Raw genomic sequence first — 41,637 nt, 5'->3', positions numbered from 1 at the left:
CGGACGTGTAACAGTTAACACGTTCTCTTCAACAACGATTGAAAGGTCAGGACTGAATGATCTAGTTAATTCACCTTTAGGACCTTTAACAGTTAGTTCACTTCCAGTAACAGTAACTGTTACGCCTGCAGGGATTTCAATAGGTTTTTTACCTATACGAGACATAATGTGCACCTCCATTCTTGTGAAAATGTATTACCAAACGTATGCTAAAACTTCTCCGCCAACTTGTTTAGAGCGAGCTTCCTTGTCTGTTAAAACTCCGTGAGAAGTAGAAACAATTGCGATACCTAAACCGTTAAGAACGCGTGGTACCTCTCCAGTTTTTGCATATACACGCAAACCAGGTTTGCTGATACGTTTTAGACCAGTGATAACACGTTCGTTGTTTGCACCGTATTTTAAGAAGATACGGATGATACCTTGTTTGTTGTCTTCGATTAATTCAAAGTCACGTACGAAGCCTTCACTTTTTAAGATCTCAGCAATTTCCTTTTTGATCTTTGAAGCAGGAACTTCCAGTTTTTCGTGACGAACCATATTCGCATTACGGATGCGAGTAAGCATATCTGCAATAGGATCTGTCATGACCATTATATTTTACCTCCTTCCCAAACTCGGGTTTTACCAGCTAGCTTTTTTAACGCCAGGAATTTGTCCTTTATATGCAAGTTCGCGGAAACAAATACGACAAAGTTTAAATTTACGTAGTACTGAATGTGGACGTCCGCAACGTTCGCAACGTGTATATTCTTGTACTTTAAACTTCTGTTCGCGTTTTTGCTTTACGATCATAGACTTTTTAGCCACGATTTCGCCTCCCTTTATTTAGAGATTACTTTTGGAACGGCATTCCAACTTGAGTAAGTAGTTCACGAGCTTCTTCGTCAGTGTTGGCAGTCGTTACAATAACGATGTCCATACCACGAACTTTGCTCACTTTATCGTAATCAATCTCAGGGAAGATAAGTTGTTCTTTAACGCCTAATGTATAGTTCCCACGTCCGTCAAAGGATTTCTTTGAAACGCCGCGGAAATCACGTACACGCGGTAAAGATACAGATACTAGCTTATCAAGGAATTGATACATACGCTCTCCACGTAATGTAACTTTCGCTCCGATAGGCATACCTTCACGCAAACGGAAACCTGCGATTGATTTTTTTGCTTTTGTTATAACTGGTTTTTGACCAGTGATCAATGTAAGTTCTTCAACAGCTGTATCTAAAGCTTTCGAGTTAGAAACTGCGTCACCCACACCCATGTTAATAACGATTTTCTCAATGTTTGGTACTTGCATTACTGATTGATAGTTGAATTTACCCATCAATGACGGTGTAATTTCACTTCTGAATTTTTCTTTAAGGCGGCTCATTGCTTAGTGTACCTCCCTTCATTTATGACTTATTTATCTAAAGATTCACCTGATATTTTAGCTACGCGTACTTTTTTACCATTTTCGATCTTATATCCAACACGAGTCGGTTTACCTGATTTAGGATCAAGTGGCATTACATTGGATACGTGAATAGCAGCTTCTTTGCTTATAATTCCACCTTGTGGATTAAGTTGAGATGGCTTGGAATGCTTTTTCACGATGTTAATTCCTTCAACAAGCACACGATTTTGTTTCGGATATGCAGAAAGAATTGTTCCTTGTTTGCCTTTGTCCTTACCAGAGATGACTACGACTTTGTCACCTTTTTTAACATGCATTAGCTTGGCACCTCCTTGAAAGGCTTTATACAAATTTTACATATTATAGAACTTCTGGAGCAAGAGAAACGATTTTCATGAAACTATTGTCACGTAATTCACGAGCAACAGGTCCAAAAATACGCGTTCCACGTGGGCTCTTATCGTCACGGATAATTACACATGCGTTTTCATCGAAACGAATGTAAGAACCGTCAGGACGACGCATACCACGTTTTGTACGGACAACAACAGCCTTAACGACTTCACCTTTTTTAACAACGCCTCCTGGTGTTGCCTGTTTGACTGTACAAACGATGATATCACCGATGTTTGCAGTTTTACGGCCAGAACCACCTAGGACTTTAATTGTTAGCACTTCACGAGCACCAGAATTGTCAGCGACTTTTAAACGAGATTCTTGTTGAATCATGTACGGTACCTCCCTTCGGAATTAGCTTAATCCGAACTATATTAAATGATTACTGCTTTTTCTACTACTTCTACAAGACGGAAGCGTTTTGTAGCTGAAAGTGGACGAGTTTCCATGATACGTACTACGTCGCCTGCTTTAGCTTCGTTTAGCTCGTCATGAGCTTTAAACTTTTTAGAGTATTTCACGCGTTTACCGTATAAAGAATGCTTTTTATAGGTTTCTACAACAACTGTAACTGTTTTATCCATTTTGTCGGATACTACGCGTCCAGTGTAGATTTTGCGTTGGTTGCGTTCGCTCATTCTGCAAACCTCCATTCATTATCGATTAGTGACACCGATCTCTCTTTGACGAACAACTGTTTTCATACGAGCAATCGATTTGCGAACTTCACGGATGCGAGCTGTATTTTCAAGTTGTCCAGTAGCTAACTGGAAACGAAGATTAAATAGTTCTTCTTTAAGAGATTTTAGTTTTTGTTCAATTTCAGCAGTGGTTAGATCTTTGATTTCATTAGCTTTCATTTGTTTCACCACCAATTTCCTCTCTTTTTACAAACTTGCATTTGATTGGAAGTTTGTGTGCTGCAAGGCGCAATGCTTCTCTTGCCACCTCTTCAGATACACCAGAGATTTCAAACATAACTTTGCCCGGTTTAACTACTGCTACCCAACCTTCAGGAGCACCTTTACCGGAACCCATCCGTACTTCAAGCGGCTTAGCTGTGTAAGGTTTGCTTGGGAAGATTTTGATCCAAACTTTCCCTCCACGTTTCATATAACGAGTCATCGCAATACGAGCTGCTTCGATTTGACGGTTCGTGATCCAGGAAGCTTCTTGAGCTTGAAGTCCAAATTCTCCGAAATGAACTTCAGTGCCGCCTTTAGCCATCCCTCTCATCTTACCGCGGTGTTCACGACGGTATTTTACGCGTTTTGGCAATAACATATTATTTTCCTCCTTCCTCAGATTTCTTCTTAGTAGGAAGAACTTCTCCACGGTAGATCCAAACTTTCACGCCTAGCTTACCGTAAGTAGTATCTGCTTCAGCATGAGCATAATCTATGTCTGCACGAAGTGTGTGAAGTGGAACTGTTCCTTCGCTGTAATGTTCAGCACGAGCAATATCAGCACCGCCAAGACGACCAGAAACTTGTGTTTTGATTCCTTTTGCTCCAGAACGCATAGTACGTTGGATAGCTTGCTTTTGAGCGCGACGGAATGAAACACGGTTTTCTAATTGACGAGCGATGTTTTCTGCAACCAATTTTGCATCAAGATCTGCTCTTTTAATTTCGATGATATTGATATGAACTCTTTTGCCAGTCAACTGGTTCAAAGCTTTACGAAGTGCTTCTACCTCAGTACCGCCTTTACCGATAACCATTCCTGGTTTAGCAGTGTGGACAGATACATTGATACGGTTAGCTGCACGCTCGATTTCAACTTTTGAAACAGAAGCATCATTTAGACGTTTCGCGATATATTCACGAACTTTGATGTCTTCATGCAAAAGAACTGCGTAGTCTTTATCAGCGTACCATTTGGATTCCCAGTCACGGATTATCCCGATACGCATACCGATTGGATTTACCTTTTGACCCACAGATTACCCCTCCTTCTTTTCTGATACAACGATTGTAATATGACTAGTACGTTTGTTAATTGCACTCGCACGACCTTGAGCGCGAGGACGGAAACGTTTTAATGTTGGTCCTTCGTTAACGTATGCCTCTGAAACGACTAGGTTATTAATATCCATTTCGTAGTTATGTTCTGCATTTGCGATAGCAGATTTCAGAATTTTTTCTACGACTGGAGAAGCAGATTTTGGTGTTAAGCGAAGAATCGCTACTGCTTCACCTACTTGTTTTCCTCGAATTAAATCTGCGACTAAACGCACTTTACGAGGAGCAATACGAACTGTTTTAGCGACAGCTTTAGCTTGCATGAGATGCCCTCCTCTCATTAACGTCTTGTTTTCTTGTCATCACTTGCGTGACCTTTATAAGTGCGTGTAGGCGCGAATTCGCCTAGTTTGTGACCTACCATATCTTCTGTTACATAAACCGGCACATGCTTACGACCGTCATAAACGGCGATTGTGTGTCCGATGAATTGCGGGAAGATTGTTGAGCGACGAGACCAAGTTTTTACTACCTGTTTCTTGTCAGCTTCATTTAATTTTTCAACTTTTACCAATAAATGATCATCAACAAAAGGCCCTTTTTTTAAGCTACGACCCATGCGAGTACCTCCCTTCGTGACTGTTCTACGGTTCTATATATGAACCGTAGCTCAATCCCGTTATTTTTTACGACGACGTACGATAAATTTATCGGATTTATTTTTCTTCTTACGAGTTTTGAATCCAAGAGTAGGTTTACCCCATGGAGACATTGGTGATTTACGTCCGATTGGCGCTTTACCTTCACCACCACCGTGTGGGTGATCATTCGGGTTCATTACAGATCCACGAACTGTTGGGCGTTTACCTAACCAACGGTTACGGCCAGCTTTACCAATGTTGATAAGTTCATGTTGTTCATTACCAACTTGACCGATTGAAGCACGGCAAGTAGCAAGAATCATACGAACCTCACCTGAGTTTAAACGTACAAGTACATAACGACCTTCTTTACCAAGTACTTGAGCAGAAGTTCCTGCTGAACGGACTAATTGTCCACCTTTTCCTGGTTTAAGTTCGATGTTATGAATTACTGTACCAACTGGGATGTTAATAAGAGGAAGTGCGTTACCCACTTTGATGTCAGCTTCTGGACCTGACATAACTTCCAAACCTACTTCTAGGTTTTTCGGAGCTAGGATATAACGTTTTTCTCCATCAACGTAATTAATTAATGCAATGTTTGCAGAACGATTTGGATCGTACTCAATAGTAGCAACGCGTCCTGGTATACCATCTTTATTCCGTTTGAAATCGATGATACGGTATTGACGCTTGTGGCCGCCACCTTGATGACGAACTGTTAACTTACCTTGGTTATTACGGCCGCCTTTGCTGTGTAAAGGAGCAAGTAATGATTTTTCCGGTTTGTCTGTAGTGATCTCAGCAAAATCGGAAGTTGTCATATTACGTCGACCGTTAGAGGTAGGTTTATACTTCTTAATCGCCATTTGTATTTCCCTCCTTCTCTAATGAATTAAGCCTCGAATAGCTCGATTTCTTTGCTGTCAGCAGTTAATTTAACAATAGCTTTACGGCGCTTGTTAGTATAGCCTGCATGTTTGCCCATGCGTTTGAATTTACCTTTGTAGTTCATGATGTTTACTTTCTCAACTTTAACGCCGAAAATTTCTTGAACAGCATCTTTAACTTGAGTTTTATTAGCTCTAACATCAACTTCAAAAGTATATTTCTTTTCAGCCATTACGTCTGAAGAGCGTTCAGTGATTACGGGGCGCTTAATGATATCGCGTGCATCCATTATGCAAGCACCTCCTCTACTTTTTCGACAGCTGATTTAGTCAAGATCAATTTGTTGTGTGAAACAACATCAAGAACATTAAGACCATCAGCTTCAACTACAGTAACACCAGGGATGTTACGTGCAGAAAGAGCAACTTTCTCATCTAAACCGTCAGTAACTACTAACGTTTTAGTATCAACAGAAAGGTTTTTAAGTACAGCTACAAATTCTTTTGTTTTTGGAGCTTCGAAAGACAAGCTTTCAAGTACCAAAATGTTCTCTTCCAATGCCTTTGCAGACAATGCAGATTTAATAGCTAAACGACGTACCTTTTTAGGTAGCTTGTAAGCGTAAGATCTTGGAGTTGGTCCAAAAACAACGCCACCGCCACGCCATTGTGGAGAACGGATAGAACCTTGACGCGCACGTCCAGTTCCTTTTTGTTTCCAAGGTTTACGTCCACCGCCTGCAACTTCAGAACGGTTTTTAACTTTATGAGTTCCTTGACGTAAGGAAGCTCGTTGCATGATGATTGCTTCAAATAATACGTGATTATTAGGTTCGATACCAAAGATGGATTCATTTAGTTCGATGTCGCCAACTTGTGAACCTGTTTGGTTGAACAATGTAACTTTTGGCATTCTATTGCTCCTCCTTTCTCAGAAATTACTTTGCTTTAACAGCAGTTTTAACTTTGATCAATGCTTTTCTAGCACCAGGTACATTACCTTTGATCAATAGTAGGTTACGTTCAACATCAACTTTAACGATAGCTAAGTTTTGAACAGTGATTTGCTCTCCACCCATACGTCCTGGTAAAAGTTTACCTTTGAATACGCGGTTTGGAGCTACAGGACCCATTGAACCTGGGCGACGGTGGTAACGAGAACCATGAGACATAGGTCCGCGAGATTGTCCATGACGCTTGATAGAGCCTTGGAATCCTTTACCTTTTGAAATTCCTGATACATCTACTAAATCGCCTTCAGCGAAAATACTTACATTGACTTCTTGACCGATCTCATATTCAGTAAGATCCGTTCCGCGGAATTCGCGAATGAAGCGCTTAGGAGTAGTATTTGCTTTTTCAACATGGCCCTTTTCAGGTTTGTTAGAAAGCTTTTCACGTTTGTTTTCAAAACCAACTTGAACTGCTTCATAGCCATCAGTTTCAACAGTTTTCTTTTGAAGAACAACGTTATTAGCAGCTTCGATAACTGTTACCGGAATAAGTTCACCGTTTTCAGCAAAAACTTGAGTCATACCGATTTTTCTTCCTAAGATTCCTTTGGTCATAAGTCACACCTCCTAGAGTAATTGTTCATATTTATATGAATTATAATTTGATTTCAATGTCAACGCCTGATGGTAAATCTAAACGCATCAATGAATCAACTGTTTGTGGAGTTGGATTAACGATGTCGATTAGACGTTTATGCGTACGCATTTCGAATTGTTCACGAGAATCTTTGTATTTATGAACCGCACGTAGGATCGTATATACCGATCTTTCAGTAGGTAATGGAATTGGACCAGATACAGCCGCACCAGAACGTTTTGCAGTTTCTACAATTTTCTCAGCAGATTGATCAAGAATTCTGTGATCATATGCTTTTAAACGGATACGAATTTTTTGTTTTGCCATAATTTTCCCTCCTTTTCGCCTATTTTGAAATAGACCTTCTCAATGGAAATTTCCCACACACTCGCCATGGCAAAGCGGCCGGGTGTGTCAGCAACCTTCCATATCATCGCAGTCAAAGACCAACATTGTCTATTATACATAAAACACAAGCTCAATGCAAGTTAAACTTGAATATTTCTTGTGCAGCACACTTTTATTATTATACATACTATCACAAGTATTTACAAGTACATTCTACGAGGTCTTTCATATCCATTTTCTTCAATTCAATAATCCTCATGATACCCATTAAATACACTTCATTATTTACAGGTATTATAGAAGAAAGATTCAATATTAATAAGAAAAAAAAAGAAGCAGATGGCGTCCCATCTGCTTCTCCCGGAAGGCGTCCCTTCCAATATTGTTTTATGAATCAATTATTCTTGGATTGTAGCAACTACGCCAGCGCCTACAGTACGTCCACCCTCACGGATAGAGAATTTAGTACCTTCTTCGATAGCGATTGGAGCGATAAGTTCTACAGTCATTTCGATGTTGTCTCCAGGCATAACCATTTCTACGCCTTCAGGAAGGTTACAAATACCAGTTACGTCAGTTGTACGGAAGTAGAACTGAGGACGGTAGTTTGTAAAGAATGGAGTGTGACGTCCACCTTCTTCTTTAGAAAGAACATAAACTTCAGCTTTGAACTTTGTGTGTGGAGTGATTGTGCTTGGTTTAGCAAGAACTTGTCCACGTTGGATATCTTCACGGGATACACCACGAAGAAGTGCACCGATGTTGTCACCAGCTTCAGCATAGTCAAGAAGTTTACGGAACATTTCAACACCAGTTACAGTTGTTGGTTTAGACTCTTCGTTGAAACCGATGATGTCAACAACGTCACCGACTTTAACTTGTCCACGCTCAACACGACCAGTAGCAACTGTTCCACGACCAGTGATTGAGAATACATCCTCAACTGGCATCATGAATGGTTTGTCAGTGTCACGAGTTGGTTCTGGGATGTACTCGTCAACAGCTGTCATTAATTCATGGATTTTTTCTTCCCAAGCAGCATCTCCTTGAAGAGCTTTTAAAGCAGATCCTTTGATAACTGGAATGTCATCGCCAGGGAATTCGTATTCAGATAAAAGATCACGGATTTCCATTTCTACTAATTCAAGAAGTTCTTCGTCATCTACCATGTCGCATTTGTTCATGAATACTACTAGGTATGGTACACCAACTTGACGAGAAAGAAGGATGTGCTCACGAGTTTGTGGCATTGGGCCATCAGCAGCAGATACTACTAGGATTCCGCCGTCCATTTGTGCAGCACCAGTGATCATGTTTTTAACATAGTCAGCATGTCCTGGGCAGTCAACGTGTGCATAGTGACGAGTAGCTGTTTCATACTCAACGTGTGCAGTAGAGATTGTGATACCACGTTCTCTTTCTTCTGGAGCACCATCGATTTGGTCATAAGCGCGAGCTTCTGCGCCACCAGATTTAGCAAGTACAGTTGTGATTGCAGCAGTTAGAGTTGTTTTACCATGGTCAACGTGACCAATTGTTCCAACGTTAACGTGCGGTTTTGAACGATCAAATTTAGCTTTTCCCATTAGGAATTCCTCCTTAAAATTATAAATAAAAGATTAAGTATATAGGGGCTGTGAAAGAAGACTAATTCTTCCATCACAGCTTACATAAGATAGTTATACTTTAATAAGAGATGAAAATCAATTATTCACCTTTATTTTTTTTGATGATTTCTTCAGAAATGCTCTTAGGTACTTCTTCATAATGATCGAAGTGCATAGAGAATGTTCCGCGTCCTTGAGTGTTAGAACGTAAAGATGTAGCATATCCGAACATTTCAGATAGAGGAACCATCGCTTTAACCATTTGCGTGTTACCGCGAGCTTCCATACCTTCTACACGACCACGACGAGATGTGATATCTCCCATGATGTCGCCTAGGTAATCTTCTGGAATAACTACTTCTACTTTCATGATTGGTTCAAGGATGACAGGACTACATTTAGATGCTGCATTTTTAAGTGCCATAGAGGCAGCGATTTTAAATGCCATTTCATTGGAGTCAACGTCATGGTAAGATCCGTCAAATAATTTTGCTTTGATGTCGACTAGCGGGTAACCAGCAAGTACACCACGGTCAAGTGAATCAACTAATCCAGCTTGTACAGCAGGGATATATTCACGTGGTACTACACCACCGACGATAGCATTTTCAAATTCGAATCCTTTACCTTCTTCGTTTGGACCGAATTCGATCCATACGTGTCCGAATTGTCCACGACCACCAGATTGGCGAACGAATTTACCTTCAACTTTAGCTGAACCACGGAAAGTTTCACGGTATGCTACTTGAGGAGCACCAACGTTTGCTTCCACTTTGAATTCGCGACGCATACGGTCAACAAGGATGTCCAAGTGAAGTTCACCCATACCAGCGATGATTGTTTGACCAGTTTCTTGGTCAGTATGCGCACGGAATGTTGGATCTTCATCTTGAAGCTTTTGTAAAGCTTGAGACATTTTGTCTTGGTCTGCTTTTGATTTCGGTTCAACTGATAGTGAGATAACTGGCTCTGGGAATACCATGGACTCAAGAATTACTTGATTCTTGTCATCACATAGAGTATCTCCAGTTGTAGTATCTTTCAATCCGACAGCAGCTGCGATATCTCCTGCATATACAGTTGAGATTTCTTCACGGCTGTTTGCGTGCATTTGAAGGATACGTCCAATACGTTCACGTTTTCCTTTAGTTGAGTTGATTACATATGATCCTGATTCTAATGTACCTGAGTACACACGGAAGAATGTAAGTTTACCAACGTAAGGGTCAGTCATAACTTTAAACGCTAAAGCAGAGAACGGTTCAGAATCGTCTGAATGACGTTCCACTTCTTCTTCTGAATCCGGTAATGTACCTTTGATAGCTGGTACATCCAATGGAGATGGAAGGAAGTCGATAACGTTATCAAGCATTAATTGAACACCTTTGTTTTTGAAAGCTGATCCGCAAATAACAGGGAAGAATTCAACATTAACGGTTGCTGTACGAATAGCTGCTTTTAATTCAGCAATGCTGATTTCTTCGCCGCCAAGGTATTTTTCCATTAAGTCTTCATTAACTTCCGCTACTGCTTCAATTAGCTTTTCACGGTATTCTTCAGCTAATTCCCGGTGTTCTTCAGGAATTTCACCGATAGTGATGTCAGTTCCTAGGTCATTACCATAGAAATGAGTTTTCATTTCAATAAGGTCAATGATTGCAGAGAATTGATCCTCTGCTCCGATTGGTAACTGAACTGGGTGAGCGTTAGCTTGTAAACGATCGTGGATTGTTCCAACTGAATACAAGAAATCTGCACCGATTTTGTCCATTTTGTTTACGAATACGACACGTGGTACACCGTAAGTTGTAGCTTGGCGCCAAACTGTTTCAGTTTGAGGCTCAACACCTGATTGGGCATCAAGTACAGCTACAGCTCCATCAAGTACGCGCAAAGAACGTTCAACTTCAACTGTGAAGTCTACGTGTCCTGGTGTATCGATGATGTTTACACGGTGACCTTTCCACTGTGCAGTTGTTGCAGCGGAAGTGATCGTGATTCCGCGTTCTTGTTCCTGTTCCATCCAGTCCATTTGAGATGCACCTTCGTGCGTTTCACCAATTTTATGGATTTTACCAGTGTAATATAGAACACGTTCTGTTGTTGTCGTTTTACCAGCATCGATGTGAGCCATGATACCGATATTACGAGTGTTTGCTAAGGAGAACTCTCTTGCCATTTGTCTTTCTCCTTCCTTCTATAAGGATTTTATAGTGATTAATCTTACCAGCGATAATGTGCGAAAGCTTTGTTGGCTTCAGCCATTTTGTGTGTATCTTCACGTTTCTTAACTGCTGCTCCAGTATTGTTTGCAGCATCCATGATTTCATAAGCTAAACGCTCTTCCATCGTTTTTTCTCCACGAAGGCGAGAGTAGTTTACTAACCAACGAAGTCCTAGAGTCGATTTGCGGTCTGGACGCACCTCAACTGGTACTTGGTAGTTAGCTCCACCCACACGGCGTGCTTTTACTTCTAGTACAGGCATGATGTTTTTAAGTGCTTGATCGAAAACTTCGATCGGCTCATTGCCAGTACGTTCTTTGATTAAATCAAATGCAGAGTAAAGAATTTTTTGTGATTTACCTCTTTGTCCATCAACCATTAATTTGTTGATTAAGCGAGTCACAAGTTTTGAATTATATATTGGATCTGGTAATACGTCTCTTTTCGTTACAGGTCCTTTACGAGGCATTGTATTTCCTCCTTTCAAGAAAGTTCAATTTTTGTTTAAGATTATTTTTTTGCTGCTTTCGGACGCTTAGTACCGTATTTAGAACGGCCTTGCATACGATTGTTAACTCCAGCTGTATCAAGAGCACCACGTACGATATGGTAACGTACCCCTGGTAAATCTTTTACACGACCGCCACGGATAAGAACCACGCTGTGTTCTTGTAGGTTGTGACCGATACCTGGGATATAAGCTGTTACCTCGATACCGTTTGTTAAACGTACACGCGCATATTTACGTAACGCGGAGTTTGGTTTTTTCGGTGTCATAGTACCCACACGAGTGCAAACACCACGTTTTTGCGGAGATGATACGTTAGTTTGTGCTTTTTTAAAGCTGTTGTAGCCTTTGTTAAGTGCTGGAGATTTTGAATTAACCTCTTTAGACTCGCGTCCTTTACGCACTAATTGATTAATAGTAGGCATTACATTTTTCCTCCCTTCACGTTTTCATTTCTAGTACCACACATCCAGGTGGTTCATAAATGGGTAAAAACAAAGTCTTTGCAAATACATTTGCAAAAACATCTTTACTTTTTGATGGCAACAGTTGCTGCTCCGACATCAATACCACATGCTTTGCCAAGCATTCTCATCGAATCAACATATGTGATAGGAACATCCAATTCTTTGGCAGTCTCAACGACACGCCCAGTCAAGTATATATCTGCATCATCAGCGATGATAACTTCTTGAATTAAATTGTTTTTAAGAGCTCTAACTGCTTGCTTCGTCCCTATAATCACTGACTTTGCCTGTATTACTTTTTCATAAGACATGGTCCATATCCTCCAAAGTTACAGGGTAACATAGGAGCACCTTTGCTATAGTATCATTATTAGTCGGATACTGTCAACTTCTTTCAAAAAAATAATTCAAGCAAAAGGTTTTCCTTACAAAATTCTATTAAGATTATCAATTTGCCTAAACGGAATATATCAAATTCTCATAGTGCCTTTCAGCCGGTCATGAGTAATAAGAGAGACCAGCTCAATAACCTTCTGATCCATCAGCTCCTATAGGAAACAGGAGCGCGGTTTTCAGTTTAAATTATTGAGCTGGTCCTTTTCCCTTTAATCCACAGTTACTGCATCAGCATTTTCGTCTCCAACAACGACAGGGTTTGCCTTTCTGTATCTAAGCATTCCCGTTCCTGCAGGGACAAGTTTACCGATGATGACATTTTCTTTAAGTCCAAGCAATTCATCACGTTTTCCTTTTATTGCTGCATCAGTCAAGACCCTAGTTGTTTCTTGGAATGACGCGGCGGACAAGAAGGAATCCGTTTCTAGAGATGCTTTTGTGATACCTAGCAATACAGGGCGGCCTGTTGCTGGTAATTTATTGGTCAGCAATGCATCAGTGTTTGCAGTAGTGAACTGGTTAACATCCAATAATGTTCCTGGAAGCACTTCAGTTTCTCCTGCATCAAGCACACGGACTTTACGCATCATTTGTCTAACCATTACCTCGATATGTTTATCTCCGATTTCAACACCTTGCATCCGGTATACTTTTTGAACTTCATGAAGCAGGTATTCCTGAACAGTAAGCACGTCTGTAACTTTCAGCAATTCTTTCGGATCGATGGAACCCTCTGTCAACTCTTCACCACGACGGACAGGTGTATCAACAGTTACTCTTAGACGCGCTGTGTACGGCGCAGTATACGTGCGTGATTCAACAGCACCCTGAACGACGATTTCCTGTTGTTTATCGCGAATTTCATTGATCGAAACAATCGTTCCTTCAATTTCAGAAATGACAGCTTGACCTTTAGGATTTCTCGCTTCAAATATTTCTTGGATACGAGGAAGACCTTGAGTGATATCGTCCCCGGCAACCCCACCTGTATGGAATGTACGCATCGTCAACTGTGTACCAGGTTCTCCGATGGATTGAGCGGCAATAATACCGACTGCTTCGCCCACTTCAACTTCTTGACCGGTAGCCAAGTTGCGTCCATAACATTTTTTACATACACCATGGCTGGTGTTACATGTAAAGGCAGAACGGATCCATGCTGTTTCAATTCCAAGTGATTCAATATAATTAGCAAGATCTTCAGTAATAAGATCGTTTTCAGCCACGATTACTTCATTTGTTTCTGGATGTTTGATCGCTTTTCTTGCATAACGGCCCACTAGGCGCTCTTCAAGATGCTCGATTATTTCAGTACCTTCTCTTAAGGCAGAAATTTTCAAGCCGCGGTCCGTTCCACAATCGTCATCACGGATGATGACATCTTGGGCAACGTCAACAAGTCGACGCGTAAGGTAACCGGAATCGGCTGTTTTAAGGGCTGTATCGGCAAGACCTTTACGCGCACCATGTGTAGAGATGAAGTACTCCAACACTGTTAAACCTTCACGGAAACTTGATTTGATCGGTAATTCAATGATTCGTCCAGCCGGGTTGGCCATCAAACCACGCATACCCGCAAGCTGCGTAAAGTTGGAAGCATTACCACGGGCACCGGAGTCACTCATCATGAAGATCGGGTTGCGTCGGTCCAGTGAGTCCATAAGTTTGGACTGGATGGTATCCTTGGCAGCACTCCAGATGGAAATGACGCGATCATAACGCTCATCCTCTGTAATTAGACCACGTCTGAACTGTTTCAAGACGTTATCCACTTTGGTTTGAGCCTCAGTAATGATTTCTTGTTTTTCTTTTAAAACGACAATATCAGCCACACCAACGGTAATACCGGCTTTTGTCGAATATTTGAATCCAAGATCTTTCATCCGGTCAAGCATTTTGGATGTTTCGGTAATTTTAAAGCGTTTAAAGACTTCTGCGATGATATTTCCAAGGATTTTTTTCTTGAAAGGATCGATAGCAGGTTGAGCCTTAATCAATTCAGGGATATTAGCGCCTTTTTCCACAAAATATTTCTCTGGAGTTTTGGTTTCCAAATTATATCGTGTCGGCTCGTTAATATACGGGAATGATTTTGGTAAAATTTCATTGAAGATCAATTTACCGACAGTGGTAATAAGCAGCTGGCGGTTTTGTTCTTCAGTGAATGTTTCATTATTCAGTGATGATGCATGTACGGCACAACGGGAATGTAAGTGTACATATCCGTTTTGGTATGCAAGCAATGCTTCACTTGTATCTTTAAAGATCATACCTTCGCCGATAGCGCCTTCTCTTTCCAATGTTAAGTAATAGTTACCTAATACCATATCTTGAGAAGGTGTAACGACAGGTTTACCATCTTTAGGGTTCAAAATGTTCTGTGCTGCAAGCATAAGCATGCGTGCTTCGGCTTGGGCTTCAGAAGATAGAGGAACGTGGACCGCCATTTGGTCACCGTCAAAGTCAGCGTTGTAAGCTGTACATACGAGCGGATGCAAACGAATTGCGCGACCTTCAACCAACGTTGGTTCAAACGCCTGGATACCAAGTCTATGAAGAGTCGGTGCACGGTTCAATAGTACTGGGTGTTCTCTAATAACTTCTTCAAGCACATCCCATATTTCAGGAGATAAACGTTCAATTTTGCGCTTAGCGGATTTGATGTTATGCGCTAGGCCTCTTTGAACAAGCTCCTTCATAACGAATGGTTTGAATAATTCAATCGCCATTTCTTTAGGAAGACCACATTGGTACATCTTTAAGTTTGGTCCTACTACGATAACGGAACGGCCAGAGTAATCAACACGTTTACCAAGAAGGTTTTGACGGAAACGACCTTGTTTACCTTTTAACATGTGAGATAAAGATTTTAACGGACGGTTACCAGGTCCAGTTACCGGACGGCCGCGACGGCCATTATCGATAAGAGCATCGACAGCTTCTTGCAGCATACGCTTCTCATTTTGAACGATAATGCTTGGTGCTCCAAGATCCAGTAATCTTTTCAAACGATTATTACGGTTGATAACACGGCGATATAAATCATTTAGATCAGATGTGGCAAAACGTCCTCCATCAAGTTGAACCATAGGACGAAGTTCCGGTGGAATGACCGGAAGCACGTCAAGGATCATCCATGAAGGCTCATTTCCGGAGTTACGGAATGCTTCAAGCACTTCCAAGCGTTTGATTGCACGGGTTCTGCGTTGTCCTTGAGCTGTTTTAAGCTCCTCTTTCAACGACTCTACTTCCTTTTCCGTATCAATATCTTGTAAAAGTTTTTTAATAGCTTCCGCACCCATGGCAGCTTGGAATTTCTTACCGTATTTTTCACGGTATGTACGATATTCTTTTTCAGAAAGAAGCTGTTTCTTTTCTAAAGTTGTATCGCCCGTTTCAGTTACGACGTAAGATGCAAAGTAAATAACTTCTTCCAAAGCCCGTGGAGACATGTCAAGTACAAGTCCCATACGGCTAGGAATTCCTTTAAAATACCATATGTGTGAAACTGGAGCTGCCAGCTCAATATGACCCATACGCTCACGACGCACCTTAGCACGAGTGACTTCAACGCCACAACGGTCACAGACTACGCCTTTATAACGAACACGTTTATATTTTCCGCAATGACATTCCCAGTCCTTTTGAGGTCCAAAAATTCTCTCACAGAATAAACCGTCTTTTTCTGGCTTTAGCGTACGATAGTTGATTGTTTCTGGTTTTTTAACTTCTCCATGTGACCAAGAACGAATCTTGTCTGGTGAAGCAAGACCAATTTTCATATACTCAAAATTATTAACGTCTAACAAGGGGCCTACCTCCCTTTTAATCTCCAGGTTTAACCCTTGATTGCCGTCAAATATCAGGCAATCTTACACCGGATGATGGTTGATTGAATCAATAAGGCTCTAACAAGGCAGCATGATCTTCAAATGAACATCTTGCTGCCAGTCAGAGCGGGTGATATATAACTAGATATGTTTATATTTAATTTTATTCTTTGACAGGTGCCCCTACTTCGGAAGCAACCATATCTTTAGTTTCTGAATCAAGGCTTAATTTGTCTGCTTGGTTGGCTTCATCTTCATCTTCCAAATCACGCATTTCGATTTCACGATCTTCGGCATTGAGGATTTTAACATCCAATCCTAAACTTTGAAGCTCCTTAATCAATACTTTGAAGGACTCAGGAACGCCTGGTTCAGGGACATTTTCACCTTTGACAATCGCTTCGTACGTTTTCACACGACCCACGACATCATCTGATTTAACGGTTAGGATTTCTTGTAATGTATAAGCAGCACCATAAGCTTCAAGTGCCCATACTTCCATCTCACCGAAACGCTGACCACCAAATTGCGCTTTACCACCAAGTGGTTGCTGCGTAACAAGGGAGTAAGGACCAGTTGAACGTGCATGAAGTTTATCATCGACCATATGTGCCAGTTTGATCATATACATGACACCAACTGATACACGGTTATCGAATGCTTCACCTGAACGGCCATCATAAAGGACGGTTTTTGCATCACGGGACATCCCGGCTTCTTCAATCGTACCCCAAACATCTTCCTCAGTAGCGCCATCGAATACAGGAGATGCCACATGGATGCCAAGTGCGCGTGCAGCCATACCTAAGTGAAGCTCCAGCACCTGACCGATGTTCATACGTGAAGGTACACCCAATGGGTTTAACATGATGTCGACTGGAGTGCCATCCGGTAAATAAGGCATATCTTCTTCAGGAAGAATCCTGGAGATTACCCCTTTATTACCATGTCGTCCAGCCATTTTATCGCCTTCATGGATTTTACGTTTTTGAACGATATATACACGCGCGAGTTGGTTTACACCAGGAGGCAGTTCATCGCCGTCTTCTCTGTTGAATACTTTAACATCAAGAACGATTCCTCCGCCGCCGTGAGGTACACGAAGTGATGTATCCCTTACTTCACGTGCTTTTTCACCGAAGATTGCATGTAATAGACGTTCCTCGGCAGTCAGTTCCGTTACACCTTTAGGCGTTACTTTACCAACGAGGAGGTCTCCGTCTTTCACTTCAGCACCCACACGGATAATTCCGCGCTCATCAAGATTACGAAGCGCATCTTCCCCTACGTTAGGGATATCGCGGGTGATTTCTTCAGGCCCTAATTTTGTATCGCGTGATTCAGATTCATATTCTTCAATATGAATGGAAGTGTACACATCATCTTTAACCAAACGTTCACTCATGATGATGGCATCTTCATAGTTATATCCATCCCATGTCATGAAGGCAACCAATACGTTACGTCCAAGTGCCAACTCACCTTTTTCCATTGAAGGACCATCAGCAAGAATTTCACCTTTTACGACGTTGTCGCCAACACTGACGATAGGGCGTTGATTATAGCACGTTCCTTGGTTGGAACGGATGAATTTTAATAGACGATATTTATCAAGATTTCCTTTTACTTGCTGTCCATCTACTTCACTTACCCTACGTACCCATACTTCACGTGATTCAACGTGCTCTACGATACCAGGGTGTTTACAGATTACAGCAGCACCGGAGTCTTTCGCTGAAACATACTCCATACCCGTTCCGACTCGAGGGGCTTCCGGTTGAAGCAAAGGAACTGCTTGACGTTGCATGTTCGCTCCCATAAGTGCACGGTTGGAGTCATCGTTTTCCAAGAAAGGAATACATGCAGTCGCAGCTGATACAACTTGTTTAGGAGATACATCCATGTAATCTACGCGGTCACGCGGAACAACGGTGTTTTCACCGCGGAAACGTGCAACAACATCATTATCAAGGAATGAGCCGTCATCTGACAGTCGTACATTCGCTTGGGCAACTACATAATTATCTTCCTCATCAGCTGTTAAGTAATCGATTTGGCTTGTAATTTTACCTGTTTCAGGGTCCACACGACGGTATGGTGTTTCAATGAAGCCATATGGGTTAACCTTTGCAAAACTGGATAACGAGTTAATCAATCCAATATTCGGTCCCTCAGGCGTTTCAATCGGACACATGCGGCCATAGTGGGAATAATGAACGTCACGTACTTCAAAGCCAGCACGCTCACGTGTCAGACCACCAGGTCCCAATGCAGATAGACGACGTTTATGCGTCAATTCAGCCAACGGGTTCGTTTGATCCATGAATTGGGAAAGCTGCGAGCTTCCAAAGAACTCTTTAATTGATGCAATGACCGGGCGAATGTTGATTAGTTGCTGCGGAGTGATTGTATTCGTATCCTGAATGGACATTCTTTCACGAACAACACGCTCCATACGGGATAAACCAATTCTAAATTGGTTTTGCAGCAATTCACCAACGGAACGCAGACGACGGTTACCTAAATGGTCAATGTCATCCGTGATTCCCACACCATGCAATAAGTTAAAGAAATAACTTATGGAAGAAATGATATCAGCCGGTGTAATGTTTTTGACCTGGTCGGTCACATAGGCATTACCGATGATATTGATCACTTTTTCGCCTTCAGCATCGTTTGGTGCAAACACTTTAATAGGTTGAAGAAGAGTTTCCTCCTCCACTACACCGCCTGATGGATGGAATGTCTTGAAGCCGATTCCAGCTTCGATATGAGGCAGAATCCTATCAAGGGTCCGACGATCAAGCATTGTACCTTTTTCAACGATGATTTCACCTGTTTCAGGATCAATCAAAGTCTCTGCAATACGTTGTCCGAATAAACGGTTCTTGATATGCAGTTTTTTGTTTATTTTATAACGGCCTACATTAGCTAAATCATAACGTTTTGGATCAAAAAAGCGTGATACTAAAAGACTTTTCGCGTTTTCGACAGTAGGCGGTTCACCTGGGCGTAGACGCTCATAGATTTCCAGTAATGCTTTTTCCACACTCTCGGTGTTATCCTTTTCAAGAGTGTTGCGAAGGTATTCGTTGTCTCCGATCAAATCGATGATTTCTTGATCTGTTCCGAATCCAAGGGCACGCATCAATACCGTGATCGGTAATTTCCTGGTGCGGTCGATTCGAACATACACAACATCCTTGGCGTCTGTTTCATATTCGAGCCATGCGCCACGGTTAGGAATAACGGTCGCAGAGAATCCAAGCTTACCGTTTTTATCCATTTTCCCATTGTAGTAAACACTCGGTGAGCGAACTAATTGGGATACAATTACCCGTTCAGCACCATTGATGACGAATGTACCTGTTTCAGTCATCAGCGGGAAGTCACCCATAAATACATCCTGGTCTTTCACTTCCCCTGTTTCTTTGTTAACAAGGCGCACTTTCACACGAAGTGGTGCAGAATACGTAACATCGCGTTCTTTTGTTTCTTCCACAGAATACTTCGGCTCAGCTAAGCTGTAATCGATGAATTCTAACGATAAATTACCTGTAAAATCCTCAATAGGAGAAATATCCTGGAACATTTCCTTTAAACCTACATCTAGAAACCATTGATAAGAAGCTGTTTGAATTTCAATCAGATTCGGAAGGTCCAAAACCTCACTGATTCTTGCATAACTTCTACGTTGGCGGTGTCGTCCATACTGAACAAGTTGACCTGTCAACTGATTCACCCCTTAAATCAAGCGTTATAAGGATCCATTTGCCTCGGAAAAGGAATCATTTCCATAGACAAAAAGAAAATGGTTTTTATTTTAAAAACCACTATTTCTCATAAAACGAACTATTATTTATATATTTTTCCCATATTATCCATTGATTATACACCAATGGTATAAAAATTGCATAGTTACGGAATTATATATATGCATTTTATAATACTAACATAGCGAAAATTTAGAGTCAAACCTTTTTGGATAATAGTATATAGTATCCCTTTTTCTTAACAGGCACTTCAACATTTCCAAATAATTGCTCCATTTTATCCATTGCGGATGGAGCTCCTTGTTTTTTTTGAATGACAACCCATAATTCTCCACCAGCTACCAAACTGCGATAGCTTTCTTCTAAAATTTCGTGGACTACACTTTTACCTGCGCGAATGGGAGGGTTCGTAAGAATCGCCGCGAATTGATTGGAGGCAACTTTGTCAAAACGATCACTTTCGTAAATCTTCACGTTTGCGATCCCATTAGATGCAGCATTCTCTTTTGACAATTCAACTGCCCGGCTATTTATATCAATCATTTCTATCGCTCTATCGGGATAAGCTGCCGCAATCGATATTCCAATTGGTCCATAACCGCAACCAACATCGAGAATATTTCCTTCCACAGCCTCATTAAGGTTAAAACTCTCAACCAAAAGACGCGATCCGAAATCAACTTCCTTTTTCGAAAAAACACCATTATCACTTTTGAAGCGAAATGTACGTCCCTTTAATGTGAAATCCCAAAATTTCGGATTGCTTACGACATCCGGTTTTTGTGAGTAGTAATGCTCTGTCAGAGTCATCTCCCCCTATCAGAAAGGAATATTGAAGATTTAATGAGAGAAGAGAATTGAAGAATGGATGCTTGCATGCCGGAATGTCGGAATAACGAAGTCCTCGTTATCAAACCATTAACGGCTAATTTCCGTCATTTCTTTAAAAATGAAGAAAAAAAGCCCGCCAGTGATAGCGAGCTTTTTGTTTATGCAAGATTACTTAACTTCAACGCCAGCTCCAACTTCTTCAAGTTTAGCTTTGATTTCTTCAGCTTCTTCTTTAGAAGCAGCTTCTTTGATTGCTTTTGGAGTGTTGTCAACAAGTTCTTTTGCTTCTTTAAGTCCAAGACCTGTAACTTCACGTACAGCTTTGATAACTTTGATTTTTTGATCTCCAGCAGATGTAAGGATTACATCAAACTCAGTTTTTTCTTCAGCAGCAGCGCCACCAGCAGCAGCTACAGCTACAGGTGCAGCAGCAGTTACGCCGAATTCTTCTTCGATTGCTTTTACAAGGTCGTTTAATTCTAAAACAGTCATATTTTTAACTGCTTCAATGATTTGATCTTTAGTCATTTTTATTTCCTCCTCGAAATGGTTGGTTTTTTTTGAATCATCAGGCTAAATAAGCGGTCAGCTTACGCGCCTTGTTCTTCTTTTTGCTCTGCAACAGCTTTTGTAGCAAGAGCCAGTCCGCGCATAGGTGCTTGTAGCACGCTGAGTAGCATTGAAAGTAGGCCTTCGCGTGAAGGTAGTTCTGCAAGAGCTTTAATTTCTTCAGCAGTTGCAACATTTCCTTCGATAACTCCAGCTTTGATTTCTAAAGCTTCATGTTTTTTCGCAAAATCGTTAAGGATTTTTGCTGGCGCAATAACATCTTCAGTTGAGAATGCAATTGCGTTTGGACCTGTTAATGCTTCGTTTAAAGCGCTAAGTTCAGCACTTTCAGCAGCACGGCGAGTCATAGAGTTTTTGTAAACTTTAAACTCAACGCCAGCTTCACGAAGTTGCTTACGAAGTTCTGTTACTTCAGCAACAGTCAATCCACGGTAGTCAACAACTACTGTTGATTGGCTTGAAGTTAACTTATCAGAAATCTCAGCAACGATTTTTTGCTTTTGTTCAATAATTGCGTTCATCCTTACACCTCCTGTAGATTTGCTTGAAAACATTTATACCGTTTCAAAGAAAAAGCCTTCATCTCTATTGCAGACATGAAGGCAGTAATTTCAAAAGTCATAGTCCAGGACTATTATTATCGAATTACCTCGGCAGGGAATTAAGCTCGTAATGAGCACCTACTGTCTACGGTACAAATAGTATTCATTTATTCACAACAAAACTTATTATAACAATAATAGTTTTGGTATGTCAATTATTTATTTGAAAGAAGAAGGATCAACTTTCACACCAGGGCCCATTGTAGTTGTTACAGAAACGTTTTTCATGTAAGTTCCTTTAGCAGCCGCAGGTTTAACTTTCAATAATGTATCATAGATAGTAGTGAAGTTTTCCACTAGTTTAGCATCTTCGAAAGATACTTTACCGATTGGAGCGTGGATGTTACCAGCTTTATCTACGCGGTACTCAACTTTACCAGCTTTGATTTCATTAACAGCTTTCGTTACATCGAAAGTTACTGTGCCAGTTTTAGGGTTAGGCATTAAACCTTTAGGTCCTAATACACGGCCAAGTTTACCAACTTCACCCATCATGTCTGGAGTCGCAACGATTACATCGAATTCGAACCATCCTTGTTGGATTTTGTTGATGTAGTCAGATTCGCCAACGTAGTCAGCACCAGCAGCTTCCGCTTCTTTTGCTTTTTCGCCTTTTGCGAATACTAATACGCGTTGAGTTTTACCAGTACCATTCGGAAGAACAACTGCTCCACGAATTTGTTGGTCGGCTTTCTTAGGGTCTACGCCTAAACGGAAAGCAACTTCAACAGTCGCATCGAATTTTGCGAAGTTTGCTTTTTTAGCAACTTCGATTGCTTCAGTTACAGCATAAGCCTTAGATACTTCTACAAGCTTAGCTGCTTCAAGATACTTTTTACCTTTTTTAGCCATGATATAAATCCTCCTAAATTGTGGTTTTAACGGAATGACCTCCCACGAATAAAGGTTGCGAGTATCAATCGCAACCCCGTAGAAACAAATAGCAATTACATGGATTAGTCTTCGATGACAATACCCATGCTGCGAGCAGTACCTTCAACCATACGCATTGCAGCTTCAACGCTTGCAGCGTTTAGGTCAGGCATTTTAGTTTCAGCAATCTCGCGCACTTGATCACGCTTGACTGTAGCAACTTTATTACGGTTAGGTTCACCAGAACCAGACTCGATACCAGCTACTTTCTTAAGCAATACTGCAGCCGGTGGAGTTTTTGTAATGAATGTAAATGAACGGTCTTCAAATACCGTGATTTCAACAGGAATAATTAGACCAGCTTGATCTGCTGTACGAGCGTTGAACTCCTTACAGAATCCCATGATGTTTACACCAGCTTGACCTAATGCAGGACCGACTGGCGGTGCCGGATTCGCTTTACCAGCAGGAATTTGCAATTTAACCATTTTAATTACTTTTTTAGCCACGAGACACACCTCCTTATAAGTCCGTGATGTGGTAATAGGGTAATACCCTCCCACTCATCTTGAATTCTTTATATATTAATAAAGAATGCTTGTATCGTTGAGGCCTAAAAATTGAAACATACTGACCTTTGAAATTTTACCACTTTCAAAAGGCAATTTCAAGTTTTTTTCCGTTTATAATTTTTCCACTTGATTAAAATCAAGTTCAACCGGTGTATCACGGCCGAACATATTGACTAGAACCCTTACTTTACCTTTATCTTTATCAAGTTCTTCAATAGGTCCTGCAAATGTTGCAAATGGCCCTTCCTTAACTTGAACCGTATCACCGATTTCAAAATCAACTTCGATTTTACTTTCATCTACGCCCATTCGCTTAAGAACGACTTCAATTTCTTCCGGCAGCAATGCAGTCGGTTTTGACCCAGCTCCAGATGAACCTACGAAACCTGTTACTCCAGGCGTATTCCGGACAACATACCATGAATCATCAGTCATGATGATCTCAACCAATACATATCCTGGGAATACTTTCTTTTTGGTCACTTTCTTTTTGCCATCTTTCACTTCTGTTTCTTCTTCTTCTGGAACTACTACGCGAAAGATCTTGTCTTCCATCCCCATAGTTTCAACACGTTTTTCCAAGTTAGCCTTAACTTTGTTCTCATAACCTGAATAGGTGTGAACTACATACCAATTCTTTTCCATGTGTTAGGACTTTAACGTCCTTCCCTCCCTGCAATCAATCATTTTCTTTATTAATCTTTATCTTTGAACGTTTTAGCCAAAAAACCATACGGCGTCATTCCGACTTAACTAGAATATATTGTGATGAACATATTACAGCAGTGCTCGATTTTGAACTTACTAAAAAAGACAAATTAAAAAACCCGTTTCCGGGCTTTTCTGCTGACACATATTATTCTATCACTATTATACCTTATTTTCGAATCTCTTATTCAATAACTAAGCGAATTAATTCGGAAATGCCCAAATCCACCACTGTAAAGAATAAAGCCATAAATACTACAGTCGTTACCACCACGATTGTATATTTGGTAAGCTCCTTGCGTTTCGGCCAGCTTACCTTTTGCATTTCGCGAGCGACTCCGCTGAAAAATTCGGTAAAACGTTTCATGAATGTACCTCCAAGCATTAGAAGCTTCTGTCAATCTATTTATAAAACGGTTATTTCGTTTCTTTATGAATCGAGTGTGAGTTGCACGTACTGCAAAATTTCTTGATTTCCAGTCGTTCGCCGCTTGTCGATTGTTTGCTCTCATAACTATAATTCCTTGTACCGCAATCAGTGCAGGCAAGAACTATTTTTTTTCGCATTAGATACACCTATCCTATCTACTATATCCATAAAACCTTATCACGGCTGTTTTTTATTGTCAATATCAAAGCAGGTTTCGACGATTATGGACACCGGAAATCAGAATATCGGTTTACTTGCCAACCATTAAAAATCTTTGTGAATAATAAACTTCCATGTGGAGAAGGGACAGATGAAATTAAGCGGAAAAAGCGGAGGGATTATAAACTGATTTCCCTTACTTCCAGATAGCGCTCGAGCTTTCTTTTCACCCGCTGAAGGGCGTTGTCGATTGACTTAACATGCCGGTTCAACTCTTCCGAAATTTCTTGGTAGGTTTGTCCATCCAGGTAAAGAGCTAACACTTTTCTCTCAAGATCACTCAGGAGCTCGGCCATCTTTAATTCGATATCGTCAAACTCTTCTTGGTTGATGATCAGTTCTTCCGGGTCCAAAACTTTCGTACCCGATATAATATCCATTAGAGTTCGATCCGATTCCTCATCGTAAATGGGCTTGTCCAGGGAAACATAGGAATTGAGCGGAATATGTTTTTGACGTGTTGCTGTTTTGATAGCTGTAATGATCTGCCTTGTAATGCATAGTTCTGCAAATGCTTTAAAAGAAGATAACTTATCCCCTTTAAAATCACGGACGGCTTTATATAAACCAATCATACCTTCTTGCACGATGTCTTCCTTATCGGCACCAATCAAGAAATAAGTCCTTGCCTTAGCTCTTACAAAATTACGATACTTTTGGATCAAATAATCCAGCGCTTCACTGTCTCCAGTGTGCACCAACCCTATCAATTCATCATCCTCAAACTGCAGATACTTTTCGTTCAGCTTCATTCCGAATTTGAGACCCACATTATATCCCCCTGACCTGACTCAGATAGAAATATTATACAGCAGGTAAAATTTACCCGTCAATGGTTCATATTTTACCCCGGCGCCATTTTTCGAAAATTTCTGCCACTTCTTCACTTAAAGGAATTTTAGCCACGGGTCTTATCGTTGTTGTTTTTCTTACATCTTTCTTGATTTCGCCTTGAATTTCTTCCATTTCAATAAGCAGTTCACGAGCGGATTTCCTTAGGGCCCCTTGGCCGAAGATCACCCACTGTTCCGTGAAGTCCGAGGTTGCCACTTGAATTTGTGTTTTGACATTATTCAGTTCAATGGCCATCTTTTCAATTCTTTCATCCGCAGTTTCATTTTCTTTTGTAAAAATTACGTCAACTTTGTGATTTTTGAATATACGGGCAATTCCCTGAACATATTGAGCGTCAAATACGACAATTACACGGTATCCGGTAAATGCTTGATATTCCGCCATCATTTCTATCAACCGGTCCCTTGCAGCAGCAAGATCCCGTTCCTTTAATTCTCTCAGTTCCGGCCAAGCTCCAATAATGTTATAACCGTCCACCAACAGAATATTCATTTCATCATTGCCCTAGGGGATTTCTTTTTCTATAAACCTCATACATCAATAAACCGGCTGCTACCGATGCATTTAACGAAGTTACTTGACCTGCCATAGGGAGACGGATGAGAAAATCACATTTATCCTTCATTAATCGTGCCATGCCCTTTCCTTCGCTGCCGATAACAAGTCCGATAGGCATCTTTCCATCCATGTTACGGTAATCATCGCTGCCTTTCGCATCGGTACCGACTATCCATACCCCGCGCTCTTTCAACTCTTCCACCGCTCTCGCCAAATTTGTAACGCGAGCTACCGGAATATATTCAATTGCACCCGTCGAGGCTTTTGCCACTGTTGCCGTCAAGCCCACAGCTCTCCTTTTTGGAATGATGATTCCATGGGCACCGACAGCATCAGCCGTCCTCATGATCGACCCTAAATTATGCGGATCTTCAACTTCATCAAGAATCATGAAAAAAGGTGCTTCGTCCCGTTCAGCCGCTTTTGCGAATAAATCATCCAGCTCCACATATTCATATGCAGCCACTTGTGCAATAACGCCTTGATGGATGCCTTCAGCCATTTGGTCAATTTTTTTCTTCGGTACGATTTGCACGAATACCTTCTTTTCCTTCGCCAGACCGATGAGTGGCTGCATCGAGCCTTTTTGCGAGCCTTCGGCTATCCAAATTTTATTAATATCCCGTTCGGAGCGAAGAGCTTCCAATACGGGGTTTCTGCCAATGATATATTCTTCGCTCATGGGTTACTCCCCTTTTCTTCTTCAATGTATTCAATGGATTTTTTGATGAGTTCTTCCATTCTTTCTATTCGGCCGGATAAATACAAAAATCCCATAAGTGCCTCGAAGGCTGTACTGTAGCGATACGTTTGCACATCTGTATTCTTCGGTACCGTACCGGATTTTGCATTTCGGCCGCGCCTAACGACTGCGGATTCCTCTTCCGATAACCAACCTGAGTCCAGGAAAAAGTGGATGACTTTATTTTGTGCTTTAGCCGCTACAAAAGATGTAGCCTTTTTGTGAAGTAGATTTGGCTTGACCGATCCTTTTTGAATGAGGTGATGCCGTATATACGTTTCGTATACGGCATCACCTATATATGCTAAAGCAAGACTGTTCAGCATTTTTGCATCTACCTTACTATCGTAATGAAGCATTAATTACCCTCTTTTCCATCTTGTACCTTGAGGGGTATCCTCTAATATGATATTCATGTTTTTCAAGCGATCACGAATTTCATCAGATAACCCAAAATTGCGGTCTTTCCGCGCTTGAATTCTCTGCTGTATCAACCCTTCAATTTCTTCATCCAAAAGCCCCTCTTCTTCAAGGGATAAACCGAGGACAGAAAATAAGATGTTGAATTTATCAAGGAAAGCATTAATCACTTCCTTGTCTGTGTTTTTCTCCATCAAGTAATAATTCGCCTGTTTGGATAGTTCAAAGAGCATGGATATTGCATTAGCTGTGTTGAAATCATCGTCCATTTCCTTAATGAATTGTTCATGTAATTCATTAAGCTTCTCCAACCAAACATCATTATTCTCAGTCAATCCATCACTTACTTGAAGGCGATGCTTTAAGTTTTGATAAGATGTCCTTAAGCGTTCTAGGGACGCTTTTACATTTTCAAGCACTTCTTCGCTATAATTGATGGGATGACGGTAATGTACAGATAACATGAAGAAGCGTAACACTTGTGGATCATGCTTCTGTATGATGTCATGCACAAGGACGAAATTGCCTAAGGACTTAGACATTTTTTCATTCTCAATATTTATATACCCATTATGCATCCAATAATTCGCAAAGGTCTTACCCGTCAATGCTTCGGATTGTGCAATTTCATTTTCATGATGCGGAAAAGCCAGATCTTGACCCCCTGCATGAATATCGATCGTATCGCCCAAATACTTTTTGACCATTGCGGAGCATTCGATATGCCAGCCAGGACGCCCCTTACCCCATGGGCTCTCCCAAGATATTTCATCATCCTTGGCCGTTTTCCAAAGGGCAAAATCAAGGGCATCTTGTTTTTTCTCCCCTATTTCAATACGGGCCCCCACTCGCAGCTCATCGATGGACTGATGTGAAAGCTTTCCATATCCCTCAAACTTACGAGTGCGGTAATACACATCCCCTTCAGATTCATAAGCGAATCCTTTCTCAATTAATGCCGAAATGAATTCAATGATTGCATCCATGTTCTCCATTACGGTTGGGTGAGCATCCGCTTTTTTGCAGCCCAATGCCGATACGTCTTCAAAATAAGCCTTAATGAAACGCTCTGAGATGGTCGGGACATCTTCACCCAATTCTTTTGCCGCGCGAATCAGCTTATCATCTACATCCGTAAAGTTCGAAACGAATTGCACATCATATCCACGGTAATCCAAATACCTACGAACGGTATCAAATACGATTGCCGGTCTTGCATTACCTATATGAATGTAATTATAGACAGTGGGCCCGCATACATACATCTTCACCTTTCCCTCTTCAATCGGGACGAAGGTTTCCTTTTTTCTTGTTGCTGTGTTATATATTTTAATCGCCATATTATAGACTCCTTTCTTCCTGCTTCTGTTCAGCCAGCTTCTCTCTTAAGGCCCTGAGTTCACTATCCAATTCCTTAAAGCGATCAGCGATTGGATCAGGAAGATCACAATGATTTAGGTCTTTGTTGATTTTGATACCATCTTGAATGACCACTTTACCTGGAATGCCCACCACTGTAGAATTAGGTGGCACTTCCTTTAAAACAACCGATCCTGCACCGATTTTTGAGTTTTCCCCAACAGTGATGGAACCAAGCACTTTTGCTCCTGTAGCAATCAGGACATTATCCTTTATCGTAGGATGACGTTTTCCCTTTTCCTTTCCTGTTCCCCCAAGGGTTACACCTTGAAAGACAGATACATTGTCGCCAATTTCACAAGTTTCGCCAATGACGATCCCCATTCCATGGTCAATGAAGAAACGACGGCCAATCGTAGCCCCTGGATGAATTTCAATTCCGGTAAAAAAACGACTGATTTGAGATATACTTCTTGCCAGGAAAAAGAATTTCTTCTTGAATAGTGCGTGAGCCATCCTATGACTCCAAATTGCATGTAAACCCGCATACGTCAATATGACTTCCAAATAGCTGCGCGCAGCAGGATCTTGATCAAAAACCACTTCGATATCCTCTTTAAACATCTTTAACAAAATGATTCCCCCCTATGTTCCGTCCTTTTCCAACATCCCCTTTTGAAGCTTTTAAAGCATATAAAAAAGCGTCTCTGTCCAAATAGACAGAGACGCTTGAAGCGCGGTTCCACTCTGTTTGGAATGTAAAAACCAGATAAAGCTTTTTCCTGTTTTTTCATCCCCAACTTTAATCCCTGTAACGGAGGAAATTCCGCCTGTGCCTACTATAAGTTAGTTCAGCAAAGGACTCAAGGGTGCATTTCAGAAAACGAGAGGCTTGAACCACTTTCAGCAGGTTATGGTTCTCTCTAAAAAGCTTCGTTTACTTACTTCTCCCCATCTACGCGTTCTTTTGTAAGATTATTAAATACTATATTACATTTTCGACAAATTGTTAATATAAAATACTCTGAATACGCTGTTTAATTTTTTCCTTGCCCAGTAATGAAATCGCCTTAGGCAAGTCAGGACCATGTGTTTGACCCGTGACGGCAGCCCTTATCGGCATGAATAATTTTTTCCCTTTATGACCTGTGCCTTTTTGTACGGCTTTAATCGACTTCTTGATTTCATCCGCGTTAAATTCTTCAAGCCCTTCAATCTCCTGAAGGAAAGCTTTCATGACTTCCGGTACCTGTTCTTCAGCCAGCACTTCCTTAGCTTCTTCCTCGAACACGACCTCATCCTTGAAAAACAGTTCAGATAGCTCGACTATTTCCGCTCCATAGCTCATCTGCTCTTGAAAAAGGGAAACTAGCCCATGTACCCACTCTTCTTCTTCGGCGGTCAGTGTCTCTGAAACCTTCCCGGCTTTAATTAAGTGAGGCATTGACAATTCCACTGCACGATTGAGGTCCAATTGCTTAACATATTGGTTATTCATCCATGTAAGCTTTTGTTTATCGAAAAGTGCAGGTGACTTAGAAAGACGGTCAGCATCGAAAATATTAATGAATTCTTCCTTCGTGAAAATCTCTTCCTCCCCGACCGGAGACCACCCTAGTAATGTAATGAAATTGAATAACGCTTCAGGTACATAACCAAGCTCTTCATATTGCTCAATGAATTGAATGATCGACTCATCACGTTTACTCAGTTTCTTCCTGCTTTCGTTTACAATCAGCGTCATATGTCCGAATACCGGCGGTTCCCAGCCGAAAGCTTCATAAATCATCAATTGTTTTGGAGTATTGGAGATATGATCATCACCGCGAAGGACATGGGAAATCTTCATCAAATGATCATCGACGGCCACTGCAAAGTTATAGGTTGGAATGCCATCTTTTTTAACGATAACAAAATCACCAAAGCCATCTGTTTCAAACGAAACCTCATCCTTGACCATATCTTTGAAAGTAAGGACCTTCCCAGCCGGAACGGCAAAGCGAATGCTCGGTTTTCTTCCTTGAGCCAATAGTTCCGCTTGCTCTTCCTCAGTTAAATGCTTGCACTTCCCTGAATATTTTGGCGTTTCATTGCGTTCGACCTGTCCTTCACGCTCTGCTTCAAGCTCTTCTTCCGTACAATAGCATTTATATGCCAAACCCTTATCTAAAAGCTCTTGATACAATTCCTGATAAAGGTCGTTCCTTTCGGATTGACGATATGGCCCGTATTCACCGCCAACATCAACACCTTCATCCCAATCCATACCAAGCCATTTTAAATATTTAAGCTGACTATCCTCTCCGCCTTCAATATTTCTCTTTTGGTCGGTATCTTCAATACGAATGATGAATTTCCCGCCTTTATTTCGTGCATATAAATAATTAAATAAAGCAGTCCGTGCATTACCAATATGTAAATGTCCAGTCGGACTCGGTGCATAGCGAACTCGAATATCACTGCTCATGATATATATAGACCTCCCAGTCGTTCTATTCTATTGTATATATTATCATTTAAATACATTGGGATAAAGGCATCCACCCTAAAAATGAATTTAGTTTGATTTAACCAATAAGACTACAGCCTGTGCCGCGATTCCTTCGCTCCTGCCTGTAAATCCAAGTTTCTCGGTAGTGGTCGCCTTTACATTAATTCTGTCTATCGACGTATCTAAAAGTTCAGCAATCCTGCCTCGCATCTCCTCAATATACGGTGCCATTTTCGGGCTTTGTGCAATGATTGTACAGTCCGCATTGCCCAGGGAATATCCTTCTTTTTTTACAATTGCCCAAATATACTGCAGCAGTTTTGCCGAATCGGCATCTTTAAATTCAGGATCGGTATCCGGAAAATGCTTACCGATATCCCCTGCACCAATTGCACCCAAGCAGGCATCAGCAACAGTATGCAGAAGGACATCCGCATCAGAATGCCCTAGCAAACCTTTCTCATACGGAATCGTAATCCCGCCAATAATCAAAGGTCTGCCCTCTACAAGCTGATGAACGTCATATCCTTGTCCTATTCTAAACATATCATTCTCCCCAATCATCTTTTTCCATGTTGTTGTTTATGTAAAATCGCTTCTGCAAAATAAAGGTCTTCCTGAGTCGTAATTTTAATATTATCATAATTGCCCTCAATAATAACTACCTGTTCATTGATCCGCTCTAGCAAACTTGCATCATCCGTCCCTAAAAACGCTTCAGCTTCTGCCTGTTCATACGCACTTTTTAATATGGATACACGAAAAGCTTGTGGAGTTTGCACCGCCCACAAGCTTGATCGTTCCACTGTTTCCACTACCTCTTTGTTTGCCGCTTTTTTAATCGTATCCTTAACGGGCACTGCAATTACGGCACCTCCATGCAGGGAGGCGGCAGCAGTCAATTCACTGATTTGCCCAAGATTGATAAAAGGGCGGGCACCGTCATGGACCAAGATGATGTCTTCTTCTGCATGTTGCAGTCCATTATACACGCTTTGTTGGCGCTCCTTGCCACCCATGACCAGTTTCTTGACCTTTTTAAGCCCATACGCTGCTATCAATTGATTGAAATAATCCTTTTCTGCCGGGTTTATCGAAAGGATAATCCCCCGACAGTCAGGATCTTCTTCGAAGACACGCAGTGTATAAACAATGATCGGGATACCCGATAGTTCAATAAAAAGTTTATTCTTGCCCGCCTTCATTCTTTTGCCTTGTCCAGCTGCAGGTATCACTACTTCATAAAACATAACGGTTTCTCCTACTCTTCTTTATAATGCTTTTTCTAATAGTTTCGGTTTAGCGAATATCATCCGGCCTGCAGAGGTCTGCAATACACTTGTGACAAGTACATCGATTCGTTTCCCGATATGATCACGGCCACCCTCGACTACGATCATGGTACCGTCATCCAAATAAGCGATGCCCTGGTTCTGCTCTTTCCCATCCTTGATGACTTGAACATTCATCTCTTCCCCAGGAAGTACAACAGGTTTAACGGCATTGGCCAGATCATTGATATTAAGAACCGCCACGTTTTGAAACTCGCATACTTTGTTTAAATTGAAATCATTGGTAACGACCATTCCGCCCGATATTTTGGCAAGCTTCACCAGTTTACTGTCCACTTCCTGAATGTCTTCAAAATCACCCTCGTACATCTCCACTTTAATCGGCAGGTCTTTTTGAATTCGATTCAAGATATCCAAACCGCGTCTTCCGCGATTCCTTTTCAATGCATCAGATGAATCGGCAATGTGCTGCAGCTCGTTTAAAACGAATTGAGGAATAACTATGGTACCCTCCAGAAAGCCCGTCTGACAGATATCCGCAATTCTACCATCAATGATGACGCTAGTATCGAGAATCTTAAGCCGCTTGCTATACCCCTCTTCATCCTCTTCGTTCGCTTCACCATCAGTATTCTTTTTCTTATTGCTTTTCATGAATAAACTCAATAGCTCATCACGTTTTTTAAAGCCCACCTGAAAACCAAGATAACCAAATAAAAGCGTAAGGATGATAGGTACCACTGTATTTAAAATAGGAACCTTGATGGCACTGAAGGCGGAGCCAACCAAGAACGCCGCAAGCAGTCCCACTAAAAGGCCGACGCTGCCAAAGATTATATCCGTAATCGGTATCTTAACAAGCTGTTCCTCCAGCCACTTCATAAAATAGATCACATGATCTACTGCCCAAAAAGTTATAAGATAAAAGATAATGGCACCCAACAGTACACTTACATAAGGATTGTTTAATAAAGCAATATCGTCTGCATGTAAAACAATTAATAATTCAGGAATTAGTAACATACCAAGTGTTCCGCCGACTATTAAGAAGCATGCTTGTATAATGCGTTTTAACATCCCTTTCACCTCCCTCTACTCATTATTGACCAATAAAATAAAATGAAACCTTCGAAAATTCGTTTTCATTATATACGTTAAATTCACTTAAGGAATTAGTGGATTTACAAATACGACTTCTTCTCTTTTTCGTAATATTAGCCTAGCACCCTGAGTTTTGAGTGTCAAAAATAAACACCAACCAATTTCAAGCTGGTTCAGGTGAATGTTAAAAGGCCAGCTGCTCCTTACATCCTTCTATTTGTGACCAGCTGATTTTTTAAAATGCGGAGTCCTTCTTTGATTTTATTGGCGCGGACTTCGCCTATACCCTCCACATCGTCAAGGTTTTCAACCGTAGCTTTATTGACTTCACTAAAGCTTCCGAACTGTTTCACTAAATTTTCGATGATCAAACCCGGCAGGCGTGGGATTTTATGAAGAATACGGTAACCACGGGGATGTACTGACTCATCAAGATGTATGTATCCATGATAGCCCAGCACCTTCAGAAGAATGCTTTCATCCAGTTTTTCCTGCATGGCCAACTCTTGAAGCCTAAAAATGATTTCCTCGGGATTTTCATCATTACTGGAGGTATAATCCTTGATAAGCCATTTTCCTTCCGTTTCAATATCTGCCAGGATTTCATTCATTTGCAAACGGATCAATCTTCCTTCCGTACCAAGCTCATTAAGGTACGTTAGTAGCTCGGCCTTGATTCTGAGCACCATTACATAACGGTGAAATACCTGCAAAAGGTCGGCATAGGTCACGATTTCCTCAAACTCGAGCGCTCCTAAAACCGATATGCTCTGCTGCAGGACCACCTTGTATTTTTCCAGGGTCTGGATGGCCAAATTAGCCTTAGCAAGTATGACTCCTATATCTTTAAGGGCATACCGGAAATTGCCCTGATATAAAGTGATGACATTCCGACGTTGTGAGATTGCGATGACCAACGACTTGGTCTCCCTTGCCACACGTTCCGCTGTCCTATGCCGCATTCCCGTTTCAGTGGAAGGTGTGCTATTGTCCGGCACTAATTGGGCATTTGCGAAAATGATCTTATCGGCCGTTTCATTTAAAATGATGGCCCCGTCCATCTTCGCCAACTCATATAATGTGCTGGGGGTACAGCTGCAGTTGATTTTGAAGCCGCCATCTACGATCGTTCGCACCTTCTCGTTATATCCGACCACTATCAAACCACCTGTATTTGCCCTCAGGACATTTTCAATACCCTCACGAAGCGGGGTACCCGGTGCTACAATTTGCAGAATTTCCAATTTAGTTTTCTCATACCCTTTTTTATCTGTCATACTTAACCCCCTAACGATTGTTTAAGAGCCTCCGAAACCGATGAAACACCAACGATCTTAATACCTTTTGGCGCAGTCCATCCCCCTATATTATTAGCCGGTATGATAACCCGCTCAAACCCTAATTTCGCCGCTTCCTGCACTCTTTGTTCTATCCGTGACACCCTTCTCACTTCCCCAGTCAGCCCCACTTCACCAATGATGCAATCGGCAGGGTTTGTTGGTTTATCTCGGAAGCTTGATGCAATGCTTATTGCAACAGCGAGGTCAATTGCCGGTTCATCAAGCTTGACCCCACCAGCAACCTTTAAATACGCATCCTGGTTTTGGAGCAGCAAGCCCACTCTCTTTTCCAAAACAGCCATTAAAAGCGAAACTCGATTGTGGTCAATTCCCGTGGCCATTCGCCTTGGGTTTCCAAAACTCGTAGGTGAAATCAATGCTTGAATTTCGACAAGCACCGGCCTTGTGCCCTCCATGGATGCGACGACTGTGGAACCCGAAGCTCCTTGCGACCGTTCTTCAAGGAAAATTTCCGATGGATTCGCTACCTCTTCCAATCCATGTTCTTTCATTTCAAAAATACCCATCTCATTCGTCGAACCAAAGCGGTTTTTGACCGCACGTATAATTCGATATGTATGGTGTCTTTCTCCTTCAAAATATAAAACGGTGTCAACCATGTGCTCAAGCAGCCGCGGCCCCGCAATGGCCCCTTCCTTTGTAACGTGACCGACGATAAAAATTGCGATCCCGTTCGTTTTAGCTATTCGCATGAGTGAAGCTGTGCATTCCCTCACTTGTGAAACGCTTCCCGGGGCAGATGTAACCTCCGAATGATATACCGTTTGAATGGAGTCAATAATGACCAAATCCGGTTTTACCTCTGTAATGGCCTGTTGGATATAGTCCATATCGGTTTCAGCATAAACGAACAGATGTTCCGACATGGTCCCCAGCCGGTCTGCTCTCAATTTGGTCTGCTTGACTGATTCCTCACCTGATATATATAGCACTTTTTTCTGTTTATGCGCCAATTGGGATGATACCTGTAAAAGCAGGGTGGACTTACCGATACCCGGGTCCCCTCCGATCAATACAAGTGACCCCTGTACGATCCCGCCCCCAAGAGCACGATTCAATTCCATTAAATCCGTCTTAATCCGTGGTTCTTTTTCTGATTGAATGGTCGTTATGGGTGCTGCCTTCTCCCGTTCCCCGGAACCTCTAACCTCCGAATGGGTAAACGCGCCCTTTCTAGCAGGCTTAACGATTTCGGTTTCCTCGACCATTTTGTTCCATTCACCGCAGCCTGGGCATTTCCCCATCCATTTCGCGGATTCATATCCACAAGACTGACACATAAATTTTGTTTTCTTTTTTACAGCCATAAATTACTCCTCTTCCTTTGGAAAAAATATCTATATTAAGGATATTATATCTCTGTTTTATTTAAACCTTCTTAAGGCTAAGTTTTTTTAAAAAAATATTCACTCTGCTTGTCCCGTTTATACTCATATCTACCTATAGATAAAAAACAGAGGTACACTGCAAAAGAATCTGCGTGTACCTCGAAGTTTAGGATCAGGTTATTCACTTACATTAACAGGCTCGCCTTGCCGGATTGCAAACTCATTATTCACGACATCCATTACGACCGTTTGCCCTTTTTTCACGTTGCCTTTAAGCAACTCTTCGGATAGATAATCTTCTACATGCTTCTGAAGTGCCCTGCGGATTGGACGTGCACCATATTCCGGATCAAAACCTTCGGTTGCAATTTTTTCTCTAGCCGCATCTGTCAGCTCCAAGTATATCTCCTGTTCTTTCAAACGGGTAGTAAGCTGATTTGACATTAATGTAACGATTTGTTTCAAGTGATCCTTCTCTAATGAGTGGAACACGATGGTTTCATCAATACGATTCAGGAATTCCGGACGGAATGCACGTTTGAGTTCTTCCATCACTTTCCCTTTCATATTTTTATAGTCCTGGCCAGTATCCTGGATGTTAAAGCCGACATACTTATCGATTTTCAAAGCCGACGCACCTACATTCGATGTCATGATCAGAATGGTATTCCTGAAATCGACAGTACGACCCTTGGAATCTGTCAGCCTTCCGTCTTCCAATACTTGAAGAAGGATATTGAAGACATCCGGATGCGCCTTTTCTATTTCATCAAGCAGAACGACAGAGTATGGTTTCCTCCGCACTTTTTCCGTTAACTGACCGCCTTCTTCGTATCCAACATATCCTGGAGGGGATCCAACAAGACGTGAAGTTGAATGTTTCTCCATATATTCGGACATATCGATACGGATCATGGCATCTTCATCACCAAAAATTGATTCAGCCAAAGCACGTGCAAGCTCGGTTTTACCGACCCCTGTAGGTCCCAAGAAGATGAATGAACCAATTGGACGTTTAGGATCTTTCAAACCTGCCCTGGCACGTCGTACTGCTTTAGAAACCGCAATGACGGCCTCTTCCTGCCCAATTACACGATCATGGAGGATCGACTCCATATTAAGAAGTTTGTCTGACTCTGTTTGCGCCAGTTTAGTGACTGGCACTCCCGTCCAGCTGGACACGACATGTGCAATGTCATCCACAGTGACTTCACTGTTCTCCTGCCCTTGTTTTTCTTTCCAAGTTTTTTTCGTTTCTTCCAATTGTTCTCTTAAGCGTTGTTCCGTATCGCGAAGCGAAGCTGCTTTTTCAAATTCCTGACTCTGAACGGAAGCATCCTTTTCCTTGCGAACATCGTCTAGCTTCACTTCAAGTTCCTTTAAGTTAGGTGGCGTTGTGTATGAGCGCAGCCTGACCTTGGAGCCAGCTTCATCAATCAAGTCAATCGCTTTATCCGGTAAAAAGCGATCGGAAATATAACGGTCGGATAATTTGACTGCGGCATCAATCGCTTCGTCAGTAATCGATACGCGGTGATGTGCCTCATAACGGTCACGCAGCCCCTTGAGGATTTGGATGGATTCCTCAATAGTCGGCTCATCGACTTGGATTGGCTGGAAACGACGTTCAAGCGCAGCATCCTTTTCAATATACTTACGGTATTCATCCAATGTTGTAGCACCGATACATTGTAATTCACCACGTGCCAATGATGGTTTAAGGATATTGGACGCATCGATGGCACCTTCTGCACCACCTGCACCAATCAATGTATGCAATTCATCGATGAATAGGATGATATTACCCGCCTGACGTATTTCATCCATAACTTTCTTCAACCGGTCCTCAAATTCACCACGGTATTTAGTACCAGCCACAACGGTACCCATATCAAGTGTCATTACGCGTTTATCGCGTAAAATTTCAGGTACCTCATTATTGATGATCTGTTGGGCAAGCCCTTCAGCAATGGCTGTTTTACCTACCCCAGGTTCACCGATCAATACTGGGTTATTTTTTGTACGGCGGCTTAATACCTCAATGACACGCTGTATTTCCTTACTTCTTCCGATAACGGGATCCAGGCTTCCTTCCCTGGCAATCGCCGTTAAATCACGGGCTAGGCCATCCAGTGTCGGTGTACTCGCATTTGAAGCGGCAGAACCTTGATGACCACCTGATTCATTGCTGCCCAAAAGCTGTAATACTTGTTGTCTGGCTTTATTTAAACTTACTCCAAGATTATTCAATACGCGGGCAGCTACACCTTCCCCTTCTCGTATAAGACCTAGAAGAACATGCTCTGTCCCAACATATGAGTGACCTAATTTTCTTGCCTCATCCATGGAAAGTTCAATGACTTTCTTGGCTCTTGGGGTATAATGTATCGTTTGAGCCGTATCCTGTCCACGGCCAATTAAATTTTCCACTTCTTTCTGAATCTTATCCGGACCCAATCCAAGAGCAAATAACGCCTTGGCTGCAATACCATCGCCTTCTCGGACAAGACCCAGTAAAATATGTTCCGTGCCAATATTATTATGACCTAAACGGATTGCCTCTTCTTGGGCTAATGCTAATACTTTCTGGGCTCTTTCAGTAAAACGACCAAACATCATAGGGAATTCCTCCTTAGAATTTTCGTTTTGAATAAAGTTGCTGGCAATTCTCTAAGTAATGGCAGAAGCTTATTCTTGCTCCATATCTATTACATGAAATTTGATACTCCCTAAAGAGGTCTATGACCTCTATGAGGAGGAAGATTCAGTGAAATTCAAGCGTTCCCGGATGAGTGCTGCTCGTCGAATATCCCTTTCATGGGGTCTTAAAGGGCCGCCTGCGTACTTTTGTAAAAATCCCGACTGTGTCAAAATCATCAACTCATTTAGAATGCTTTTGGAAATATTTTTTATATACCCAAGATCTATCCCTAACCTGACATCGGAGATACAGGTAGCTGCTTCCTTGGTCTCGATGATTCGAGCATTGGACAAAATCCCATATGAACGGAAAATTCTATCTTCTAATTGTATGTGGGAAGTCCTCGCTAATGCATCCCTCGCTGACCGTTCCTGGGCTATGATTTGTTGCACTACACTTGTTAGATCTTCAACGATATCCCTTTCCGACTTTCCAAGAGTAATTTGATTTGAGATTTGAAAAATATTCCCTAACGCTTGACTGCCCTCTCCATAAATCCCTCGAACCACCAACCCCAATTGGTTGATAGCCGGTATGATATTATTCATCTGCTGTGTAAGGACCAGGCCGGGAAGATGCATCATGACTGAAGCCCTTAATCCTGTTCCCACATTAGTCGGACAACTTGTTAGGTATCCTCTTTCTTCATCATATGCATAGTCTATGGATTCTTCAATCCAATCGTCAAGAACATTTGCAATCTTTAAGGTTTCCTTCAGCTGCAATCCCGACATTAAACATTGAATACGGAGGTGATCCTCTTCATTTATCATGATACTTATTTCTTCATTTTCCGAAAGGAGACATGCGCTTTTCGCTGAATCTTCAACTAAATGAGGACTGATTAAATGTTTTTCAACGAGAACGCGCTTTTCCAGTGGCTGCAATTGGTCAATCTCTAAAAGTTCCAGTTTCCCAATCTCTGGAGTCACTTCCTCTTCAATTCTTTTTTTGACCAATTCAATGATTTTTTTAGCTTCTTCGTTAGAAAAGGAGGTTGGGAAGGTAAAGTCTTTGAAATTCCTGGCCAGCCGAATCCGCGAACTCAATACAATATCGATTTCCGGCCCTTCGGCACTCATCCAGGAACTCAAAGCGTTTTCTACAAACTTTTCCAAGCTCATAATTCCTCGCCTCCCTCTTGGGCTTCATACCTTTTTTCAAGGGAACGTACCTTATCTCTTACCTCTGCCGCTTTCTCGAATTCCTCTTGATCAATGTGGGCCTTTAAAACTTCTTTCAAATCTGAAATTTGCTTTCGAAGATAGATGGTGCCACCGATCCTTTTTGGAATTTTCCCTATATGTGCTGTATTGCCGCTATGAACCCTCTTTAAAATGGGATTTAACTGTTCATTGAACGTTTTATAACATTCGGCACAGCCAAACTTACCAATATGGACAAATTCTTTATAAGATCGATGACAATGCGGGCAACGCCTCTCTTCCGTTTTAGGAAATGCATTTGCCTTCGTCTGTTGAATATTCGACTCGATATTCAACAATCCTGCTAATAAATTATTTATTGAAAAACCAGGTCCACCTGCATCCATGAATATTTCGCCTTTTTCCTGAGCACATATCTCACAAATCATGATTTCAGTCTTTTTTCCATTGATGATTTTGGTGAAGTGCAGGGTAGCAGGCCTTTGATGACATTCTTGGCAAATCAACGTTCATCACCTCTGCCAGTTTCATTTATATTTTAAAGTCGTAAGCATCGCAGTTAAAATTCTTGCCCTAAGTTCATCGCGGTCAGGTAGGTCGATATAAATCACCGATCTATCTATGACGCTCATCATAATCTTTGCTTCTCTTTCATTAATGACGTCTTCATTCATCAGCCGTGAAATTACTCCTTCAGCCATCGATTGAGATACCCTGGAACCAATAAGCGATAATAATTGGTTGATAAGTTGCACGGAATCCTGTGATTCCACCTTCATGATGCGTATATAACCTCCGCCCCCACGCTTACTCTCTACAACATAACCTCTCTCGATGGTAAACCTGGTATTGATTACGTAATTGATTTGAGAAGGAACACACTGAAATTTATCTGCTATTTCACTTCTTTTAATCTCCAAGATATCTTTTTGACTTATTTCAAGTACTTGCTTCAAATAAGTTTCGATAACATCAGATATGTTTCTCACTCAGCCTCCTCCATTCTGACTTTGACTATATTTGACTATTATTATACAAGGAATAATGCATTTTGCAACTTAAACGCACTTTCTTTCTGTAATATCCATTTTCTCCAAATTATATGTAGTTACATACCCCATTGAACATTAAAGTTAAAATATCTTACATAAATACCCTAAAAACACAAAAGCAAAACCTGCTATTTTTTCTTCTCTTTAAAGTTTCACAATTTTAATACGCCCAATTCTCAGCTTACCAAAAATACGGCCAGCCCCTGCTGTCCCATAAATAAAGAACTTTTTTTAATTATGAACATCAAAAAAGACCAGCCGGATGGCTGATCTTAATAAATGGCTTGGCGGCGTCCTACTCTCACAGGGGGAAACCCCCAACTACCATCGGCGCTGAAGAGCTTAACTGCCGTGTTCGGAATGGGAACGGGT

At 41.5% G+C, this 41,637-nt stretch carries 48 protein-coding genes, 1 rRNA gene and 2 other annotated features; all 49 genes read right to left on the bottom strand.

Features of this window, described 5'->3' with window-relative positions:
* On the bottom strand, positions 1-165 hold a 165-nt coding region (rplF, locus tag ACQKMF_RS25790; protein ID WP_427575543.1), incomplete at its 3' end, for a 50S ribosomal protein L6.
* 30 nt (positions 166-195) lie between these two features.
* Positions 196-594 carry a 30S ribosomal protein S8 gene (gene rpsH, locus ACQKMF_RS25785; protein ID WP_034304995.1) on the bottom strand — a complete coding sequence of 133 codons (399 nt, stop codon included), beginning with the start codon at positions 592-594 and terminating at the stop codon, positions 196-198.
* A gap of 30 nt (positions 595-624) precedes the next feature.
* Positions 625-810 (bottom strand): type Z 30S ribosomal protein S14, encoded by a 186-nt coding sequence (locus tag ACQKMF_RS25780; protein WP_034304998.1) that lies wholly within the window; start codon positions 808-810, stop codon positions 625-627.
* A 25-nt stretch (positions 811-835) separates the two neighbouring features.
* The gene (gene rplE, locus ACQKMF_RS25775; protein ID WP_034305000.1) at positions 836-1,375 is read right to left on the bottom strand and encodes a 50S ribosomal protein L5; all 540 of its coding nucleotides are present in this window, start codon (positions 1,373-1,375) and stop codon (positions 836-838) included.
* Between the two features lie 29 nt (positions 1,376-1,404).
* The gene (gene rplX / locus ACQKMF_RS25770; RefSeq protein WP_034305002.1) at positions 1,405-1,716 is read right to left on the bottom strand and encodes a 50S ribosomal protein L24; all 312 of its coding nucleotides are present in this window, start codon (positions 1,714-1,716) and stop codon (positions 1,405-1,407) included.
* A gap of 43 nt (positions 1,717-1,759) precedes the next feature.
* The gene (rplN, locus tag ACQKMF_RS25765) at positions 1,760-2,128 is read right to left on the bottom strand and encodes a 50S ribosomal protein L14 (protein WP_034305005.1); all 369 of its coding nucleotides are present in this window, start codon (positions 2,126-2,128) and stop codon (positions 1,760-1,762) included.
* 41 nt (positions 2,129-2,169) lie between these two features.
* Complete coding sequence (rpsQ, locus tag ACQKMF_RS25760) at positions 2,170-2,433, bottom strand: 30S ribosomal protein S17 (RefSeq protein ID WP_048677887.1); 264 nt, start codon at positions 2,431-2,433, stop codon at positions 2,170-2,172.
* Positions 2,434-2,451: 18 nt separating this feature from the next.
* Positions 2,452-2,655, bottom strand: a complete 204-nt coding sequence (gene rpmC, locus ACQKMF_RS25755; RefSeq protein ID WP_034305010.1) for a 50S ribosomal protein L29 — start codon at positions 2,653-2,655, stop codon at positions 2,452-2,454.
* Positions 2,645-3,079, bottom strand: a complete 435-nt coding sequence (gene rplP / locus ACQKMF_RS25750) for a 50S ribosomal protein L16 (RefSeq protein ID WP_034305012.1) — start codon at positions 3,077-3,079, stop codon at positions 2,645-2,647. Before rplP ends, rpmC begins: the two co-directional genes overlap by 11 nt.
* Before the next feature lies 1 nt (position 3,080).
* On the bottom strand, positions 3,081-3,737 hold the full coding sequence (gene rpsC / locus ACQKMF_RS25745) for a 30S ribosomal protein S3 (RefSeq protein ID WP_034305014.1): 657 nt from the start codon (positions 3,735-3,737) through the stop codon (positions 3,081-3,083).
* A gap of 3 nt (positions 3,738-3,740) precedes the next feature.
* Positions 3,741-4,082 (bottom strand): 50S ribosomal protein L22, encoded by a 342-nt coding sequence (gene rplV, locus ACQKMF_RS25740; RefSeq protein WP_034305017.1) that lies wholly within the window; start codon positions 4,080-4,082, stop codon positions 3,741-3,743.
* 17 nt (positions 4,083-4,099) lie between these two features.
* The gene (gene rpsS / locus ACQKMF_RS25735; RefSeq protein WP_034305018.1) at positions 4,100-4,378 is read right to left on the bottom strand and encodes a 30S ribosomal protein S19; all 279 of its coding nucleotides are present in this window, start codon (positions 4,376-4,378) and stop codon (positions 4,100-4,102) included.
* Between the two features lie 60 nt (positions 4,379-4,438).
* Positions 4,439-5,269: a 50S ribosomal protein L2 gene (gene rplB / locus ACQKMF_RS25730; RefSeq protein WP_034305021.1), complete on the bottom strand. Its 831-nt coding sequence runs from the start codon at positions 5,267-5,269 to the stop codon at positions 4,439-4,441.
* Between the two features lie 26 nt (positions 5,270-5,295).
* On the bottom strand, positions 5,296-5,580 hold the full coding sequence (gene rplW, locus ACQKMF_RS25725) for a 50S ribosomal protein L23 (RefSeq protein WP_057915217.1): 285 nt from the start codon (positions 5,578-5,580) through the stop codon (positions 5,296-5,298).
* Complete coding sequence (gene rplD, locus ACQKMF_RS25720; protein ID WP_034305025.1) at positions 5,580-6,203, bottom strand: 50S ribosomal protein L4; 624 nt, start codon at positions 6,201-6,203, stop codon at positions 5,580-5,582. Before rplD ends, rplW begins: the two co-directional genes overlap by 1 nt.
* Positions 6,204-6,228: 25 nt before the next feature.
* Positions 6,229-6,858: a 50S ribosomal protein L3 gene (gene rplC, locus ACQKMF_RS25715; protein ID WP_034305028.1), complete on the bottom strand. Its 630-nt coding sequence runs from the start codon at positions 6,856-6,858 to the stop codon at positions 6,229-6,231.
* Positions 6,859-6,898: 40 nt separating this feature from the next.
* On the bottom strand, positions 6,899-7,207 hold the full coding sequence (rpsJ, locus tag ACQKMF_RS25710; RefSeq protein WP_019244375.1) for a 30S ribosomal protein S10: 309 nt from the start codon (positions 7,205-7,207) through the stop codon (positions 6,899-6,901).
* A 419-nt stretch (positions 7,208-7,626) separates the two neighbouring features.
* A complete protein-coding gene (tuf, locus tag ACQKMF_RS25705; RefSeq protein ID WP_048677883.1) occupies positions 7,627-8,814 on the bottom strand; it encodes an elongation factor Tu in 1,188 nt (395 codons plus the stop codon).
* A gap of 121 nt (positions 8,815-8,935) precedes the next feature.
* Positions 8,936-11,014: an elongation factor G gene (gene fusA, locus ACQKMF_RS25700; RefSeq protein ID WP_101225871.1), complete on the bottom strand. Its 2,079-nt coding sequence runs from the start codon at positions 11,012-11,014 to the stop codon at positions 8,936-8,938.
* A gap of 44 nt (positions 11,015-11,058) precedes the next feature.
* Positions 11,059-11,529: a 30S ribosomal protein S7 gene (gene rpsG, locus ACQKMF_RS25695; RefSeq protein ID WP_048677878.1), complete on the bottom strand. Its 471-nt coding sequence runs from the start codon at positions 11,527-11,529 to the stop codon at positions 11,059-11,061.
* Positions 11,530-11,570: 41 nt separating this feature from the next.
* On the bottom strand, positions 11,571-11,993 hold the full coding sequence (gene rpsL, locus ACQKMF_RS25690) for a 30S ribosomal protein S12 (protein ID WP_034305038.1): 423 nt from the start codon (positions 11,991-11,993) through the stop codon (positions 11,571-11,573).
* A 104-nt stretch (positions 11,994-12,097) separates the two neighbouring features.
* Positions 12,098-12,346, bottom strand: a complete 249-nt coding sequence (locus tag ACQKMF_RS25685) for a 50S ribosomal protein L7ae-like protein (protein WP_034305040.1) — start codon at positions 12,344-12,346, stop codon at positions 12,098-12,100.
* A 294-nt stretch (positions 12,347-12,640) separates the two neighbouring features.
* Entirely contained in the window at positions 12,641-16,240 is a 3,600-nt protein-coding gene (gene rpoC, locus ACQKMF_RS25680; protein WP_230178746.1) for a DNA-directed RNA polymerase subunit beta', read from the bottom strand.
* Positions 16,241-16,424: 184 nt separating this feature from the next.
* A complete protein-coding gene (gene rpoB / locus ACQKMF_RS25675) occupies positions 16,425-19,994 on the bottom strand; it encodes a DNA-directed RNA polymerase subunit beta (RefSeq protein WP_230178745.1) in 3,570 nt (1,189 codons plus the stop codon).
* Positions 19,995-20,232: 238 nt separating this feature from the next.
* Positions 20,233-20,838, bottom strand: coding sequence for a class I SAM-dependent methyltransferase (locus ACQKMF_RS25670; RefSeq protein ID WP_101225889.1), 606 nt, complete (start codon positions 20,836-20,838; stop codon positions 20,233-20,235).
* Positions 20,839-21,033: 195 nt separating this feature from the next.
* Positions 21,034-21,393: a 50S ribosomal protein L7/L12 gene (gene rplL / locus ACQKMF_RS25665; RefSeq protein ID WP_034305050.1), complete on the bottom strand. Its 360-nt coding sequence runs from the start codon at positions 21,391-21,393 to the stop codon at positions 21,034-21,036.
* A gap of 62 nt (positions 21,394-21,455) precedes the next feature.
* Positions 21,456-21,956, bottom strand: coding sequence for a 50S ribosomal protein L10 (gene rplJ / locus ACQKMF_RS25660; RefSeq protein WP_101225868.1), 501 nt, complete (start codon positions 21,954-21,956; stop codon positions 21,456-21,458).
* A gap of 39 nt (positions 21,957-21,995) precedes the next feature.
* Positions 21,996-22,146, bottom strand: a sequence feature (ribosomal protein L10 leader region).
* 50 nt (positions 22,147-22,196) lie between these two features.
* Positions 22,197-22,889, bottom strand: coding sequence for a 50S ribosomal protein L1 (gene rplA, locus ACQKMF_RS25655; RefSeq protein ID WP_048677868.1), 693 nt, complete (start codon positions 22,887-22,889; stop codon positions 22,197-22,199).
* Between the two features lie 104 nt (positions 22,890-22,993).
* Positions 22,994-23,419 (bottom strand): 50S ribosomal protein L11, encoded by a 426-nt coding sequence (gene rplK, locus ACQKMF_RS25650; RefSeq protein WP_034305057.1) that lies wholly within the window; start codon positions 23,417-23,419, stop codon positions 22,994-22,996.
* Positions 23,420-23,593: 174 nt separating this feature from the next.
* The gene (gene nusG / locus ACQKMF_RS25645; protein ID WP_048677866.1) at positions 23,594-24,127 is read right to left on the bottom strand and encodes a transcription termination/antitermination protein NusG; all 534 of its coding nucleotides are present in this window, start codon (positions 24,125-24,127) and stop codon (positions 23,594-23,596) included.
* 247 nt (positions 24,128-24,374) lie between these two features.
* On the bottom strand, positions 24,375-24,557 hold the full coding sequence (gene secE, locus ACQKMF_RS25640; protein ID WP_034305062.1) for a preprotein translocase subunit SecE: 183 nt from the start codon (positions 24,555-24,557) through the stop codon (positions 24,375-24,377).
* A 50-nt stretch (positions 24,558-24,607) separates the two neighbouring features.
* Positions 24,608-24,757 carry a 50S ribosomal protein L33 gene (gene rpmG / locus ACQKMF_RS25635; protein ID WP_101225867.1) on the bottom strand — a complete coding sequence of 50 codons (150 nt, stop codon included), beginning with the start codon at positions 24,755-24,757 and terminating at the stop codon, positions 24,608-24,610.
* Between the two features lie 201 nt (positions 24,758-24,958).
* Positions 24,959-25,591 carry an RNA polymerase sporulation sigma factor SigH gene (gene sigH / locus ACQKMF_RS25630; RefSeq protein ID WP_094246690.1) on the bottom strand — a complete coding sequence of 211 codons (633 nt, stop codon included), beginning with the start codon at positions 25,589-25,591 and terminating at the stop codon, positions 24,959-24,961.
* A gap of 85 nt (positions 25,592-25,676) precedes the next feature.
* Entirely contained in the window at positions 25,677-26,186 is a 510-nt protein-coding gene (locus ACQKMF_RS25625; RefSeq protein ID WP_034305067.1) for an NYN domain-containing protein, read from the bottom strand.
* Between the two features lie 4 nt (positions 26,187-26,190).
* Entirely contained in the window at positions 26,191-26,934 is a 744-nt protein-coding gene (gene rlmB / locus ACQKMF_RS25620; protein WP_063235788.1) for a 23S rRNA (guanosine(2251)-2'-O)-methyltransferase RlmB, read from the bottom strand.
* Positions 26,931-27,353 carry a Mini-ribonuclease 3 gene (locus ACQKMF_RS25615; RefSeq protein ID WP_402945496.1) on the bottom strand — a complete coding sequence of 141 codons (423 nt, stop codon included), beginning with the start codon at positions 27,351-27,353 and terminating at the stop codon, positions 26,931-26,933. The genes rlmB and ACQKMF_RS25615 overlap by 4 nt, the downstream gene beginning before the upstream one ends.
* Before the next feature lie 3 nt (positions 27,354-27,356).
* Positions 27,357-28,754 (bottom strand): cysteine--tRNA ligase, encoded by a 1,398-nt coding sequence (cysS, locus tag ACQKMF_RS25610; protein ID WP_101225865.1) that lies wholly within the window; start codon positions 28,752-28,754, stop codon positions 27,357-27,359.
* A gap of 1 nt (position 28,755) precedes the next feature.
* A complete protein-coding gene (cysE, locus tag ACQKMF_RS25605) occupies positions 28,756-29,406 on the bottom strand; it encodes a serine O-acetyltransferase (protein WP_101225864.1) in 651 nt (216 codons plus the stop codon).
* 85 nt (positions 29,407-29,491) lie between these two features.
* Positions 29,492-29,740: a binding site (T-box leader), on the bottom strand.
* Positions 29,741-29,782: 42 nt separating this feature from the next.
* Positions 29,783-31,240 (bottom strand): glutamate--tRNA ligase, encoded by a 1,458-nt coding sequence (gene gltX, locus ACQKMF_RS25600; protein WP_230178744.1) that lies wholly within the window; start codon positions 31,238-31,240, stop codon positions 29,783-29,785.
* Between the two features lie 90 nt (positions 31,241-31,330).
* A complete protein-coding gene (gene ispF / locus ACQKMF_RS25595) occupies positions 31,331-31,810 on the bottom strand; it encodes a 2-C-methyl-D-erythritol 2,4-cyclodiphosphate synthase (protein ID WP_101225862.1) in 480 nt (159 codons plus the stop codon).
* Positions 31,811-31,824: 14 nt separating this feature from the next.
* A complete protein-coding gene (gene ispD, locus ACQKMF_RS25590; protein WP_101225861.1) occupies positions 31,825-32,514 on the bottom strand; it encodes a 2-C-methyl-D-erythritol 4-phosphate cytidylyltransferase in 690 nt (229 codons plus the stop codon).
* A gap of 21 nt (positions 32,515-32,535) precedes the next feature.
* On the bottom strand, positions 32,536-33,633 hold the full coding sequence (locus tag ACQKMF_RS25585; protein ID WP_101225860.1) for a PIN/TRAM domain-containing protein: 1,098 nt from the start codon (positions 33,631-33,633) through the stop codon (positions 32,536-32,538).
* A 227-nt stretch (positions 33,634-33,860) separates the two neighbouring features.
* Positions 33,861-34,934, bottom strand: coding sequence for a DNA integrity scanning diadenylate cyclase DisA (gene disA / locus ACQKMF_RS25580; RefSeq protein WP_427575536.1), 1,074 nt, complete (start codon positions 34,932-34,934; stop codon positions 33,861-33,863).
* A gap of 2 nt (positions 34,935-34,936) precedes the next feature.
* Positions 34,937-36,325 carry a DNA repair protein RadA gene (radA, locus tag ACQKMF_RS25575; RefSeq protein ID WP_101225859.1) on the bottom strand — a complete coding sequence of 463 codons (1,389 nt, stop codon included), beginning with the start codon at positions 36,323-36,325 and terminating at the stop codon, positions 34,937-34,939.
* Between the two features lie 198 nt (positions 36,326-36,523).
* A complete protein-coding gene (gene clpC, locus ACQKMF_RS25570; RefSeq protein ID WP_101225858.1) occupies positions 36,524-38,965 on the bottom strand; it encodes an ATP-dependent protease ATP-binding subunit ClpC in 2,442 nt (813 codons plus the stop codon).
* A 129-nt stretch (positions 38,966-39,094) separates the two neighbouring features.
* On the bottom strand, positions 39,095-40,171 hold the full coding sequence (locus ACQKMF_RS25565) for a protein arginine kinase (RefSeq protein ID WP_101225857.1): 1,077 nt from the start codon (positions 40,169-40,171) through the stop codon (positions 39,095-39,097).
* Positions 40,168-40,719, bottom strand: coding sequence for a UvrB/UvrC motif-containing protein (locus tag ACQKMF_RS25560; RefSeq protein WP_402945506.1), 552 nt, complete (start codon positions 40,717-40,719; stop codon positions 40,168-40,170). Before ACQKMF_RS25560 ends, ACQKMF_RS25565 begins: the two co-directional genes overlap by 4 nt.
* A 21-nt stretch (positions 40,720-40,740) precedes the next feature.
* Positions 40,741-41,202 (bottom strand): CtsR family transcriptional regulator, encoded by a 462-nt coding sequence (locus ACQKMF_RS25555; protein ID WP_101225855.1) that lies wholly within the window; start codon positions 41,200-41,202, stop codon positions 40,741-40,743.
* A gap of 345 nt (positions 41,203-41,547) precedes the next feature.
* A 5S ribosomal RNA gene (gene rrf, locus ACQKMF_RS25550) occupies positions 41,548-41,637 on the bottom strand; the annotation flags it as partial.

Source organism: Peribacillus sp. NPDC101480 (genome assembly GCF_050277335.1).
Classification (GTDB): Bacteria; Bacillota; Bacilli; order Bacillales; family DSM-1321; genus Peribacillus.
This window is presented reverse-complemented; position numbering and strand designations above follow the sequence as displayed.

Excerpts from the sequence above, each read along its gene's own strand:
- sigH (WP_094246690.1), bottom strand. The coding sequence starts at position 25,591 with ATGAAGCTGAACGAAAAGTATCTGCAGTTTGAGGATGATGAATTGATA.
- radA (WP_101225859.1), bottom strand. The coding sequence starts at position 36,325 with ATGGCTGTAAAAAAGAAAACAAAATTTATGTGTCAGTCTTGTGGATAT.
- ispF (WP_101225862.1), bottom strand. The coding sequence starts at position 31,810 with ATGTTTAGAATAGGACAAGGATATGACGTTCATCAGCTTGTAGAGGGC.
- clpC (WP_101225858.1), bottom strand. The coding sequence starts at position 38,965 with ATGATGTTTGGTCGTTTTACTGAAAGAGCCCAGAAAGTATTAGCATTA.
- rpsQ (WP_048677887.1), bottom strand. The coding sequence starts at position 2,433 with ATGAGCGAACGCAACCAACGCAAAATCTACACTGGACGCGTAGTATCC.
- ACQKMF_RS25585 (WP_101225860.1), bottom strand. The coding sequence starts at position 33,633 with ATGTTAAAACGCATTATACAAGCATGCTTCTTAATAGTCGGCGGAACA.
- rplP (WP_034305012.1), bottom strand. The coding sequence starts at position 3,079 with ATGTTATTGCCAAAACGCGTAAAATACCGTCGTGAACACCGCGGTAAG.
- rplD (WP_034305025.1), bottom strand. The coding sequence starts at position 6,203 with ATGCCAAAAGTTACATTGTTCAACCAAACAGGTTCACAAGTTGGCGAC.
- rpsG (WP_048677878.1), bottom strand. The coding sequence starts at position 11,529 with ATGCCTCGTAAAGGACCTGTAACGAAAAGAGACGTATTACCAGATCCA.
- ACQKMF_RS25685 (WP_034305040.1), bottom strand. The coding sequence starts at position 12,346 with ATGTCTTATGAAAAAGTAATACAGGCAAAGTCAGTGATTATAGGGACG.
- ACQKMF_RS25625 (WP_034305067.1), bottom strand. The coding sequence starts at position 26,186 with ATGAATATTCTGTTGGTGGACGGTTATAACATTATTGGAGCTTGGCCG.
- rplE (WP_034305000.1), bottom strand. The coding sequence starts at position 1,375 with ATGAGCCGCCTTAAAGAAAAATTCAGAAGTGAAATTACACCGTCATTG.
- gltX (WP_230178744.1), bottom strand. The coding sequence starts at position 31,240 with ATGAGCAGTGATATTCGAGTTCGCTATGCACCGAGTCCGACTGGACAT.
- rplA (WP_048677868.1), bottom strand. The coding sequence starts at position 22,889 with ATGGCTAAAAAAGGTAAAAAGTATCTTGAAGCAGCTAAGCTTGTAGAA.
- rlmB (WP_063235788.1), bottom strand. The coding sequence starts at position 26,934 with ATGAGCGAAGAATATATCATTGGCAGAAACCCCGTATTGGAAGCTCTT.
- rplC (WP_034305028.1), bottom strand. The coding sequence starts at position 6,858 with ATGACCAAAGGAATCTTAGGAAGAAAAATCGGTATGACTCAAGTTTTT.
- ACQKMF_RS25615 (WP_402945496.1), bottom strand. The coding sequence starts at position 27,353 with ATGCTTCATTACGATAGTAAGGTAGATGCAAAAATGCTGAACAGTCTT.
- rpsJ (WP_019244375.1), bottom strand. The coding sequence starts at position 7,207 with ATGGCAAAACAAAAAATTCGTATCCGTTTAAAAGCATATGATCACAGA.
- fusA (WP_101225871.1), bottom strand. The coding sequence starts at position 11,014 with ATGGCAAGAGAGTTCTCCTTAGCAAACACTCGTAATATCGGTATCATG.
- ispD (WP_101225861.1), bottom strand. The coding sequence starts at position 32,514 with ATGTTTTATGAAGTAGTGATACCTGCAGCTGGACAAGGCAAAAGAATG.
- rplN (WP_034305005.1), bottom strand. The coding sequence starts at position 2,128 with ATGATTCAACAAGAATCTCGTTTAAAAGTCGCTGACAATTCTGGTGCT.
- rplV (WP_034305017.1), bottom strand. The coding sequence starts at position 4,082 with ATGCAAGCTAAAGCTGTCGCTAAAACAGTTCGTATTGCTCCTCGTAAA.
- tuf (WP_048677883.1), bottom strand. The coding sequence starts at position 8,814 with ATGGGAAAAGCTAAATTTGATCGTTCAAAACCGCACGTTAACGTTGGA.
- rpmG (WP_101225867.1), bottom strand. The coding sequence starts at position 24,757 with ATGCGAAAAAAAATAGTTCTTGCCTGCACTGATTGCGGTACAAGGAAT.
- rplB (WP_034305021.1), bottom strand. The coding sequence starts at position 5,269 with ATGGCGATTAAGAAGTATAAACCTACCTCTAACGGTCGACGTAATATG.
- rpsS (WP_034305018.1), bottom strand. The coding sequence starts at position 4,378 with ATGGGTCGTAGCTTAAAAAAAGGGCCTTTTGTTGATGATCATTTATTG.
- rplX (WP_034305002.1), bottom strand. The coding sequence starts at position 1,716 with ATGCATGTTAAAAAAGGTGACAAAGTCGTAGTCATCTCTGGTAAGGAC.
- rplW (WP_057915217.1), bottom strand. The coding sequence starts at position 5,580 with ATGGATGCACGCGATATCATTAAGCGCCCCGTAATCACTGAACGCTCT.
- rplL (WP_034305050.1), bottom strand. The coding sequence starts at position 21,393 with ATGACTAAAGATCAAATCATTGAAGCAGTTAAAAATATGACTGTTTTA.
- rplJ (WP_101225868.1), bottom strand. The coding sequence starts at position 21,956 with ATGAACGCAATTATTGAACAAAAGCAAAAAATCGTTGCTGAGATTTCT.
- rpsL (WP_034305038.1), bottom strand. The coding sequence starts at position 11,993 with ATGCCTACTATTAATCAATTAGTGCGTAAAGGACGCGAGTCTAAAGAG.
- disA (WP_427575536.1), bottom strand. The coding sequence starts at position 34,934 with ATGACAGATAAAAAAGGGTATGAGAAAACTAAATTGGAAATTCTGCAA.
- cysS (WP_101225865.1), bottom strand. The coding sequence starts at position 28,754 with ATGGCGATTAAAATATATAACACAGCAACAAGAAAAAAGGAAACCTTC.
- ACQKMF_RS25565 (WP_101225857.1), bottom strand. The coding sequence starts at position 40,171 with ATGAGCTTGGAAAAGTTTGTAGAAAACGCTTTGAGTTCCTGGATGAGT.
- nusG (WP_048677866.1), bottom strand. The coding sequence starts at position 24,127 with ATGGAAAAGAATTGGTATGTAGTTCACACCTATTCAGGTTATGAGAAC.
- rpmC (WP_034305010.1), bottom strand. The coding sequence starts at position 2,655 with ATGAAAGCTAATGAAATCAAAGATCTAACCACTGCTGAAATTGAACAA.
- secE (WP_034305062.1), bottom strand. The coding sequence starts at position 24,557 with ATGAAACGTTTTACCGAATTTTTCAGCGGAGTCGCTCGCGAAATGCAA.
- rpsH (WP_034304995.1), bottom strand. The coding sequence starts at position 594 with ATGGTCATGACAGATCCTATTGCAGATATGCTTACTCGCATCCGTAAT.